The sequence below is a fragment of the Nonomuraea terrae genome, assembly GCF_004348995.1.
In the GTDB taxonomy this organism is placed as follows: domain Bacteria; phylum Actinomycetota; class Actinomycetes; order Streptosporangiales; family Streptosporangiaceae; genus Nonomuraea; species Nonomuraea terrae.
In genome coordinates this window covers 1-43,401 of record NZ_SMKQ01000053.1, presented here as the reverse complement: position 1 = coordinate 43,401, position 43,401 = coordinate 1, and the positions used below count along the sequence as shown (strand labels likewise).

The window sequence follows — 43,401 nt, the reverse complement described above, 5'->3', positions numbered from 1 at the left end:
GGGGCAGGGTGCGGGGGCCGCGGACCTGGCCGGGGGCCCAGGTGACCGCGCCGGGGTCGGCGAGGGTGAAGGAGGGGATGCGCTCCATCCACACCTCCAGGGCGACCCGCAGCTCCATGCGGGCCAGGTGGGAGCCGACGCAGCGGTGGATGCCCAGGCCGAAGGCGGCGTGCCGGTTGACCTCGCGGTCGATGACCACCTCGCCGGCGCGGTCGAACTGCGCGGGGTCGCGGTTGGCCGCGGGGAACGGCAGCAGCACCCAGTCGTCGGCCTTCATGTCCACGCCGTTCCAGTGCAGGTCCTGTTTGACCAGCCGGGCCATGGTGACCGGCGCGTAGGCGCGCAGGAACTCCTCCATCGCGGTCGGCAGCAGCTCCGGCTCGGCGGCCAGCCGTTCGCGGTCGGCGGGGGTCTTGGCCAGGTGCCACAGGGAGGCGCCGATGGCGCTCCACGTCGTGTCGATGCCCGCGATGAGCAGCAGGTTGATCGTGCCGAGCACGTGGCCGGGCTCGAGCCTGCGCCCGTGGAGCTCGGCGTCGAGCAGGTGGGACGTCAGGTCGTCGCGCGGGTGGGCGATGTGGTCGTGGATCTGCTCCAGCAGGTACTCCGACAGCCTGGTGATGCGCTGCAGGCGCACCTCGGCCGGGGCGTTGATGTCCTCCAGGGTGTTCTCGACGAACGCGCCGAACTTCTCGCTGTCCTCCTGCGGGAAGCCGAGCAGGTCGGCGATGACCCGCATCGGGATCTGCTTGGCGTACTCGCGGGCCGCGTCCACGACGTCGCGCCCGTCGAAGGCGTCGATGAGGGCGTGGCAGTACGCCCTGGTGCCGGGCTCCTGCCGGGCGACGGCGTTCTTGGTGAAGGCGGGCAGCAGCAGCTTGCGGGCGTCGTGGTGGAACGGCGGGTCGGAGGAGATCGGCGGCGCGCCGCCGACCGGGGCCAGGTCGGCGGGCGGCCGGATGTTGCTGACGATGATCGCGCGGGAGGTGAAGTGCTCGGTGTCGTAGGCGATGGCGGCGACGTCGTCGTAGCGGGTGGGCAGCCACGCGCCGCCGAACCGGTCGGTGTGGGCGATCGGGCAGCGCTGCCGCAGCTCGTCCTGGATCGGGTACGGGTCCGCGGCCCACTCGGGGTCGACGTGGGAGAAGTCGGTCGTCCAGTCGGAGACGGGATCGGTGACGATCTCGCTCTGGTGGCCGCTGAGGAACCGTTGCCTGCGGGTGCGCTGGAGGTCGTCGCCGAAGCGGTCGTCCACGGTCATGGTGCGGCTCCTTGAGGGCGATCACCGCTGCGCGCCCGGTTGACCGGCATCGCGGGCGGGACACCCGTGATGCGTTTCATGCAGGTATCGAAAATCCATTTATTTGTTCTGTCAAGGGTGAGCGGACGGGCCTTCCCAGCTCGCGGACGCCGTGATCTAATCCTTCTAGAATTAGAATCTAGAATCTTCCGAGGTGAGGGCATGCCGCACCGGATCTATGTCGACGGCGAGTGGGTGCAGGCGAGCGGCGGCGAGGTCATCCCCGTGGTCAACCCCGCCACCGAGGACGTCATCGCCGAGGTTCCGCGCTGCGACGCCAAGGACGTCGCGCGGGCCGTGGAGGCGGCGGCGGCCGCGCTGCCCGCCTGGTCCGCCCGCCCGGCCGCCGAACGGGCCGCGCTCTGCGCCGCCGTCGCCGCCGCGCTGGACAAGCGGGCCGAGCAGCTCACGGACACCATCGTCGACGAGCTGGGCATGCCGCTGCGGCTGACGCGGCTCATCCAGGTGGGCGCGCCCATCAGGACGTTCGCCTCGATGCCGGAGGTCGCCTCGAGCGTCGAGTTCGAGGAGCGGCTCGGCGGCGCGGTGGTCTACCGGGACCCGATCGGCGTCGTCGGCGCCATCACCCCGTGGAACTATCCGCTGCACCAGATCGCGGCCAAGGTCGCTCCCGCCCTGACCGCCGGCTGCACGGTGGTCCTCAAGCCGAGCGAGGTCACCCCGCTCAACGCGTTCGCGCTGGCCGAGGTGATGCACGAGGTGGGGTTCCCGCCGGGCGTGTTCAACCTGGTGTGCGGCGTCGGGCCGGAGGCGGGCGAGGCGCTGGCGGCGCATCCGCTGGTCGACATGGTGTCGTTCACCGGCTCCACCCGCGCCGGGCGGCGGGTCGCCGAGCTGGCCGCCGCGACGGTGAAGCGCACCGCGCTGGAGCTGGGCGGCAAGTCGCCGAACGTGCTGCTCGACGACCTGGACGACACGGCCTTCGAGGACGCCGTGCGCAAGGGCGTGGCGGCGTGCTACCTGAACTCCGGCCAGACCTGCTCGGCGCTGACCAGGCTGCTCATCCCGCGCGGGCGGCTGGCGCAGGCCGAGCGGATCGCGGCCGAGGAGGCCGAGACGTACACGCCGGGCGACCCGCGCGACGCGGCCACCCGGCTGGGGCCGCTGGTCTCGGCCGTGCAGCGCGAACGCGTCCGCGAGCACCTGCGCGCCGCCGCCGCGGACGGCGCCACCACCCTCACCGGCGGCCCCGGCGCGCCGGACGGGCTGGAGCGCGGCTTCTACGTACGGCCCACCGTGCTGAGCGGCGTCGCCCCGGAGTCGAGGATCGCCCAGGAGGAGATCTTCGGGCCGGTCCTGGTCATCCTGCCCTACGCCGACGAGGACGAGGCGGTCCGCATCGCCAACGGCACCGCGTACGGGCTGGCCGCCGGCGTGCGCGGCGCCGACGCCGAGCGCGCCCACCGGGTGGCGCGGCGCATCAGGGCCGGGCAGATCCGCGTCAACGACGGCGCGCACAACGGCCTGGCCCCGTTCGGCGGGTTCAAACAGTCCGGGTACGGCCGCGAGTACGGCCGGTTCGGCCTGGAGGAGTTCCTCACCACCACGACCGTCCAGCTCTAGGCCCGGGAGGCGCGATGCGAGGCGTCGTCCTGCGGGAAGTGGGCAGGCCCGTCGAGGTGAGCGACGAGCTGACCCTGCGGCCGCCGGGCCCCGGCCAGGTGCGGGTACGGTTGCGCGCCGCCGGCGTGTGTCACTCCGACCTGTCGATGTGCGACGGCACCCTGCCCGCGCAGCTGCCCCTGGTGCCCGGCCACGAAGGCGCGGGAGAGGTGGTCGAGCTGGGCCCGGGCGTGAGCGGCCCGCCGGTCGGCACGCACGTGATCCTGTCCTGGATCCCGCCGTGCGGGAGCTGTTTCTTCTGCCTGGGCGGGCAGCCGAACCTGTGCACAGCGGCCCGCGCCTCCACGGCGGCGCCCACGCTGCGCCTCGGTGACGGGCCGGCGCACGCGGCGCTCGGCGTGGGCTGTTTCGCCGAGGAGACCGTGGTGGACGCGCGGGCCGCCGTCCCGATCCCGGACGATGTGCCGTTCGACGTGGCCGCCGTCGTCGGGTGCGCGGTGCTGACCGGCGTCGGCGCGGTGATCAACACCGCGCGGGTGCGTCCCGGGTCCTCGGTGGCGGTGATCGGCTGCGGCGGCGTCGGGATCAACGTCATCCAGGGCGCCGCGCTGGCCGGAGCCGCGACCGTGCTGGCCGTGGACCGCCTGTCCGCGAAACTGGAGGCCGTCCGGCTCTTCGGCGCCACCCACACGGCCACTCCGGACGGGCTGGCCGACGCGGTCAAGGAGCTGACCGAGGGGCGCGGGTTCGACTACGCCTTCGAGGTCGTCGGCCGCGCGGCGACCATCAGGCAGGCCTGGGACGCCACCCGGCGCGGCGGCGCCACCGTCGTGGTCGGCGCGGGAAGCTTCAGCGAGCAGGTGACCTTCACCGCCGGGGAACTGTTCGCCGGCGAGCGGCGGCTGCTCGGCTGCGTGTACGGCTCCGGCGACGTACGCACCGACTTCGTCCGCATGCTGCGGCTGTGGCGGGCCGGGCGGCTCGACCTGGACGGGCTGATCAGCACGCGCATCACCCTCGACGGCGTCGGCGAGGCGTTCACGGCCATGACGTCGGGCCGGGTGATCCGCTCGCTGGTCACGTTCTGACATCCGAGAAAGCAGGTGCACATGGCGCTGCCGAGCGGCGAGTACGCGACGGAGTTCGAGGGGCGCGCCGCCCTCGTCACGGGCGGCGCGTCGGGGATCGGCCTGGCCGTCGCCCGCCGCCTGGCCGCCGGGGGCGCGGCCGTCGCGGTCGCGGACTTCGACAAGGCGGGGCCGAGCGGGCCGTGCGTGACCTGACCGCGGCAGGGGCGCGGGCGCTCGCGGTGCCGGTCGACGTGACCGACGCCGAGTCCGTGCGCGCCGCGGTCGAGGCCACGGTGGACGGGCTGGGCGGGCTGCACCTGGCCGTTAACAACGCCGGCGTGTCCGGCGCCGGCGGGCACGTCGGCGACCACGACCTCGCGGACTGGCGTCGGGTGATCGCCACGAACCTGGACGGCGTCTTCTACTGCCTGCACCACGAGCTGCCGGCGATCCTGGCCTGCGGCGGCGGCGCGGTCGTCAACATGTCCTCCGCTCTGGGCGTCAACGGCTTCCCCGGCCAGGCCGCCTACGTCGCCGCCAAGCACGGCGTCGTCGGGCTGACGAAGACGGCCGCGCTGGAGTACGCGCCGCGGGGCGTGCGGATCAACGCGGTCGGGCCGGGATTCATCGAGACGCCGCTGCTGGACGGCGTGGGCGAGGACGCCAAGCAGGTGCTGGCGAGCCTGCACGCCGCCGGGCGCCTCGGCCGCGCCGAGGAGGTGGCGGAGCTGGTGGCGTTCCTTCTGTCGCCGCGCGCGTCGTTCGTCCACGGCGGGTACCACCTCGTCGACGGCGCCTACTCGGCGCGCTAGGAGAGTCATGAGAGCGCTGTGTTTCCGCGGCGACGGCGGCGGGCCGGAAGTGGCCACCGTCCCCGATCCGGAGCCGGGCCCCGGGCAGGTGCTGGTCAAGGTCGCCGCGGCCGGGGTCTGCCACTCCGACCTCGCCGTGATGAGCGTGCCCGGCGAGGCGCTGCCCTTCCCGCTGCCGCTGGTCCTCGGCCACGAGGGCGCCGGCACGGTGGCCGCGCTGGGCGCGGGCGTCACCCGATGGCAGGTGGGCGACGCGGTCGCCGTCTACGGCGCGTGGGGCTGCGGCCTCTGCGCCGCCTGCGCCGAGGGCAGGGAGAACTACTGCCCGCGGGCCGCCGGGCTCGGCATCTTCCCGCCGGGGCTGGGCGCGGCGGGGGCGATCGCCGAGTACCTGCTCGTGGACGACGCCCGCCACCTCGTGCCGCTCGGCGATCTCGACCCGGTGCGGGCCGTGCCGCTCACCGACGCGGGGCTGACGCCGTACCACGCGATCAAACGCACGCTGCCGAAGCTGAGGCCCGGCGGCACCGCCGTCGTCATCGGCGTCGGCGGGCTCGGCCACGTCGGCGTGCAGCTCCTGCGCGCCCTGAGCCCCGCCACGGTCGTCGCGCTCGACGTCTCCGAGGACAAGCTGGCGCTGGCCCGCGAGGTCGGCGCCCACGAGACGCTCCTGTCGGACGAGCACGCCGCGGTGGCCGTCCGGGCGCTGACGGACGGGCTGGGAGCCCGCGCGGTCTTCGACTTCGTGGGCGCCCCCGCGACCGTCGCCCTCGCCGGGGCGGTGGCCGGCCTGGACGGCGACATCGTGATCGCCGGGCTGGGCGGCGGGCGGCTTCCCGTCGGTTTCGGCGCGCTCCCGTACGGGACGACGGTCACCACCACCTACTGGGGCACCCGCGCCGAGCTCATCGAGGTGCTCGACCTCGCCCGGACGGGCGCCGTCGAGGTCCACGTCGAGACCTACACCCTGGACCGGGCGCCTGACGCGTACGCGCGGCTGCACGACGGCAAGGTGCACGGCCGCGCCGTCATCCTGCCGAACGGTTGACCATTCTTGAAACGGGATTCCAGAATGTACTAGCGTGCCGGAAAAGGGCGTGAACCGCTACTGGAGAGGGGCCTTCATGCCTCTTGATCCGCAGATCCGCGCCATGCCAGGGCGCGCCGCCCCCTTGAGCGGGCTGCCGCCCGGCGTCGTGCGCGACGGTTTCCGGGTGCGCGGCCTTCTCCACCGGAGCCGGGTGTCCCGCTCCGCCGATCGTGCCGGTGAGAAGTTCGTCGGGGCCGTCCGCGCGGCGCGCGGCGTCGTGGCGGAGATGACCGCGTGACCAGGGCCGCAGAACCGATCACCGACGGCGACGACGTCATCCGGCGGGCCCTGCTCGACGCCGAGCTCCCGTCGCTGCTCGCCGCGCTCGCCGCCGCCACCGGGGATCCGGCGCTGCTGCCGGAGCGGCTGCGCCCGTCCCCGGCCAAGAGGCTGCTGCCGCAGGGCGGCTACACGCCGCAGGAACAGGACGAGGCGCGCTCGCTGGCGTTCGCCGCGCTCACCGCCGCCCGCGACGGACTGCTCCCGCTCGGGCAGGACCCGGCGGACGGCGAGGCCACGATGCGGGCCGTGCGGTTCCTGGCCGGCGGCGACGCCGACCGCTACCTGCCGCTGCTGCTCGACGAGCTCGCCGCCCCGGACGACCCGGCGGCACCCCGATGGCACAAGGACGACCTGGCCCCTGATCGGCCGTTCCACGTCGTCATCGTGGGAGCGGGCATGTCGGGCCTGCTCGCCGGCCACCGGCTGGGCCAGGCCGGCGTCCCGTACACGATCGTGGAGAAGAACGACGACGTCGGCGGCACCTGGCTGGAGAACGCCTACCCCGGCTGCCGCGTCGACGTCAGCAGCCACCTGTACGGCTACTCGTTCTTCGAGCACGACGAATGGCCGTCGTACTTCTCGACCCGCGACGTGCTGCTGGAGTACTTCCGGCGCTTCGCCGACAGCGCCGGCGTCCGCGAGCACATCCGATTCGGCACGGAGGTGCTGTCCGCCGACTTCGACGACGACACCCGCACGTGGGCGGTACGCGTGCGGAACCCTGACGGCGGCACCGACGTGCTCGCCGCCCACGCCGTCGTCTCCGCGGTGGGCCAGCTCAACCGGCCCCGCCACCCGGACATCGACGGCAGGGACGACTTCGCCGGGCCGAGCTTCCACTCGGCGCGCTGGGACCACGACGTCGACCTGACCGGCAAACGCGTCGCCGTGATCGGCACGGGGGCCAGCGCGTTCCAGTTCGTGCCCGAGATCGCTCGCACCGCCGGAAGCCTGGTCGTCTTCCAGCGCACCGCGCCATGGCTCGCGCCGACGCCCCACTATCACGACCCCGTCGCCGACGGCCTGCGCTGGTTGTTCCGGCACGTGCCCGGCTACGCGCAGTGGTACCGCTTCTGGCTGTTCACCGCCAACGTCGAAGGCGGCCTGCCCAGCGTGTACGTCGACCCCGCCTGGCCCGCGGGCCGGCGCGCGGTCTCGGCGGTCAACGACGAACGCCGCGCCCTGCTCACCGCGTACCTGGAGCACCTGTTCGCCGACCGGCCGGACCTGCTGCGCGCCGCCGTCCCCGACTACCCGCCCGGCGCCAAACGCATGCTGCGCGACAACGGCGTATGGGCCGCCGCCCTCAAACGCGACAACGTCACACTCGTCACCGACCCGATCGGCCGCATCACCGAACACGGGATCGTCACCGCGGAGCGGACCTACGACGCCGACGTCATCGTCTACGCCACCGGATTCGCCGCCTCCGACTTCCTCGTGCCGATGACGGTGACCGGCCGCGACGGGGCGGACCTGCACAAGCGCTGGAACGGCGACGCCCGCGCCTACCTCGGCATGACCGTGCCCGGCTTCCCCAACCTGTTCCTGATGTACGGGCCGAACACCAACATCGTGATCAACGGCAGCATCATCTTCTTCTCCGAATGCGAGGCGCACTACATCCTGGAATGTCTGCGCCTGTTGCTGCGAGACGGACACGGGGCGCTGGAGTGCCGTGAGGACGTGCACGACGCGTACAACGAGCTGATCGACGCCGCCAACCGGGAACGGGCCTGGGGGGCGTCCACGGTGAACAGCTGGTACAAGAACGCCCTCGGCCGGGTCTCGCAGAACTGGCCGTTCACCCTCATGGAGTACTGGGAGAGAACCCGCCGCCCCGATCCGGACGACTACCGCTCGCTGTGACCGCCGCCGCTCAGCGGGGCACGTCCATGCGCTGCGTGCCGACGACCGACAGCAGCCGCAGCGCCTCCTCCGACGGAGAGCCGGGATCCGCGGTGTAGATGACGACCCGCTGGTCGCGGTCGGTGATGTCGAGGACGTCGCAGTTGACGGTGACCGGGCCGACCAGCGGGTTCTGGAAGGTCTTGCGCAGGGTGAGTTCGGCGGACACGTTGTGAGAGGACCAGAGCCGGGCGAACTCCGCGCTTCCGCCGACAAGCTCGGCCACCAGGGCGGCCACCTCGGGGTCGTCGGGGTAGCGGGCGGCGGCGGCGCGCAGATCCTGGGCCGCGATGCGGGCGAAGTCGTCCGCGTCCGACACCCCGAACAACCTCCGCCCCTGCGGGTGCGGCCCGAGGAACGCCCGGCGCACCAGGTTGCGGTCGCGTCGGGACAAGGCCGAGAAGTCCTCCATGAGGGCGGCCGCCAGGTCGTTCCAGGCGATCACCTCGTACGTCGCGGAGATCACGAAGGCGGCGGACTGCGGCAGCCGCCGCAGCAGGTCGAGGATGCTCTGCCGCACCTCACGGGAGGGCCCGGGCGGAGGGCCCGGCGGGGCGCCGGCGAGGTGGTGCAGGTGGTCGCGTTCGGCGTCCGACAGGCGCAGCGCCCGCGCCAGCCCGGCCAGCACCTCCCGCGACGGGCGCGGGGCGCGGGCCTGCTCCAGCCGCGTGTAGTACTCGGTCGAGATGAACGCCAGCTGCGCCGCCTCCTCACGCCGCAACCCGGGCGTGCGCCGGCGCGACCCCGCGGGAAGACCCACGTCGGCGGGCGTGATCCGCTCCCGCCTGCTGCGCAGGAAGGCCGCCAGCTCTCGTCTGTCCACCCTTCCAGTATGCGCGGGCCCCGCCGAACCCAGCCAGGTACCGCCGATGCCTGGATGAGCCGCCCGGAGTTCCGCAGGCTTGAAGACATGGACAACACCTTCACCACTCAGGGCCTGCTGGCAGACAAGGTCGCCTTCATCACCGGTGCGGGGCGCGGGATCGGCGCCGCCGCGGCGCGGTTGTTCGCCCGGGAGGGCGCCCGGGTGCTGCTCGCGGCCCGCACCGAGGAGGAGCTGAAAGCGGTGACCGAGGAGGTGCGGGCGGCCGGCGGCGTCGCGGACCACGTGGTGTGCGACCTGGCCGACGCGACCAGTGTCCGCGCCGCCGTCGACCGCGTCGTGGACCTGTACGGCCGGCTCGACGTCGCCTTCAACAACGGCGCGACCATCACGCCGCCCGGCCCGATGGACCAGGTCAGCGAGGCCGTCTTCGACCACGTCTACGCCGTGAACCTCAGGGGCCCGTGGCTAGCCATGGTCGCCGAGGTCGCCGCCATCCGCGCCACCGCGGGGACGGGGGCCATCGTCAACAACTCGTCCGTCGGCAGCCTGATGGGCAACCCCGAGCTGCCCGTCTACGGGGCGATGAAGCGGGCGGTCAACAGCCTCACCGAGTCGGCCGCCATCACGTACGGGCCCGAGGGTATCCGCGTCAACGCGATCGCCCCCGGCAACACGGCCACCGAGATGATCCGCACGTGGGAAACGCATTCGCCCGGTCTCCGCGAGCGGCTCGCGGCGCACACCCCGCTGCGCCGCGCGGCCGACCCCGACGAGATCGCCCAGGCCGCCGCCTGGCTGCTGTCCGACCGGGCGTCGTACGTGACCGGCGCGGTCCTGCGCGTCGACGGCGGCGCCCGCGCCTGAACCGCGTGCCGCACGCCTCTGCGATGATCAGGCGGCACGGACGGAGGGAGTCGTCATGGGACATGTGCTGGTGACCGGGGCCACCGGGGGAATCGGGACGGCGCTGGTCGGCGCGCTCACAGCGGCAGGGCACCAGGTGACCGCCGTAGGGCGCGACGTCGGGCGGCTCGGCGTACGGGGGATCGAGGCCGATCTGGCCGACCCCGAGACGCTGGCCGGCGCTGGGGAATGGGGAGAGGTGCAGGCGCTGGTGCATTGCGCGGGCATTTCCCCCGTCGAGGCCGTCGCCGACGCCGGCCCTGAGACGTGGCGGCGGACGATGGCGGTGAACGTGGCCTCCGCCGCCGAGCTGGTACGGCTGACGCTGCCCGCGTTGCGGCGGTCCAGAGGTCATGTGATCTTCGTCAACGCCTCGGCCGGGTTGACCGGCGTCCCCCGCTGGTCGGCGTTCGTGGCCAGCAAAGCGGCGCTGCGGGAGCTGGCGATTCCCTGCGCGAGGAGGAGGCCGCCCACGGGATCCGCGTCACCACCGTCTATCCCGGGGCGACCGCGACGGATCTGCTGGGCGAGGTCAGGAGTGCCTTCGGGCGTCCGTACGATCCCGAGGCGTGCATCCGGCCGCAGACGCTGGCCGAGATGATCGTCTGGGTGCTGAGCGCCCCCGCCGACTCCTACCCCTGCGAGCTGTCCGTGCTGCCGTCACCTCGTTGAGCCGTCAGGACCAGGCGATCTCACCGGTGCGGCCGACGAAGCGACCGGAGCCGGCGCCGGGCTTCTCGATGGCCAGGCCGACGATGGCGTCGGTGCCCTCGGTGACGGTCTGCGGGCCGCTGAACCCGTTGAGGGCGGTCGCCGTGTAGCCGGGATCGGCGGCGTTGACGCGGATGTCCGGCAGGCCTTTGGCGTACTGGGTGGTCAGCATCGTGAGCGCCGCCTTGGAGGCGGTGTAGAGCGGCGCGACCACCGACGACTCGGCCCGCGACGGGTCATGGGTGTAGGCGAGCGAGCCCATGCCGCTGCTGACGTTGATGATGACCGGATCCGATGATCGGCGCAGCAGCGGCAGGAACGCCGTGGTCGTCCGCACCACACCGGCGACGTTGACGTCGAAGACGCTGAGGGTGTCGGCGCCCGTCAGCGTGCCGGGATCGCCGAAGGGGCCGTGGACGCCGGCGTTGTTGACGAGGACGTCGATCCGGCCCTCGTGCTCGGCGACCTCCGCGGCCGCGGCGGCGACGGACGCGTCATCGGTCACGTCGATCTGCACGAACCGCGCGCCGAGCTCGGCGGCGGCCTTCGCACCCTGCTCGGGATCGCGGGCACCGACCAGCACGGTGTGACCGAGGCCGACGAGGCGGCGGGCGGTCTCACGGCCGAGCCCCTTGTTCGCCCCGGTGATGAAAGTGATCGTCATGTGGCCATTGTTCGGTTCGCCTGAGGCGTTCGGCCAGGGACGCCTTGACAGTAGGAGCAGCAGTACCACCATCGACGTCGCGTTCTGACGGAAGATGGATGCCATGACGACGAAACCTGTGGCCGGGCTTGGCGCGATGATCCGTACGTGGCGGGATCGGCTGCCCCCGTCGGCGGCGGCGCTGCCGGTGGGCCGGTCACGCCGCGCGACCGGGCTGCGCCGCGAGGAGCTCGCCGAACTCGCCGGCGTGTCGGTCGACTACATCGTGCGCCTGGAGCAGGGACGCGCCACGACGCCCTCGGCGCAGGTGGTCGCGTCCCTCGCGCGTGCCCTGCAGCTGACCGTCGCCGAACGGGACCACCTGTACCGGCTGGCCAACCTCATCCCGCCGGCGGACGGCGCGATCTCCGACCACATCCCCCCGGGCGTTCACCGCGTGCTGTCCCGGCTCGGCGACGTCGCGGTCGCCGTGTTCGCGGCGGACTGGCAGCTGATCTGGTGGAACCGCAGCTGGGCCGCCCTGCTGGGCGATCCGTCGTCGGCGCCGCCGCGACTGCGGAATTTCGCCCGTGAGAGGTTCCCGGTGGGCGCAGACCCTCGCCTGGCGCAATGGCCGGTGATCGAACGGGACGGGGACGTCGCCGACGTCGCCGTCGTGTCCGACCTGCGCCGCGCCACCGGCCGCTTCCCTCAGGACGCGCGCCTGGCGGCGCTGATCCACGAACTGAACACCGGCAACGAACGGTTCGCCGAGCTGTGGGCGATGGGCACGGTGGCCGCTCATCGTGAGGACCACAAGACGATCGAGCACCCCTCGGTCGGGCCGGTCATGGTGGACTGCGACGTGCTGACGGACGGCGACTCCGAGTTCAAGATCGTGATCATGACTCCGGAGCCCGGGAGCGAGGACGAGACCAAGCTGCGGCTCGCCGTGGTCGCCGGCCCGCCGGTCACCACGAGCGGCTAGCCGCTCACGCGGCCCGGGTGGTCCAGGCCCGCGGCGAGTTCGCCGATCGCCGCGTCGAACTGGCGGCTCAGCGCCGTCATGTCCGGCGGCTGGTCCGGGTCGGCCGACTGCTGGAGCCATCGGTCGAGGACCACGCGGAGCGAGGTCAGGACGGCGGCCGCGCATACGACCGGATAGATCGAGTCGCGGGGCGATGCGACGGGCAGGCCGACGCGTTCGGCGATCGCCTCGGCCAGAGCCCTCTCCTGGGCGGCGAGCACGGCCAGCTGCTGGGGCACCAGCGTGGGCGTGGAGCGGATCAGCCGCAGCGCCCGGATGTGGTCGCGGCTGGCCGTGTCGCTCTCGTTCATGACGGCCATCACCGCCTCGCGGAACGCCCGCAGCACCGTCTCCGTCCGCGGCCTGGCCCTGAACTGGGTGATGAGCTCCTGCGCGGCCGACGACACGGACGCCACGACCGCTTCTTCCTTGCTGGAGAAGTAGTTGAAGAAAGTGCGCAGCGCGATGTCGGCCTCTTCGGCGATCTGCTCGACGGTGACGTTCTCCACGCCGTGGCGCAGGGACAGGCGCAGGGCGGCCTCCCGGAGCGCGGCCCGGGTGGCCTGCTTCTTGCGCTCGCGGCGGCCGGCGACCGGTTCGGCAGGGCGGGCCGTCCCGCCGTCCGATGTGGGACGAACCAACCCGACCTCCCCCTCCACGCCAAGGTTCCCCATTATGAGGTGTGCCCGTGTGTGCAGGCGTGCGGCGTCAGGCGGCGCTGCCCGGCACCCAGTTCCGTACGGCGGGGGCGTAGCCGGCGGGCTTGTCGGCGACCTTCAGGCCGGGGTTGATCAACCAGCTCTGGTAGGCGGGCGTGAACATGCGGTAGACCGACGGAGGCGGTACCGCGCTCGCCTCGTCGAGCTTGGCGCGCAGGCCGGCCGGCAGCTCGAAGCCGAGTGCCGCCATGTTCGCGTCGAGCTGCTCCGCGCCGCTCGCCCCGACGATCGCCGAGGCGACGCCGGGCTGGGTGGCGACCCAGTTGACCGCTACCTGCGCCATGCTCACGCCGAGTTCGCCGGCGACGCTTTCCAGCGCCGCCAGCAGCCGCCAGTCCCGGTCCGCCCAGGAGCCACCCGACGGGTCGTCGCCGGCGAGCCGGCCCTCCCCGGCCAGGCCCTGGTCGGAGGCCCGGTACTTGCCGGTCAGGAAGCCGCCGGCGAGCGGGCTCCACGCGGTGATGCCGAGCCCCAGACTGCGCCCCATGTCGACGTGTTCGAGCTCGATCGCCCGGTTGACGAGGGAGTAGGGCAGTTGCAGGCTGACCACCGGGACGAGCGCGTTGGCCTCGGCGAAGGTCTGGGCGCGGGCCACGTACCAGGCCGGCACGTCCGACAGGCCCGCGTAGCGGATCTTCCCGGGTCCGCATGACCTCCTCGACGGGCGTGATCCGGTCCCAGGTGTGCAGCAGGTACAGATCGATGTAGTCGGTACGCAGGCGGCGCAGTGACGCCTCCACCGCCCGGATCATGTGCTTGCGGCCGTTGCCTCCCGCGTTCGGGTCCGCGGGGTCGACGCTGTTGGCGAACTTGGTGGTGAGCACCACCCGGTCGCGCACCCCGGCCTCCGCGATGAGGTTGCCGAGGATGGTCTCGCTCTCTCCGGCGGTGTAGAAGTCGGCGGTGTCGACGAGGTTCCCGCCCGCTTCGAGGTAGCGGCGGAAGATGGGGCAGGCCTCCTGCTCGGTCCTGCCGTACGCGGCGTGGAAGCCGCCGGTGCCGAAGTTCATCGTGCCGAGCGCGAGCCGGCTGACGCGCAGCCCCGAACGTCCGAGCAGGTAGTAGTGGTCCACGGGCATGAGGGTGTTACTCCGTTCGAAGGCGTGCCGTACCGTGCGGACCACAGCTTGCGCGGCGAAAATGTACTGTCAAGTCCATTTTTGGGACGTCAGGACGTCAGGACGTCAGAACGACGGTGGACGGCCGGCTCGAAGGTGCGCGAGGCCCATGTCGAGGGCGGCCTCCAGGTGTGTGGTGCGGCCGGTGGACAGCTGGATCAGCACACCCCCCTGGATGCACGCGAGCAGCGCGGCCGCCGCCTGGTCGGGGTCGAGGCCCGGGTCGATCTGGCCCGCGGCCTGCATGTGCCGTACGCCGGCGGCGATCTCGGCCTGCCAGCGGTTCATCAGCTCGGTGACCACGGCCTGGGCGCCGGGCGTGTTGCCGCGCAGCTGCGACATGACGGAGTTGAGCGGGCACTGGCCGCCCTGGCTGCGGTAGCGCTCGACGACCCGGTCGCGCCACTGCTCCCAGGCGTCCCAGGACGTGAGGTCGCCGAGCTGGGGTTGCTGGTCCTCCAGCACACGGTCGGCCTCGACGCGGGCCACGGCCAGCAGCAGCTCCTCCCGGCCGCCGGGGAAGTAGTGGAAGAGCTGGCTCTTGCTCGTCGACGTCCTGGCCAGGATGTCGTCGAGCGTCGTGTCGGCCACACCGTGCTCGCGGATGTGCGTGGCCGCGCCTTCGAGGATGCGTTGCCGCGTCGCGGCACCCTTGCGCGTCAGCGGACGCATGACAACCCTCCGAATTGGACGTTATAGTCCAGTCTATGGCCTCCTGCGCGGACGGATGCGCTGGTGCTGGGACCGGCTGGAACCCGAGCCGGAGGGCCGCGGCTCCCCTCGGCGCTGATCGTGTGCGACGGCGACAGGAGGCAGCCGGGCCCGGCTGGTCAGGCACCTGCCCGGCGGCCATTCGCCGTGCCTGTCCCGGCCAGTCGAGGTCACCCGCTCGCCGCTGGCGGCTGAGCGGTCACGCCAGCAGGTCGGCGAGCCGGTCGACCTGCTCGATGTCGCCGCGTATCGCGGCGGAGCCGGGCACGCGTAACCGGCGCCCCGATGGGCGACCCGCGCCAGAGCCCGCGGCACGAACCCGCCGAACAGCAGCTCGGGGCCGCCCTCGCTCACCGGCGCCGGACCGATCGGCGCGGTCCCCTGGGCCACCGGTTCGCCGGCCCACACCCGGCACATGGTCGCCAGCTGCTCGTCCATCCGCCGCCCGCGGGTGGCATGGTCGGCGCCCACCGCGCGGAAGTCGTCCTCCCGCGCGCCGACCCCCAGTCCGAGGGTGAACCGGCCACCGGACAACACGTCGAGCGTCGCGCTGGCACCGCGAGTCCGAGCGTCACGGCCGCTCACCTGCCGTGACGCCGGACCGGACAACGATGGCGGCCCCGGCCGGCCACGTCGTGGCGCGCCGGTGGAAATCGCAGGTGTCGGTGTGGTTCGGCATGGTGGGGAGCGTAGGAGCAGGACGTTGACGAATGATCGACGTCCGTACCGGCTCGCCTCTGCGGAACGTATACGTCCCCGCTCGGCCCCGGGACGCGGCGTACCCCGGACACTTCGGTAGTGTCGCGCTCGGGGGACTGACGCGGACACAACGGGGGTTTCCGCACCATGTCGCTTTTCGGACGGGAAACCGAGCTGCAAGCCCTGGCCGAGCTCATCGACCGGCCGGGAGAACGCAGCGGCGTCCTCATCCACGGGGAGCCCGGCATCGGCAAGACCGCGCTGGCCGAGACCGCCGTATCGGCGGCGACGGCCGCCGGCTTCCGCGTGCTGACGACGACCGGTGTGGAAGCCGAGCAGAACCTCGCCTACGCCGGCCTGCACCAGCTGCTGTACCCGATCCGGGCGACCGCGGCCGCGCTCCCCGCCGCACAGCGCACCGCCCTGCACACCGCCCTGGGCCTCCCCGACCCGGCGAGGCCGAGCGCCGACCTCGCCGATCCGGGCGAGCCGAGCGCCTACCTCGTCGGGCTGGCCACGCTGAGCCTGCTGGCCGACATGGCCGCTGACCGGCCGCTGCTGGTCGTCGCCGAAGACGCGCAGTGGCTTGATCGCGCCGGCGTGGACGTCCTCGCCTTCGTGGCGCGCCGTATCGAGTCCGAGCCTGTCGTACTGATCGCCACCCTCCGGGAGGACGAGCGCTCACCCCTGCGGGACGCGGGGCTGACACCGATGCACGTCGGGCGGCTCTCCGACGAGGTCGCGGCCGAGGTCCTCGGCTCGGTCGCCCCCGGCCTCGCCCCAGAGGCGCAGGCGCGGCTGCTGGAGGAGGCGGCGGGGAACCCGCTGGCGCTGACCGAACTCCCCGCCGCCGTGGGGGACCGCGCCGGGCCCGGCCCGGTGCTGCCGCTGAGCGATCGGCTGGAGCGCACGTTCACCTCCCGTGTCTCCGCGCTGCCGGCGCCGGCCCGTACGGCGCTGCTGGTCGCGGCGCTGAACCAGAGCGACTCGGTGGCCGAGACGCTCGCAGCCACCGGCCTGCTCCTGGGCCAGGCCGCCGAGCCGGAGATCCTCGCACCGGCCGTCGAGGCACGGCTGGTCGAGCTGGGCGCCGGCACGGTGACGTTCCGCCACCCCCTGATCCGCGCGGCCGTCCCGGCCGCTGCGACGCTCGCCGAGCGGCGGCAGGCCCACCTCGCCCTCGCCGGCACGCTGCGCGAACAGCCGGACCGGCGGGCCTGGCACCGGGCCGCCGCGACCGGCGGCGCCGACGAGAGCGTGGCGGCCGAGCTGGAGTGCGCCGCCGACCGCGCCCTGCGCAGAGGCGGGGTCGCCGCAGCGGTCGCGGCGCTGGAGCAGGCGGCCCGGCTGAGCGAAGGCCAGGGCCCGCGGGCGGGCAGGCTGCTGCGAGCGGCCGAGCTCGCGGTCGAGTCCGGCCGCCGCGACACAGCCGAACGCCTGGTGCGCGAAGCCCGGGCCCTCGACCTCACCCCGCGCCGGCGCGCCACCGCGGCCTGGCTGCTCAGCGGCTTCGAGGACGGCGTGCGCGAGGACGTCTCCCGCGTGCCGCAACTCGCCGAGCTGGCCGCCTCGGTCGCCGCGGAAGGACACGCCGAGCCGGCCACGCGGATCCTGTGGGGCGCCGCCATGCGCTGCTTCTGGTCCGAACCCGGCCCCGCCACCCGCCGGGCGCTGCTGGGCGTGGCAGACCGGCTGCCCCTGCCCGGCGGCGATCCGCGCATGGTCGCGATCAGCGCGTACGTCGCGCCGTTCGAGCGGGGCGCCGCCGTGCTCGACGGGCTCCGTACGCTGGCCGGGGCCGCCGGAGCGGACCCCGAGGTCGATCGTTACCTGGGCAGCGCGGCCCTGCAGGTGGGGGCGTTCGACCTGGCCGTCCGCTTCTCCGCGGCGGCCGCGCCCGGCCTGCGCGCCCAGGGCCGGCTCGGGCTCCTGCCCCGGGCGCTGGCCGTCCAGGCGTGCAGCGGCGCCAGGCTCGGCGACCTGGCCACGGCCGTGCCCGCCGCGGCGGAGGCCGCCAGGCTCGCCCAGGAGACCGGCCAGCCGTTCATGTACGGGCTGGCCAGGGCCGTCCAGGCGGAGATCGCCGCGTTGCGGGGCGATCACGAGGAGGCGCAGAGGCTCGCCGACGAGGCAGAACGCGTCGCGCTCGCGTCGTGCGCCCGGCCGGTCCTGGCCACCGTCCAGCTCGCGCGCGGCCTGGCGGCCCTGAGCGAAGGACGCTTCGACGACGCGTTCGCCGGGCTGAGCCGGCTGCTCGATCCCGCCGACCCGGCCTACCAGCTGGCCCTGCGTGCCTACTGCGTCGCGGAGCTCACCGAGGCCGCCGTACGCGCCGGGCGGACCGACGCCATGCGCCGCATCCTGCGCGAGCTGGAGCCGCTGGCCGCGTCGACGCCGTCGCTGGCGTTGCACATCGGGCTGCGCTACGCGCGCGCCGTGCTCGCCCCGAACGAGAAGGCCGAGACGCTGTTCACGGCCGCGCTGCGGGCCGACCTGACCGGGTGGCCCGCCGAGCGCGGGCGGCTGCACCTGGCGTTCGGCGAGTGGTTGCGGCGCCGGCGCCGGGTGGTGGAGTCGCGGGCGCACCTGCGTACGGCCAGGGAGATTTTCGACGCGCTCGGCCTGGCCGCGTGGAGCGAGCGCGCCCGCCGCGAGCTGCGCGGCGCGGGAGAGTCGAGCCCGAACCGGGGCCCCGACGCGCGGGAGAAGCTCACCCCGCACGAGCTGGGCATCGCGCAACTGGCCGCCGAGGGGCTGACGAACCGGGAGATCGGCCAGCGGCTCTACCTGTCGCACCGGACCGTCGGCACCCACCTGCACCGGATCTTCCCCAAACTCGGGGTGAGCTCCCGGGCCGATCTCGCCCGCATGTTGCGGACGCTGGGGGAATGACTGCTCCGGCGGCGGTCGGATGACGTCGCGGGCGTACGTCATGGGGGCGAGTGACGTACACGGACAGCGTCACGTGACGGTCGCGGCGGCCGGCCGCGCGAGCCTAGCGTTTCCGGATGTAGCGGACCCACGCGTCGGGTCCACCTCTCCTGAAGGGACGCATCCCGATCGTGATCGGACAACCGGCCGACGTCTCGGCCCGGTTCACCATCCTCGGGCCGCCCGGTCTTCATTGCGGGGACACGCGGCTGGATCTCGGATCGCCGCAACAGCAGGCCGTCCTGATGCTGCTGCTGGCCCGCGGCGGCGGCTTCGTGGGGATCGGTGAGCTGATCGACGGTGTGTGGGGCGAGCGCGCGCCGGTCAGCTGCGAACCGGTGATCCGCACGTACGTCTCCCGCATCCGGCGGCTGTTGGCGGAGCACGGCCTGGCCTCGGCGATCTCCTCGCGGTCCGGCGGCTACATGCTCGACCCGTCGTCGTTCGCGCTGGACGCGCGCGAGTTCGACGAGCTGGTGGAGACCGCCCGGCGGGAACGCGCGGACGGCCGCCTCATGGTGGCGGCGAAACGCCTGGAGCAGGCGCTCTGCCTGTGGACGGGCACCGCGCTGGCCGGCGTGCCCGGCGAGGCCGCCGAACGCGAGCGGTACCGGCTGGAGCGGCTGAAGCTGACCGCCACGCAGGAGCTGCTGCGGCTCCAGCTGGACATGGGGGAGCACGCCGAGGTGGCGGCCGAGGTCCCGCCGCTCATCGAGCTGAACCGTCTGGAGGAGCCGCTCTACGAGATCTACCTGCTCGCCCTGTACCGCGGCGGCAGGCGGGCGGAGGCGCTGGAGGTCTACCGGATGGTCTGCGACCTGCTGGACAAGGAGCTGGGCGTCGGCCCCGGGCCGAAGCTGCGGGCGATCCACGAGAGGATCCTGCGGGCCGACGCCGACCACGACGAGTTCGCGACCCCGTGGACCGTTGCGCTGCTGCTGGAGGCCAAAGACAGCCTGCAGCGCATGCTCGCCGCCGTCCCGCTCACCGACGACGAGCGAGCCGCGGTCGACGACGGCCAGGCCGCCCTAGACCAGCTTTTGGAACGTCTCGCCGACGTCCCCACGCCGTCCGGCGCGACCCCGCGGCAGATCGGTATTCCGGCCCAGGCGACGCTGCTTCCGGTCATCGCTGTCAATCAGAAGTCGACGTAATCAAGCTGCGGCAGGCCCCGCGACCAGGCAGCATGACGGCATGACGGATCTCCGATGGGACGAGGTCAGGGAATTCTTCGATCCCGACTTGATGGGCGCATTGCCGGACCTCTTTGTCCCGGACGCCACCGTCGAGGACTGGCAGGCCGTCCTGGACTTGATCAGAGCGCGTGGATGGCAGTGGCAGTATTCGCAAGGCGACACGGTGCTGCCGCTGCCTACCGCCGCCGAAGTGCTCGCGCGTCCACCCGAGGCTGAGACGGTGTCGCTGCGAGTCTGGCCTGCTCCGGGCGTGCTCGCGATCTTTCGGCTCATATCGGAGTCGGAGATCGACTTCGACGTCGACCTTCGTGAACTGCAAGGTCAAGAGGGGGTCGACACACTCTGCGTCTTCCTCCGGGCGATCGGGAGCGAACTTGGCAAGCCGGTGCTGACGACCGCGGAAGGCGGAAGCCAAGAACACCCGGTTCTCGGCTTCGATCCCGTTGTCGGCAAGGTCATCCTGCTCGGAGATCCGGCGCCCAACTGACCGCGACCGATCGACACGGCTTGACACAACAGATTCCACATAATGGCCGGTTGCACCGTGCTGCACGACCGTGCAGTCCCGCGAAGTCGCGCCAACGTCGACCACGTTGTGATCGGCCCGACCGGTGTGTACGTGGTGGACTCGAAGAAGTGGCATAGACGGACCACGATCAAGCCGGGCAGTGGCACGCTCTGGGTCGGTCGCACGCCGATCGCCAAGGTTGTAGGGCCGGTGGTGTTCGAGGCCCGAGCTGTCGCCGAGGCATTGCGCCGGGCGACCGGTCGCCCGGTCGACGTCGTCACGGTCGTCGCCGTACACGGTGGCCGGCTGCCCCGCTGGGGAGCGATCAACGCTGGGGGGACGACGATCCTTCGAGTTTCGCGCGTTCACGGCTGGATTGCTCGCCATCCGCGCAAGTACGCCGCTGAGGAGGTCGCCATGATGGCGGCGGCCGCCGAGCAGACACTACCCGCGTACGTCCCCCAATAGGTGCAATTATCATTGATTACTTTAAGTAGTTAGTTAGGTCAGGCAAGTAACGTTCGCGTACTTGCCTGACCGATCGTGCTCTTCGTCTAGGCCGGGTCCAGACCCGTCACTGGGGCATCAGGACCTTGTCGACGATGTAGACGGTGGCGTTGCTCGTGGGCACGTCGCCACAGACCATTTTGGCGTTGTTGATGGTGAGGTCTTCACCGGAGCCCTTCACGGTCAGCTCGCCGCCCAGCATATTCTTGAGCGTGGCGCCTTCCAGGTCGGCCGGCGCTTTCTTGCCCTCCACCACGTGGTAAGAGAGGACCTTGGTCAGTGCTTGCTTGTCGGCCATGACCTTGTCCCTGGCGTCCGGCGGGATCGCCTCGAACGCTTCGTTGCTGGGCGCGAAGACCGTGATGTCCTGAGCGGAGTTCAGCTTGTTCTCCAGCCCGGCCTTCTTCACCGCCTGCGACAGCATGGAGAGTTCGGGTACCTGCGAGAGGGCGGTGCCGACCGGCTGGTCCGCGATATTGGACAGGCTGTCCTCAATGGAGGCGCAGCCGGGCCCGATCGGGCTCGCCGTTGTGGTCGGTGACTCCGGCGTGGAGGTGTCCTCTGGCGAGGGCGAGGCCGCCGGCAGTGTAAGGATGGATGCCTCGGCGGTTCCGGCGGTGCTGGCAGTCAGCGCCAGCGCCGCCGCGAGAAGCACTCGTTTCACTGTGATCCCCCGATTTCGGTGAGCTGTGGCGGGCGAACCCACTACAGCGAATCGGCCCCGGGGCGGGGCGCCACGGGCCCTCCTCTTCAGTCTGGGTGGCCGTCGAAAACCTGGACGTTACGTCTGGCCTAAAGGGCGCAAAAGCCGCAGTGAGCCCGTAAAGGGACCGGTCAACGGGACCCCTTCTCGGTACGTGGCTGAAGGGGACATGGAGCAAACTGGCCATGCGGCGCTTGGCGCGCTCGCCGCGGCGGTCGTACCCGGCGGTGGTTATGGCTGGAGCGACTCGCGATAGCGGCGGCCACCAGGTAGGACGGGTCGGCATCCGGGGGCGAGCCCTGTCGTAGTCCTGGGTGGTGCGCGGGTCCGCGTGGCCGAGCGCGAACTGGCGGTCTTTAGAGCGCGTCCGGCAGCGCCCGGCCCGCTGGGTCCTTAGGACGTGATGGCCTGCTGACCGGGCTCGCCGCCAGCCTTGTGAGCGTTTCCCTCGCTGTCGTCAAGCATCTGTAGCGCCATGCGTGGATCAGTGAACAAGCGCGGATTCTTCATCATGCGATCGACCTGCTCCGGAGTCAGCTCCCGCACTAGCTAGGGGAACACCATCGACCTTCAAGATGAGCACGTTGCTGAAGTGGAGCAGAGCGTTGTCGTTGTTCTCCAGCGACTGCAGGATGGCCGCGATCGCTTCGGCCTGAGCCTTGGTGATCTGAGACTGCGGCTCGCCGTACCAGCGCGCCTCAGCACCTGCGCGCGCGATACTGGCCCGCGCGGCGTTGGAGTACCTGAGCCTGGAGGCGGTCGTGGAGCTCGGCTTCCTCGGGTGTTTCCGGCTCGCTGCGCTGCCGGATCGGGGCGGGCTTGGGTCGCAGCGTCACGCGGTCGTTCGCGGCGGCCTGTTCGGCTGCCGCCTCGGCTTCGGCAAATGCCCGGTAGAGCGAGGCGACGGACGGCGGCTTGCCCTACCCTCGACGGCATCGTGCTCGACACCAGCGACGACATGTGCGGCGAACTGATCTTCACCGTGTTCGCCGCCATCGCCAAGTTCCAACGTCAGCAGATCGTCAAAGGCACCCGCGAAGGCCTCGACGCCGCCCGCGCCCGAGGCCGCGTCGGCGGCCGTCCGCGCGCCCTGACCTCCGAGCAGATCGCCGACGCCCGCATCCTGCTCGGCGCCGGACAAACCGGAACCGCCGTCGCCGCCAAGCTGCGCGTCTCCCGATGGACCCTCAGCCGCGCCCTCGACACCGCGTCCCGCTGACGGCCGCCACCGGGTGCCCACGCTTGACCGCAGCGGACAGCCCCAGCCCCATGCGCGGATCGCAGAAGAGGACGGTCTAGTTGTCGCCTCGGTGTCCGTCGCGGACCACCGCTAACCCGCCGATCCGGGTCGTGATGCCCGCCGGCCCGCGTCGGGCCGAAGCGAGCACGCTGGCCGGTCGACCGAGGGTGTCACCCTGCTCCACCTCGATCGCGACCGTCTGTGCCCCTGTCGTGTCGAGCAGGTGGGCGGCCAGGCAGCCGGTGCTGTTGGCGTTGGCGACGTCCTCGTCGACGCCGATCGCCGGCGCGAACATCCGCGCCGCACCCGGACGGTCGCCCACCGGCGGTACGTACACGAAACAGCCGAGGAGCCCGTACCGCTGGCACGCCGCTGTCAGCCTGCCGAGGTGTGGGTGGACTCGGAGCAGCGCCGACCGGTCGTGGACCGGTACCAGCATGCGTGGTGCGCCGGGCGCGGCGATCCGTGGCGCGTCGGTCGGATGCGGATCGTCCGCGGTGAGCCCGAGCGCGGCGACGATCGCGGCGCGCTCGTCCGGCGCCGGGTGACGCAGCGCGACGAGGCCCTGGTCGAACCACACCTCGATGCCGGCGGGGCGGCGGATCGCGACGGTGTCGAACGTGCGCCCGCCGGTGTGTTGGCGGTCGTTCAGCTCGCCCAGCGCGGTGCGGGTCAGCCGGACGGCCTGCGCGGCAACGGTGCCGTGGCCACAGCCCGACAGTTCGGCGGTGGCGGTGAAGAACCGGACCGGCCAGCCACCGTCCGGCGTCCGCCCCGGGCCGAGGAACGCCGCGTGCGAGGTGCCGGCCGCAGCAGCGACCGCACGCCGGTCCGCGTCCGTCGCCGCGGGGTCGTCGTCGGTGACGGCCGTGGGGCTGCCGCCCCGGCCGTCGCGCCGCACGCACGCATCAACTACCGTGACATCCGGCCAGGACATCGGCCCACCTTGGACGCTCAACGAACCGGCAACCGCGAACGGCGTCCGCCGATAGCCGGACCTGGCCGCAACGGCCGACCGAACGCGTCCCGGAGCGTACCGTCCTGCCTCAGCCGGTGCCGTCCTGCACCGGATAGTGGATGATGACCGCACCGCCGGTGGCGTGCGTATCAGGTGACGGATGCTCAGCGATGGCTGGGCCCGCCGGTCAGTCGATGCCTTCGATGATGCGGAAGTCGCGCTCGAAGCCGTCGGGCAGGGCCACCAGCGCCTTCTGGTATGCCTCGCTCTCGTATGCCGCGACGGCCTGTTCAAAGCTGTCGAACTCGATCAGAACGACGCGTTGCGTGATTCCGGCCTCGTGGGCGACGACTCGACCGCCACGGGACGGGATCCGGGACAGGACGCGCCCGCCCCCAGCCTGGACAGCCGGACCGGCCAGCTTGTCGTAGGCAGTCAGCCTCTCAGGGTCGGAAGTGGCGGGGTAGACACTGACCCAGTAGCCCTTAGCCATGGAAACCTCCTGTGTTCGGCCGGACACGTCCGACTTCGAATTGACACTCAGATCGATCGATCCCGGCGACGGGTACTGCGGTCAGTTGAATCGTCATATGCGCAGGTTAGGGCTTGATGTGCGGTCGAGGGAAAGACCGGTACGGGATAGACTCAGAACGGATCGTTATCAATCGGCAGGGAGGGCACGTGGCGCCGGATACGGTGAGTCTGCGGTACTTCCTGGTGCTGGCGCAGGAGTTGAACTTCACCCGCGCGGCCGCACGGATCGGTATCGCACAGCCCGCACTCAGCGCCCGGATGCGCCGATTGGAGGCGGAACTCGGTACGGCCCTGCTGGTCCGCAACACGCGTAGCGTCGTATTGACCACGGCCGGTGCGGCTTTGGCGGAGTCCGCGCCGCCCGCGCTGGCGGCGCTGGACCGGGCATGGGACACCGCCCGGAGCGCGGCGGCCGGTGAACTGGGCACGCTGCGCATCGGATACAGCCTCAGCGCCGGGGCCGAGACGGCACCGGCCCTGGTGGACAGGCTGATTCGCGGCAACAGCGGACTCGAGGTCGGCGCGGTCCCGATGGCGACACCGGAGATCTCCCCCGCGGTCGCCGACGGCCGCATCGATGCCGGGATCACCCGCGGTGAACAGCCGGGCCGTGGCGTGCGCCGGTTCCTGCTGCGGCGTATGCGCGTCGGGGTCCAGCTGGCGCAGCATCATCCGCTGGCCGAACACCCGGAGATCGAGATCGCCGACGTGGCCGCGTATCCGCTGCGACTCCCGGACCGTGCGGCCAACCCCGTGATCCACGATCAGCTGTCCGCACTGTTCCGAGACACCCGACCACACCCTCGATTCCACACGCCCGCAGTCTCTTTCGACATGTCTCAGCGCGACCTGCGCGACGGGGTCACCCTCGCCCCGGCCGGAGAAGCCGCGGTCACGGCACAACCGGCCGGTCTCACCTGGCGACCACTGCGGGGCGCGCCCAGCCTGACGATCCACCTGGTCCTCCCACGCGAGCAGTGGCCACTACACCGCCGCATCCGTGCCGTCGCCAAAACCCTGGCGCACGAGCTGCACTGGCTGTCGGACTGACGCGCAAGAGGTCAAGCGAGACGGACGCCTGCGGTGGCGAGGCCGAAGACCTTGCGCCCGGCGGACTTCGCGGTGATGACGACGGCGGTCTTGGTGAGTGTCCGACACGACCTCGCTACGCCGGCGGATCAGCATCCGATGATGGCCCCGGGTCCGGTCCGAGTCGTACACCGCGGCGACGTCCTCGCCCAGCCCGAGATCTCGGCGGATGTGGGCCACCACTGCCTCCGGGACGTCATCCAGCCGGGGGAAATAGCCCATCCGGTTGAAGCGCTTCAGCTGCACCATCAGTGCCAGCAGGTGGTTGTCCGACCGCACCTGCCCACTCGCCCACGCGATCTCCTCCGTCTGCGGCGTGTAGAACACGTGCAACTCCCGGGCCGACAGGAACCGCTTGAACCGTGGATACGCGGTCCGCTCGATCGACGTCACGCCACAACCCCAGACCCGTAAATATCAACCCATACGGATCGAGGAACGTACCAAAGATCAACTACGCCGAGGGCTGAGATCGATCACATCCGGGAACCCCCGCCCTCACCAGCGCAAACCCGAGGGCCGCTCAGCCTGTTGCCGGTTTCCGCCGTACCTTGGCTGCACCCCCTCAAGGCCTGTCTACCTGGGCTAACTCCACTCGGGTGTACCTGGTGACAGCTTCCTTGACGACAGGCCAAGAAGAACCGAGCGTGCGGAGAGCGCCTCGAGGTCGTTTAGGGCGCGTCGCAGCACTCCGACCTTTGGCGTTTAAGTGATCTTGCTGGTGGGGGGCCACGGTGGCGCGATTGTGGTTAAGCCTTAATTGGTGCGGGCCGCCCTGGCGGCCTGCTCGATCTTCGCGCAGTAGGCTGCACGGGCTTCCTCGTCGATCTGCTTCTCGTATTCGGCGCGCAACCCGGTCCGGCCGTCGAGGCCCTCGCGCAGGATATCGGCGTGCCCGGCATGCCGGGTGGACTCGCCGAGGACATGGACCATGATGGCGAACAGGTTCGTGTGCCAGGCCGGCGTTGACTCCGGCCACCACGGCACGTGGCCGGGGGCGTCGAGGGGAAGCTCGTTGATCGTCGCGTCCGAGTGTTCCCACGTGCGCCGGTAGAACCCGATGATCTGATCGCGGGTCTCGTCCTCGGTCGCCCACAGATCGCTGCCGTCGGAGTCCTGCCACCGGGGCAGCGGTTCCGGGGAAGGGCGGTCGAAGACCTCGCCGAAGTACCTGGCCTCGACGGTGGCCACGTGTTTGACCAGGCCGAGGAGGTTGGTCCCGGTCGCTGTCAAAGGTCGGCGGGCGTCGTATTCGGACAAGCCGTCGAGTTTCCAGAGCAGCGCCTTGCGGTCCCGCCGCAGTCTCTCGTGCAGGTTGTCTTTCGCGAAATCGTCGATCATGGGTCACGATTCTGTCAGGCTGCGCCGGTGGGCTCAGGTTGCGAGCTGCCTGGCGTCGGCTCCGCCAACTATCGCGAACTCGTCGCTGTCCGGATTCCTGGCGGCCGCCGATTGAATGCGGGCGGCGGCTTCCTTATCCATCGGCGTGTGCTTGCTTGCTCATGTGTGTTGGCCTGGAACTCCCATAGCCGCGGCGAGCCGCCACTCCATCAGTGCCGGGGCGAGGTGCTCGGTGACGGCGTGATGGCTTCGGTGCCGGGTTTGACGTAGCGCATGGCCATGGAAGGTTCTTGTGCTGGTCTTGCCCATGATGAGCTGGAGTGGGGCCAAGGTGGGTGGCGGCGCTGTGGTGCAGTTGGTGCAGGTCGAGTCCGGCGTAGGTGTCGAGCCGGACGCGGGTGCGACAGGTGCTCCTGACCCCCAGTCGCCCCCAAGTCTTTCCTGCGAAAAGTCGACTCCCGGGCATATTCGGCCAACCTGCCCCAAGCAGATATGCCCTTCGGCCCATCCGAGCGGAACGTCGCCTAATGCGCTGCGGCGCGATGCCGAACACGGCGCCGCAGCTTCCATCAAATTAGATTGTGGAGCCTGGTGGCCCCGGGCACAAGCCCGACGAGCTGGTACACCACCCCGGAGAACGTCCAACACGTTGCCTACACCGGCGCGGACGGGGGAATACACGAACGGTTCCTTCCCATTCGCTAAAGCACTATCCGGGCATCGAGGGCCCGAGCATGCGTATCTGAGGCGGCTCGGCATACTGACCCCACTGGACGCGGCCGCCTCGCCCGGAGCGGGAGTCACCGCGCTGGCGTTCCCGCCCGATGGCCGCGTGCTCGCCGTCGCCAGAGGCAGGGGGTCGGTGCAGCTCTGGGATACCGTCGCCCGCCGGCCGATCGGATCGAGCCTGCCGACGGTGCCGGCGACTACATCCTCGCGCTGGCCTTCAGCCCCGATGGCCGCACCTCGTACGCCTCGGGACAACGCGTGCCGTTGCGAACGTACGAGCTCAGCCCGGACAGTGCGGCGGCCCGCGTCTGCGAACGCGCCGGCGGCGGGCTGTCGCCCCAGGAGTGGGAGGCCTGCTTCCCGCACTACGACCATCGGCCGACCTGCCCGCAGGAGCCGGTCACGGGTGTACGGCGCGGATCTCCGTGACGGTGAACTCGTCGACGACGTGCCGGTTCTGCACCAGGAACCCGACGACGCCCGCCACCGCCTCCGCGGCCACCGCCGCTCGCACCTGGCCGCTCAGGAGGTAGACGAGCGGCGTCGACGGCTGGGTGAGGGCGAAGCTGCGGTCATGGCGGTGGATGTCCTGCAGGGCCCTGATCGGGATCGGCCGCGCGGTGGTGAACCACGCCGCGACGTCCCACAGCGGCAGGGACAGATCGGGCTCGGCGGAGGCGTGGTAGCAGCTGACGCAGCCGTCACCGGCGTGCTCACCGTGCGGGCACGTCCACTGGGCGACGTCGGCCTGCCGGTGGTCGCGGGCGTTCAACATCGCGGACTCGACGACGCGGCGGCGCGGCGGTCGTGGCGAATCGGGCGGGAAGGAATCGCTGCTGATGATCGAACCCCTTCGTGCCTACGTCACATGCCTGAGGTCAGTCTCGCACGGGCCGGCGCCGGTTGAGCGTTCCCCCGCCCTGCGTCCTCGGCCCTACTCTGCCAGTCGCGGGTACAGGGCCTCCAGATCCGCGGACAACGCGGCCTTCACGTGCCGTGAGACGTCGTCGGCCAGCACCTCATGGGCTCCCTGCTCGATGCCGTCGAGCGCGAGCGCGGCGACCTCGCGGGCGTCCGCCTTGGGCGCGTCGACGCCCACGGCCATGTCCGTGTCGACGTAGCCGACGTGCAGCCCGGTGACGGCGATGCCGCGCGGGCGCAGCTGCAGGCGCAGTGCGTTGGTCTGCGACCACAGGGCGGCCTTGGAGGCGCTGTAGGAGGTGCCGTCGGTGAACCAGGAGAGGGCGGAATGCATGGTGAGGATGTGGCCGCCGCCGTTGCGCTCGATGATCGGCACGAAGGCGCGCGTGGCGAGCAGGGGCCCGTAAAAGTTGATCTCGAACTCCTGGCGCACGTCGTCGAGCGAGGGGCCGAGGTACTCGCCGCGGATCGCCGCGCCCGCGTTGTTGATCAGGATGGTCACGTCCTGCGCCTGGGCGGCCGCCGCGGCCACGGAGGCGGCGTCGGTGGCCTCCAACGCCACGGGGACGGCGTCGGGGTGCGTCACCGCGCGCGGGTCGCGGGCGGTCGCGTAGACCTTCGCGGCGCCGCGCTCGTAGAGCTGCTCCACCAGGGCTTTCCCGATGCCGCGGCTGCCGCCGCTGACGAACGCCACCGAGCCTTTGATGCTGGTCATGAGACACCTTCCCACTCCGGAAACCGATCGGTTTCCAGCTCACTGTAAACCGATCGGTTTCCAGATGGCAAGCGGAGCGGTTAGCCTTGGCACATGACGGATACGACGCAGGCGGCTCCAGCCTCGACCCGTGATCGCCTGCTCGACACCGCGGCAGAGCTCTTCTACCGAGACGGCATAGGCGTGGGCGTCGAGGTGCTGTGCCGCGCGGCAGGGGTGTCCAAACGCTCGATGTACCAGCTGTTCGGCAGCAAGGACGAGGTGGTCGCGGCGAGCCTGGAGCGCAGGCTGCCCGCCTCGGAGGCGTTCCTGCTGCCGCCCGCCGACGACGACCGCCCGCCGCGGGCGCGGATCCTGCACGTGTTCGAACGCCTGGAGGTGATGACGGCGGAAGCGGACTTCCGGGGGTGCCCCTTCGTGGCGGCGGCCGTGGAGGTCAAGTCGCCCGAGCACCCGGCGAGCCTGGTCGCCCGCCGGGCCAAGAACGCGCTGACCGCGTTCTTCCAGGGGGAGGCCGAACGCGGCGGGGCCAGGGACGCCGCCCTGCTGGCCCGCCAGCTGACCGTGGTGTTCGACGGTTGCGGCGCGCGCGCCGTCGTGCAGGCGCAGCCGCTCGACGGACTCGCCGTCGTGACGGCCGCCGCCCTGCTCGACGGCGCGGGCATGCGTTCCTGACCCGTTCCCGTGCTCAGCGGCGGCGGCCCGCAGGGCAGGGCTCACCCAGCCGTGATCGCCGACGTGACAGCGGGATGGCGCTGGTCAGGGCATGAGGAGGACCTTGAGCGCGTCGCGCCGGTCCATGGCGCGATAGGCACCGGGAATCTCGCCGAGATCTACGGTGGCGTCGAAGACCTTGCCCGGCTGCACGCTCCCGTCCAGCACGCTCCCGTCCAGCACGCCCGGCAGCAGTTCCTCGATGTGGGCCCGCACGGGGGCGGGGCCGCCGGTCAGGGTGATGTTCCGCCCCCTGGCCGCGTTCGGCGACCACATCCGTGGCGCCGAACTCCCGCCCCACGTCGGTGCGGGCCTTGTGGCGGCCCATCGGGACGATCTGCTCGGCGCCGAGCCGCTTGGCCGACAGCACGGCCAGCAGGCCCACCGCGCCGTCGCCGATCACCACGACGGTGTCGCCCGGGCCCACCTGGGCGCGGGTGGCCGCGTGGTGCCCCGTCCCGTACACGTCCGACAGGGTCAGCAGGCCCGGCAGCAGCGCGGAGTCCTCGGCCACGGGCGCCTTGACGAGCGTCCCGTCGGCCAGGGGCACGCGGACCGCCCCGGCGGTGGGCCGCTCACAGAATCCTTTTCCACCGCGCCGGCGCCAAACGACTCCATCACCCCGAGGTCGGCGATCTCGAGGTGAACTTCGAAGCCGTGGCCCTGACCTCCGACCCGGGCCTCACCCTCGTCGTCTACACCGCCGCCCCCGGCACGACGAGCGCCGACTCCCTCCGCCTCCTGTCCGCCTGGGCCGCCAACCCAGGACCACGACCACTCCACCAGCGGCTGACCCCCACGCCGCACGTCCGCGTCATTCCCGCTCTGCTTCGAGCGCGTAGTCCCACAGACGGTCGGCGGCGACCGGGTCGACGGACCAGGCCGCGACGCCGCCGGTCGCGTCGGGGCCGCCCGGCACCACGTCGGCCTCCTGGTTGTCCGGGCGGAAGAACCGGCCGGTCACGCCGTCCAGCAGCGGGGACGCCGCGAGCATCACCGAGGTGGAGGCGCCCTGCTCCGGGGTCTTGAAACGGTCCGGGGTCAGCAGGTTTCCCTCGTCGTCCATCGCGCCCATCGCGCGCATGGTGGCATCGTCGAGGTGCCGCTGCAGGTTGGTGTGGATGCTGCCGGGGTCGAGCGCGTTCGCGGTGACGCCGTCGGCGGCCCAACGCCGGGCGATGCCGACCGCGAGCAGCACGTCGGCCGTCTTCGACTGCGCGTACGCCACCCAGCGGTCGTACGGGCGGCGCTCGAAGTGCGGGTCGTCGAAGTCGAACGGCGAGCGCAGCTGAGCGCCCGAGCTCACCATGACCACCCGCGCGTCGCCGGCCTGGCGAAGGTTGTCGCGCAGGCCGGCGATCAGCGCGAAATGCCCGAGGAAGTTCGTCGCCAGCTGCAGCTCCCAGCCGTTGGCGGCGACCTCGCGGGTGGGCAGCGCCATGATCCCGGCGTTCGCGACGATCGCGTGCACCGGCCCGGTCCACCCGGCCACGAACGCGCGCACCGAGCGGAGGTCGCTCAGGTCCATGGCCCGCTGGCCGGCGGCGGGGTTGCGGGTCGCCACGGTCACCTCCGCCCCCGCGTCCCGCAGAGCGCGGGCGGTCTCCAGGCCGATCCCGGAGGCGCCGCCGGTGACGATGATCCGGCGTCCGGTGAGGTCGACGCCGGCGAGGATCTCGGCGGCCGTCGTCTTGGCATCGAAAGGCGTGCTGATACGTGTCACGACAGTCACGGTAACCACTGCGGGCTGGACGTGGAATGGCTTTGAGTCCGACATACTTGCGCCGTCGTCCAGAAAGCCGAGACGTACGGAACGCTCGGAAGGTGGTACTGGCCGGACCTAGTCACCGGAAGGCCAGCTGCGGCCGCTCGCGCGCATGACTTCCGGCGTTTCACCTCATGGGACGCCCGGAAGCCCAGTGACCGGAAAAGGGGATCGACGTGAGCGCCATCAGCACCTCCGAGCCGCGACCGTGCACATACCTGCTGGACGCCATGGCAGGCGAGCTCGAACTGATCAACCACGGCGACACCGGCCGCCGGATGACGGAGGCGACGGATGCCGCGGCGACCCGGCTGGTCCGCGCGATCAACGCCGCGCTCGCCCGGAGCGAGGAGGCCGAGAAACGCACCCGGTGCCTGCTGGAGGAGCAATGCCGGCTCGGCGCGGATGCCGCGCACGCGCTGCGTACGCCGGTCGCCGCCCTGCGCGCGGAGCTGGAGGAGGCCGTGCTGAACCCGGGCCACGTCGATCTGGACGAGCTGCTGAGCCGCACCCTCAGTGCCGTGGGACGGCTCCAGGAGGTCATCGAGCAGTTGCAGCTGCTCGCCAGTCCGTCCGTCGCCGTGCTCGAAGCCGGTGGGTACGGCGATCGGCTCAGGCGATTCGCGCCGAGGTGAGCGTCCGGACGCGGCCCATGGCTTCACCTGCGCACATGCGATAATGGCAGCATGAAGCAGCCGGATGAGCTGCGCGAGTTCCTGCGTTCCCGCAGGGCCCGGGTGACGCCGCGGGACGTGGGGTTGCCGTGGCGCGCCAACGGCCGCCGGGTCGCGGGGCTGCGCCGCGAGGAGCTCGCCCTGGCGGCCGGGGTCAGCGTCGACTACTACACGAGGATGGAGCAGGGGCGCGTCGGCAACGTCTCCGACCAGGTGCTGGAGGCGGTGGCCGGTGTCCTGCGGCTCACCTCCGAGGAGCTGCGTCATCTGCGCGAGCTCGTCAACGGCCGCCGTGACACGCCGGCGCATGAGCCGGGCCCCGCACCGATCCGGCCGCGGGCCGCGCTGCGGGACATGCTCGCGATGCTCGACCCCGTGCCGGCGCTGTTGATGACCGAGGTCCTGGACATCGTGGCGATCAACCGGATGGGCGCCGTCCTCATGGCCGACTTCGGCGCCATGCCCCTGGCCGAACGCAACGAGATCCGCTGGTTGTTCCTCGATCCGCAGGCCCGCGACGTCTTCGCCGACTGGGAGGACATCGCGATCGAGACCACGGCCTGGCTCAGAGGCGCGCTGGGCAGGGCCGGCAGCAGCCCCCGACCGCGTCAGCTGGTCGACGAGCTGACCGCCCGGTCCGCCGACTTCGTCCGCTTCTGGGCCGAGCACCGCGTGACGTACTGCACGTACGGGGTCAAGCGTCTCCGCCATCCGGCGGTGGGCACGATGGCGCTCAACTGGGAGTCGTTCGCACCCACCGCCGACCCCGACCTGTTCCTCGTGCTGTACACCGCTCCGACCGGCTCCCCGTCGGAGGAGAAACTCGCGGCGCTGGCGGCATCGGCCCTGACGCGATGAGGGCGGCGGAGCCTACCGAGGCCGGACGTTGTGGTTGCCGGCGAACAGGTTGCCAGGGTCGTACTGCTGCTTGACCGCCGCCAGCCGCCGGTAGGTCTCCGTCGGATAGATCGCGGCGACGTCCTCCTCGGTGGCGGAGGCGAGGAAGTTCGCGTACGCGCCGTCGACGTGCGGTGCGAGTCGCCGCCAGATCGCTGCCAGGGCGGGACCCGCGGCCTCGACGACCGGCTCCGGACCCACGATGGTGGTCACGACCATCAACTCCGCCTGGCGATACGCGTAGGCGGTGGCGTCGCCGGGAACCCGGGACACCGCGCCGCCGACGCTGCGCACGGAGATGGCCGGCGGCCGCCTCGAGGTCCCGACCTCGGCGAGGACCCGGAGGGCCTCGGACACCGACTCCTTCTCGACGAACGCGCCTCGGGTGACGAGCCGGATGCCGGGCGGCGGGATCATGCCGTCGACCAGGGTGTCCGCATAGGGCGTCAGCGCGACATCGTCGTCGATCACTGTGCCGAGCCGCCGGATCGGGTCGATCGCCTTGGCCGCGAGCCCCGGGTCGTCGCCGTCGAAGGAGACGCAGATCTCGACCGGCGCTTCGGCGCCGCCGGCGAACGGATTGGCCACGTTCGCGATGGAGGTGAGCTCTTCGGGGGCGGTGCGGAGGTGGTCCGCCCACCCCTGGAGCACGGTGGCCGCCTCCGCCGCCGGGAAGGTGATCCTGCCGTAGAAGACGTCCGTCGTCGGGTGCGCCGCGAACTCGAAGGCGGTCACGATCCCGAAGTTGCCGCCGCCGCCGCGGATCGCCCAGAACAGCTCCGGGTTCTCCGCCGCGCTCGCCCGCACGACCTCTGCGCCGGCCGTGACCAGCTCGGCGGCGACCACGGTGTCCAGGGCCAGGCCGTACTTCCTGACCTTCCAGCCGATGCCGCCGGTCAACGTCAGCCCGCCGACGCCGACGCTCTTGGTGTCGCCCGAGGAGATCGCCAGGCCGTGCGGGGCCAGGGCGGCCGCGACCTGACCCCAGGTGGCGCCGCCGCCGATCCGCACAAGGTGACGTTCCCCGTCGACGATCTCCACGTTCGCGAGTCCGCCGAGGTCGATCACGATGCCGCCGTTGTTGGTGCCGAAGCCGGGAAAGGCGTGGCCGCCGCCGCGTACGGACAGCGGCAGCCCCGCGCCGGCGGCGAACCTGACGCCGGCTTGCACGTCCCCGACGCTCTTGGGCCGCAGGACGTAGGCCGGGCTGCCGGAAGCCAGCACCGAGCGGCTGGCCGACTCGTACTCCGCTCCGCCCGGTTCGATGATGTCGCCGCCGAAGTCACGGCGAAGGGTTTCAAGCGCTGAACTCATGACGTTCCTTTGTCGTGTGCCGCAGTGAACGACCACAAGATGCCGACGGCCCGTTCCTTGTGACAGCGTGCCTGTGTGACATACGCCACAGGTAGGCGGCTCCACCGGCGCACGGCTGTCACAAAACGGCGGGGCCCGGGGTCTGATGGGTGACACAGTCGGAAAGTGAAGAGGAGCCACCCATGGCCGGCACGTCGACCGCGCCCGAAGATCGCGGCGGGGACATGAGCCAGGACGACCGCCCGGACGCTGCGACCAAGGCGTTCCTCGCCCATCGCAACCTGCTCTTCACCGTCGCCTACGAGCTGCTCGGCTCGGCCGCCGACGCCGAGGACGTCCTGCAGGAGACGTGGCTGCGGTGGGCGGGGGTCGACCTCGATGCCGTACGGGATCCGCGTGCCTACCTGGTCCGGATCACCACCCGCCAGGCGCTGAGCCGGCTGCGCACCCTCGGCCGGCGCAAGGAGTCCTACGTCGGCCCCTGGCTGCCCGAGCCGCTGCTCACCACGCCCGACGTGGCGGAGGACGTCGAGCTGGCCGAGAGCGTCTCGATGGCGATGCTGCTGGTGCTGGAGACGCTGCAGCCGACCGAGCGGGCGGTGTTCGTGCTGCGCGAGGTGTTCGACCTGGACTACGACGAGATCGCGGAAGCCGTCGGCAAGAACCCGGCCGCGGTCCGCCAGATCGCCCACCGGGCACGGGCGCACGTCGCCGCGCGCCGGCCGCGCGGGGCCGTTTCCCAGACCGAGTCCCGCGACGCGCTCAAGGCGTTCCAGCGGGCGGTCGAAACGGGCGATCTGCAACGCCTGCTCGACGTGCTCGCGCCGGATGTCGTCCTCCTGACCGACGGTGGCGGAATCAAGCGGGCCGCGCTGGAGCCCGTCATGGGAGCCGACCGGGTGGTCGAGTGGCTCGGCAGGATCTCCCCCACGGTGTCGATGGAGCCGGCACAGGCCAACGGGCACCCGGCGCTGATCGTCCGGCTCGACGGCGAGATCGAGACCGTCATCGCGGTGCGCGTCGACGACGGCGTCATCACCGGGCTCTACGCCGTGCGCAATCCTGAGAAGCTGTCGCACATGAAGCGGGAGACCGCCCTGCGCCGGTGAGTCCGTCCCAGCCGGTGGCCATCTCGAACCACACCGTCTTGCGGCCGCACTCCGGGCTCCGGTCGACGTCCCACCGGTCGGTCAGATCGTCGACCATTCTGAGCCCGCGGCCGCACGCGGCCATGGAGCCGCCCGGGAGCGGCGCCAGCGTGGTGAGCGGGCCGTGGTCGGTGATCTCGCCCCGCAGGCCGCCCGGCGTCCGCCCGAGGCTGAAGGTGACGGGCGGCAGGGCGTGGCTGAGGGCGTTGGTGACGAGCTCGCTGACGACGAGCGTGGCGTCGTCGATCGTCGGCGGCATCACGTGCCACTCGGCCAGTGTGGTGCGGGTGAGCCTCCGTGCCAGGGCGACGGACCGGGGTTCGGACGGAAGGACCCAGCACTGGTCGAGCTGGCTGGGTGTGCATGCCGGGTGCGCGGACATTTCGGTCTCCGAGGATGGTCGGGTACTCACCGAAGTGCAACGCGGGAAGGAGGCCGGATCCAGGGCTGCACCTGGCCCGTTCGTGACTAGGTCTGGCCAGGGCCACCCTCGGAGGCCTCAAGGACATTCAGAGCATTTCGGGCATTGTCCCTAAAGTTCCTTCCCTTTGATGGCATCGACCCGTGCCAGAGGCCAAACACTTGGGCGGCAGGTGCTCTGGAGCGAGGAATGTGGCGTAAGGCGCCGAGCCTGGGAGGGTATCCGGCTGTATCGGAGACAGCGGCGTGCTACGGGGGCGACATGAAAGCGTTCGTGATGAAGGAGATCGGCCACGTCGGTTTCGTGGACAAGCCGCTCCCGCGACCGGGTCCCCTCGACGCCGTCGTACGGACCACCAACGCCCTGATCTGCACGTCCGACTCCCACACCGTCAAGGGCGGCATCGGCCCCCGCGAGAACCTGACGCTCGGTCACGAGGCGGTCGGCGTGGTGCACGAGACAGGCGACCAGGTCAGGGGCTTCCAGCCCGGCGACCGGGTGCTCGTGGGCGCCATCACCCCCGACTGGGGCGACCTCGCCTCCCAGAACGGGCACCCGTCGCAGTCGGGCGGGCCGCTCGGCGGGTTCAAGTTCGCCAACATCAAGGACGGCGTCTTCGCCGAGTACTTCCACGTGAACGAGGCCGACGCCAACCTGGCGAAGATCCCCGACGAGGTCCCCGACGAGATGGCGGTCTACTGCGCCGACATGCTCTCGACGGGGTTCATGGGCGCGGAGAAGGGCGACATCCCGATCGGCGGGACGGTCGCCGTCCTCGCGCAGGGCCCGGTGGGCCTCATGGCGACCGCCGGCGCCCGGCTGCGCGGCGCCGGCCGGATCATCGGGATCGAGTCGGTCCCGAGCAGACAGAAGCTCGCCCGCTTCTACGGTGCCGACGAGATCGTCGACTTCACCACCGAGGACGTCGTCGAGCGCGTTCTCGCCCTGACCGACGGTCAGGGCGTGGACACCGCCATCGAGGCCCTGGGCGCCGACGCGACCTTCCAGACCGCCATCAAGATCACCAAACCCGGCGGCACGGTCTCCAACACCGGCTACTACGGGGAGGGCGAATTCGTTCGCATTCCCCGCGTCGAGTGGGGAGTCGGCATGGCCGACAAGACGATCGCGACCGGCCTGTGCCCGGGCGGCCGGCTGCGCATGGAGCGGCTGCTGCGCGTCCTCGCGGGCAAGCGGCTCGACCCCACTCCGATGACGACCCACACCTTCCACTTCGACGAGATGGAGCGCGCCTTCGAGGTGTCGGACAAGAAACTCGAGGACGTCGTGAAGGTGCTGATCAGGTTCTGAGAGGCCGGCATGCTTGAGCTCGACCCGCCGTTCCGTCCGGTCCGCCGGCTCGACGGCTACCTGCCGCTGGAGGATCTCGGCATCATCGGCGACGGCGCGACGGCGGCGCTGGTCGGCCTGGACGGTTCGATCCCGTGGCTGTGCCTGCCCCGCTTCGACAGCGAGCCCGTGCTGTGCGGCCTGCTCGACCACGCCAGCGGCGGGCACTTCACCCTGACCGTCGAGGACCTGAGGGAGGCCAGGCAGCGCTACGAGCCCGACACCGCGGTGCTGGTCACCGAACTGCGCGGCGCGACCGGCGTGGTCAGGATCACCGACGCGCTGGTCCTGCGGGCGGGCGCCGACCTGACCGACGACTCGGGCGGCGGCCGGTCGGAGCTCGTCCGTTCCGCCGTCGTCCTGAACGGCTCCGTACGGCTGCGGGCGGAGCTGGAGCCGCGCGGCGGCGGGCAGTCCCGCGTCCTCGGCAGCGGCCTGGAAGTACGCGCCTTCCGTCATCCCGACCTGCGCCTGCACCTGCGCTCCAACCGTCCGCTGACCGGGCTGCGCACCGAGCACGACCTGGACGAGGGAGACCGGCTCGACCTGGTGCTCTCATGGGGTCGCATCCACCGCCATCACAGGTTCGACCCCGAGGCGATGCTGCGGGACACCGCCGACGCCTGGCGCCGCTGGATGCGCTCCTGCACGTACACCGGCCCGCACGAAGCGCTGGTCCGGCGCTCGGTGATCACGCTGAAGCTGCTGGACGACTGGGTCAACGGCTCCGTGGTCGCGGCCCCCACCTCCTCGCTGCCCGCCCCGATCGGAGGTGTCCGCAACTGGGACTACCGCTACACCTGGATCAGGGACGCCGCCTTCGCCGTGTTCGCTCTGCGCCGGGTCGGCTTCGACGAAGAGGCCGACGCCTTCCTCGGCTGGGTCCTCGACGCCTTCGAACAGAGCGGTCTCCCGCGCATCATGTACACCCTCCGCGGCAACCCCGTACCCGAGGAGGTCCAGGACGGGGAGCTGGAAGGCTACCGGCGCTCCGCTCCGGTGCGCTGGGGCAACGGGGCGGCCGACCAGCGCCAGCACGACGTCTACGGCGAGGTGCTCGACTGCGCCGACCAGTGGCTGCTCCCCGGCCGCGAGCTGCAGCCCACGCTGTGGCACGACCTGACGGAGCTCGCCGAGGCGGCCGCGCACACGTGGCGGCAGCCGGATCAGGGCATCTGGGAGATCCGCGGCGAAGGCCGGGTCTTCACCTACTCGGCCGGGATGTGCCAGGTGGCCCTGGACCGGGCCGCGGCGATCGGTGAGCGGCTCGGGCTGTCCGGGCCGGTCGCGACGTGGCGCGCCACCGCCGAGACGTTGCGCGGGCTCATCCTCGACCAGTCCTGGGACGAGAAGGCGCAGTGCCTGAGCGAGCACCTCGACGGCGGCGGCAGTCTCGACGCCAGCCTGCTCGCGCTGCCGCTGCGGAAGGTCATCCCGGCCGACCATCCGCGGATGGCGGCCACCACCGCGGCCATCGCCGAACGCCTGTCCGCCGGTGACGGCCTGCTCTACCGGTACCTGCACGACCGCTCGCCCGACGGCCTGCCCGGGGACGAGGGCGCCTTCCTGCTGTGCAGCTTCTGGCTGGTCGACAACCTGATCCTGCAAGGCCACCTCGAACGGGCCGAGGAACTGTACGCCTCGCTGTGCGCCCGCGCGAGCCCGCTCGGCCTCCTGCCGGAGCAGATCGAGCCGTCGACGGGCACGTTCATGGGCAATTTCCCGCAGGCGTTCAGCCACATCGGGATCATCGCGAGCGCCGTCAACCTCGCACGAGCGAAGGCGGGTATCACGACATGATCAACAGACTCGTGGTCTTCGGCGCCACGGGCGACCTCAACGCCCGCTACCTCCTGCCGGCACTGGCCGCCCTGCGAGCGGGCGGACACCTCGACGACCGGTTCGAGCTGACGTGCGCCGACAGGGGGGAGCGCAGCGGCGAGCAGTTCCGGGGCTGGGCGGCCGCGCAGCTGGAACGGCACTGCCCGGCCGAGCCGGCCGACGTCAGGAAGGCGATCGCGGACTCCGTCCGTTATCGGCAGGCGGACGCCACCGATGCCGCCGACGTCGCGTCGCTCGTCGCGGGCGACGGGCCCGTCGCCGTCTACCTCGCCCTCCCACCGGCGATCTTCCCCAGAACGGTCACCGCCCTGCACCAGGCGGGCCTGCCGCCGGGTAGCCGGCTCGTGCTGGAGAAGCCGTTCGGCGAAGACCTGGACAGCGCGGTGGAACTGAACCGGCTGCTGTCCGGCGTGCTGCCGGAGCAGGCGGTGTTCCGCGTCGACCACTTCCTGGCCATGACGACCGTCCAGAACGTGCTCGGCAGCCGGCTGGCCAACCGCGTGCTGGAGCCCATCTGGAACAGCGCGCACATCGCCGAGGTGGAGATCGTCTGGAACGAGACGCTCGCCCTGGAGGGCAGGGCGGGCTACTACGACGGCGTCGGCGCGCTCAAGGACATGGTGCAGAACCACCTGCTCCAGGTCCTGTGCCTGGTCGCCATGGAACCGCCGCTCAGCCTCGGCGAACGCGATCTGCGCGACCGGAAGATCGACGTGCTGCGCTCCGTGCGGCCCCTCACGGACGACGACGTCGTACGCCGTACCCGCCGGGCCCGGTATCTGGCCGGCCGGATCGGCGGGCGCGAGGTCCCCTCCTACGTCGAGGAGGACGGCGTGGACCCCCGGCGCCGGACCGAGACGTTCGCGGAGGTGGAGCTGGAACTCGAAAGCTGGCGTTGGTCCGGCACGACCTTCCGGCTCCGCAGCGGCAAGGCGCTCGCGGACGATCGCAAAGAGGTCGCCGTACGCTTCCGGCCCGTGCCCCACCTGCCGTTCGAGCAGAACGGGGAGGCCACGCCCAACGTGCTGCGCTTCGGACTCGAACCCGAGAGCATGACCTTGGCCCTGACCGGCACCGGCTCCGGCGCGCGCACCCTCGCACCGCTCACGCTCACCGCGCGGATGGAGCCGCCCGACCTCCCGCCATACGGCCGGCTTCTCCTGGACGTGCTCCACGGGAACGCCGCGCTGTCCATCAGGGGCGACGAGGCCGAAGAGGCGTGGCGCGTGCTCGCCCCGGTCCTCTCGGCCTGGGCCGGAGACGTCGTTCCGCTGCAGGAATACCCCGCGGGCTCCGACGGGCCCGCTTGTCCCGGCCGCTCAGGGACGTAGCGGCTGTCGTCACCCTCTGGCCAGGATGTCGGCCGCCGCGCTGATGCCTTCCGTGCTGCCCATGACGACCACCAGATCGCCGGGGGCGAAGACGAAGTCCGGGGCCGGGCTGATGAAGAGCGAGCCCGCGCGTGCCACCGCGACGACGGAGGCACCGGTACGGGTCCGCACCCGCGCTTCCCCGATGGATCGGCCGGCGTACGGTGAGCCGTCCCCGATCGTGAGCTTCACGCTGACCGGTTCCTCGGCCGTGCCACAAGGGTCGCCGAGCCCTCGGTCCTCGCACGGGGTGCCGAGCAACCGCCCGACCGCGTTCGCCTCGTCGCCGTCCAGCTCGACGGTCTCACGGGCGAGGTCGGCATCGTCCGGGTCATAGATCACCAGATCTCGGCGGCCGTCGCGGTGGCAGACCACGCCCAGCCGTTGTCCGGACCGCGTGGTGAAGTCGTGCCGCGTTCCGATCCGGGGCAAAGCCGTTCGTCGGATCTCCATGGTGCCAACCCCCGTTCGCGGGATACGTACCCACCGCCGACGACGTCATCTGGCACAGATGGCCGGGTGCGGCGTTCAGGCCGTTCCGGAGGGGCGACGGAAGGTCCAGTAGCGGCGGAGAGGTTTCGCGGGCACACCCTGCCCGGTCGGTCGGTCGCCCCGCCGCGCGAAGCCGAGGCCTCGTGGACGTGGAGCCCGCCAAGTGATGAGCCGCCTCCGCCTCCGGGTACGGCACGGACCAAAGGCCGGTAATGATGGAACAACGTCCATGTATGACCGGATTGTGCCGTTCGATGATGGTGATATGAGAGCACACCAGATCGTGGTCGGCGCCGACGGCACCGCGGAATCGGAGGCCGCTCTGCTGTGGGCGGCGGCCGAGGCCGCCGAGGCACGGGGGCGGCTCGTCATCGTGCACGCGTGGGGAGGCCACCTCGGCCACAGAGCGCCGTACGCCCCGTACTCGCCGCACGCCGACCTCGCCTTCGAGCAGGAGTGCGCGGCCGCCGCGCTGGATCGCGCGGCCGCGTTCGTGCGGGACCGCCACCCCGGCGTCCCCGTCGAGCCCCGGCTCGCCCAAGGCCGGCCGGAGTCCGTCCTCCCGCAACACGCGCAGGGGGCCGACCTGCTGGTGCTCGGCTCCGCGGCGCGGCGGGACGACGGAGGGCTGGGCGCGGTCGTGCGGTCGTGCCTGTCCGGGCCGCCCTGCCCGGTCGTCGTGGTGCCGGCGACGGACCTGTCCGCACCTCGCACTCTCGCGGAGCTGGCCCGGGCCCGGTGACACGAACGCCGCTGCCCGTCCTGGACCGTGCGGGCGGCGGTGGCGGACGTGGCGTGCGGCTGCCCACCGGCTCAGGGGAAGGCAGGGTCCTTCGGCCTGCGCGTGACCGACCTCCGGCCCTGCACCGCGCAGGTGCGTGCGAGATGGGATGGAGACGCGGACGAAGGAGGACGCCATGATCATCGTAGGAGTCGACGGCTCGGTGACCGCAAGGGCCGCGGTGGAGTGGGCGGCCCACGACGCCTTCCGCATGCGGTTGCCGCTGCGGATCGTGCATGCCGTGGACCGCACGCCGTACCAAATCAGCAAATATCCGGATCGGCCCGATGCGCTGCTGATCGAAGGGGCGAGGACCCTGCGTGAGGCGGAGGCGCTCGTCCACGAGCGCCGGCCGACGGTCGAGGTCACGACACGGCAGGTCGAGGGCACGCCCGCCGCGGTGCTGCAGGAGCAGGCGAAGGAGGCCACCGAGCTGGTCATCGGCAGCCGCGGCCTGGGCGGGTTCGCCGGCGCGCTGCTGGGCTCGGTCAGCGCCCACGTCGCCGGACACGCCCGCTGCCCCGTCGTGGTGGTGCCCGGCGGGCACCGTCCGGTGTACGGGGAGGTCGTGGTCGGGGTGGACGACTCGCCGCAGTGCGAGCCGGCGCTGGCCTACGCCTTCGAGCAGGCCGCCCTGCGCGGCGCCACGCTGAGGGCCGTGCACGCCTGGCAGCTTCTGGTGCCCGCCTTCGCCATGGACGCCCCGTACGACGTGGACGAGCTCCGCGCCGCCCAGCACAAGGTGGTCGGCGGCAGGCTGGAGGCCGCCCACGCGCGGTACCCGCAGGTGACAGTGGTCGAGAGCGACGTCTCGGCAACGCCGGTGGACGCCCTCGTCGAGGCGTCGGGGCGGGCGGACCTGCTGGTGGTGGGATCGCACGGGCGTGGCGCGCTGGGCTCGATGCTGCTCGGCTCGGTCAGCCGCGGCTTGCTGCACCACGCGCACTGCCCGGTGGCCGTGGTCCGGACCTAGAGCCAACGCCGTTCAGTTAAGGGGAAAGGGCTGTTCGTCAAGACCGGTGAACAAAGCAGCGGAGCCGCTGTAGAAGAGGTCTGTCACTCCAAGACATCCTCACCACAGGAGCTCCGCTGTTGGAACAGGTTGCCACAGTCAGAACGGTCGGGGTAGCCGCGGGGGTGTTCGCGCCGGGGCATCTGGGCGAACTGACCCGGATCGTCCCGTTCGAGATGGTCGATGAGGTGCTGGCGCAGACTCGTGCGCTGCAGCGCAGGGTCCGGCTGGTGCCGGCGCGGGTCACGGTCTACCTGCTGCTGGCCGCGGCGTTGTTCACCGGGCTGGGCTACCTGCAGGTCTTCGACCGGTTATGCACGGGATTGGCGGGTCTGGCGCCGGTACGGCCCAGCGGCAGCGCTCTTCGCCAAGCCCGCCAGCGACTGGGAGCAGCACCGATGAAGGCGCTGTTCGACCTGATCAGCGGCCCTGCGGTGACGACTGCCGGCGCTGGATGGTGGCGGGGACTGCGGGTGGTCGCCGTCGATGGCACCCTGCTGCCGGTCCCGGACTGTCCGGCCAACCTTACGGTCTTCACCCGCCAGCGGCTCGGTAACGGGATCTCGGGATACCCGCAACTACGGCTGGCCGCACTGGTGGCCTGCGGCACCCGGTCGGTCATGGCAGCCGTGTTCGGCCCCGCCACGACCGGTGAGCTGGACTACGCCCGCCGCCTGGCCGCGCATCTACAAACCGGGATGCTCCTGCTGGCCGACCGGAACTTCGCCGCCACCGACCTGCTCAACCAGCTGGCCGCCACCGGCGCCGACCTGCTGGTGCGCTGCAAGTCCGGCCGGAACCTGCCCGCCGTGGCCCGCTGCCGGGACGGCTCCACCCTGGCCCGGC

The 43,401-nt window shown here is 71.6% G+C and carries 45 protein-coding genes and 2 pseudogenes; 27 read left to right on the top strand and 20 right to left on the bottom strand.

Going from position 1 to position 43,401, the window contains the following annotated elements; translation table 11 throughout:
• A partial coding sequence (locus E1286_RS19285; RefSeq protein WP_132614407.1) for a cytochrome P450 occupies positions 1–1,261 on the bottom strand: 1,261 nt, incomplete at its 3' end.
• A 201-nt stretch (positions 1,262–1,462) separates the two neighbouring features.
• Here E1286_RS19285 and E1286_RS19280 point away from each other — a divergent pair.
• The 7 genes from E1286_RS19280 to E1286_RS19255 all read left to right on the top strand — a co-directional run bounded on the left by E1286_RS19280 (position 1,463) and on the right by E1286_RS19255 (position 8,007).
• Positions 1,463–2,884 carry an aldehyde dehydrogenase family protein gene (locus tag E1286_RS19280; RefSeq protein ID WP_132614405.1) on the top strand — a complete coding sequence of 474 codons (1,422 nt, stop codon included), beginning with the start codon at positions 1,463–1,465 and terminating at the stop codon, positions 2,882–2,884.
• 14 nt (positions 2,885–2,898) lie between these two features.
• Positions 2,899–3,972, top strand: a complete 1,074-nt coding sequence (locus tag E1286_RS19275; protein WP_132614403.1) for a Zn-dependent alcohol dehydrogenase — start codon at positions 2,899–2,901, stop codon at positions 3,970–3,972.
• A gap of 21 nt (positions 3,973–3,993) precedes the next feature.
• Positions 3,994–4,167 carry an SDR family NAD(P)-dependent oxidoreductase gene (locus E1286_RS51290; protein WP_281282699.1) on the top strand — a complete coding sequence of 58 codons (174 nt, stop codon included), beginning with the start codon at positions 3,994–3,996 and terminating at the stop codon, positions 4,165–4,167.
• On the top strand, positions 4,155–4,766 hold the full coding sequence (locus E1286_RS19270; protein WP_281282698.1) for an SDR family NAD(P)-dependent oxidoreductase: 612 nt from the start codon (positions 4,155–4,157) through the stop codon (positions 4,764–4,766). Before E1286_RS51290 ends, E1286_RS19270 begins: the two co-directional genes overlap by 13 nt.
• 7 nt (positions 4,767–4,773) lie before the next feature.
• Positions 4,774–5,814 carry an NAD(P)-dependent alcohol dehydrogenase gene (locus E1286_RS19265; protein ID WP_132614401.1) on the top strand — a complete coding sequence of 347 codons (1,041 nt, stop codon included), beginning with the start codon at positions 4,774–4,776 and terminating at the stop codon, positions 5,812–5,814.
• Positions 5,815–5,890: 76 nt separating this feature from the next.
• Positions 5,891–6,094, top strand: coding sequence for a hypothetical protein (locus E1286_RS19260; RefSeq protein ID WP_132614399.1), 204 nt, complete (start codon positions 5,891–5,893; stop codon positions 6,092–6,094).
• The gene (locus tag E1286_RS19255; RefSeq protein WP_132614397.1) at positions 6,091–8,007 is read left to right on the top strand and encodes a flavin-containing monooxygenase; all 1,917 of its coding nucleotides are present in this window, start codon (positions 6,091–6,093) and stop codon (positions 8,005–8,007) included. The genes E1286_RS19260 and E1286_RS19255 overlap by 4 nt, the downstream gene beginning before the upstream one ends.
• A gap of 10 nt (positions 8,008–8,017) precedes the next feature.
• Here E1286_RS19255 and E1286_RS19250 read toward each other — a convergent pair whose 3' ends face one another.
• Positions 8,018–8,869 (bottom strand): helix-turn-helix transcriptional regulator, encoded by an 852-nt coding sequence (locus E1286_RS19250; RefSeq protein ID WP_132614395.1) that lies wholly within the window; start codon positions 8,867–8,869, stop codon positions 8,018–8,020.
• A gap of 87 nt (positions 8,870–8,956) precedes the next feature.
• On the opposite strand from E1286_RS19250, the gene E1286_RS19245 reads away from it, so the two are divergent.
• A complete protein-coding gene (locus E1286_RS19245; RefSeq protein ID WP_132614393.1) occupies positions 8,957–9,736 on the top strand; it encodes an SDR family NAD(P)-dependent oxidoreductase in 780 nt (259 codons plus the stop codon).
• 55 nt (positions 9,737–9,791) lie between these two features.
• Positions 9,792–10,376 (top strand): SDR family NAD(P)-dependent oxidoreductase, encoded by a 585-nt coding sequence (locus E1286_RS19240; RefSeq protein WP_246074982.1) that lies wholly within the window; start codon positions 9,792–9,794, stop codon positions 10,374–10,376.
• A 75-nt stretch (positions 10,377–10,451) separates the two neighbouring features.
• Here E1286_RS19240 and E1286_RS19235 read toward each other — a convergent pair whose 3' ends face one another.
• Entirely contained in the window at positions 10,452–11,150 is a 699-nt protein-coding gene (locus E1286_RS19235; protein ID WP_132614391.1) for an SDR family NAD(P)-dependent oxidoreductase, read from the bottom strand.
• A gap of 103 nt (positions 11,151–11,253) precedes the next feature.
• Between E1286_RS19235 and E1286_RS19230 the strand changes: the two genes are divergently transcribed.
• Positions 11,254–12,117 (top strand): helix-turn-helix transcriptional regulator, encoded by an 864-nt coding sequence (locus tag E1286_RS19230; RefSeq protein WP_223190120.1) that lies wholly within the window; start codon positions 11,254–11,256, stop codon positions 12,115–12,117.
• Here E1286_RS19230 and E1286_RS19225 read toward each other — a convergent pair.
• The 5 genes and pseudogenes from E1286_RS19225 to E1286_RS19210 form a co-directional block, all read right to left on the bottom strand.
• Complete coding sequence (locus E1286_RS19225; RefSeq protein ID WP_165969800.1) at positions 12,114–12,797, bottom strand: TetR/AcrR family transcriptional regulator; 684 nt, start codon at positions 12,795–12,797, stop codon at positions 12,114–12,116. The two genes, E1286_RS19230 and E1286_RS19225, sit on opposite strands and share 4 nt — an antisense overlap.
• A gap of 67 nt (positions 12,798–12,864) precedes the next feature.
• Entirely contained in the window at positions 12,865–13,509 is a 645-nt protein-coding gene (locus E1286_RS51740; RefSeq protein WP_342776227.1) for an aldo/keto reductase, read from the bottom strand.
• 67 nt (positions 13,510–13,576) lie between these two features.
• Positions 13,577–13,885: pseudogene (locus E1286_RS52075) on the bottom strand (aldo/keto reductase); the annotation flags it as partial.
• Positions 13,886–14,059: 174 nt separating this feature from the next.
• Positions 14,060–14,665 (bottom strand): TetR/AcrR family transcriptional regulator, encoded by a 606-nt coding sequence (locus E1286_RS19215; protein WP_132614385.1) that lies wholly within the window; start codon positions 14,663–14,665, stop codon positions 14,060–14,062.
• 33 nt (positions 14,666–14,698) lie between these two features.
• Positions 14,699–15,289, bottom strand: coding sequence for an LLM class flavin-dependent oxidoreductase (locus E1286_RS19210; RefSeq protein ID WP_281282697.1), 591 nt, complete (start codon positions 15,287–15,289; stop codon positions 14,699–14,701).
• A 261-nt stretch (positions 15,290–15,550) separates the two neighbouring features.
• Here E1286_RS19210 and E1286_RS19205 point away from each other — a divergent pair, with 261 nt between their 5' ends.
• The 4 genes from E1286_RS19205 (at position 15,551) to E1286_RS19190 (ending at position 20,506) form a co-directional block, all read left to right on the top strand.
• Positions 15,551–18,295: an ATP-binding protein gene (locus E1286_RS19205; RefSeq protein WP_132614383.1), complete on the top strand. Its 2,745-nt coding sequence runs from the start codon at positions 15,551–15,553 to the stop codon at positions 18,293–18,295.
• A gap of 170 nt (positions 18,296–18,465) precedes the next feature.
• The gene (locus tag E1286_RS19200; protein WP_132614381.1) at positions 18,466–19,488 is read left to right on the top strand and encodes an AfsR/SARP family transcriptional regulator; all 1,023 of its coding nucleotides are present in this window, start codon (positions 18,466–18,468) and stop codon (positions 19,486–19,488) included.
• Positions 19,489–19,528: 40 nt separating this feature from the next.
• A complete protein-coding gene (locus tag E1286_RS19195; RefSeq protein ID WP_132614379.1) occupies positions 19,529–20,017 on the top strand; it encodes a hypothetical protein in 489 nt (162 codons plus the stop codon).
• Between the two features lie 57 nt (positions 20,018–20,074).
• The gene (locus E1286_RS19190) at positions 20,075–20,506 is read left to right on the top strand and encodes a nuclease-related domain-containing protein (protein ID WP_187368187.1); all 432 of its coding nucleotides are present in this window, start codon (positions 20,075–20,077) and stop codon (positions 20,504–20,506) included.
• Positions 20,507–20,612: 106 nt separating this feature from the next.
• Here the strand turns inward: E1286_RS19190 and E1286_RS19185 are convergent, their stop codons facing one another.
• Entirely contained in the window at positions 20,613–21,200 is a 588-nt protein-coding gene (locus tag E1286_RS19185) for a fasciclin domain-containing protein (RefSeq protein WP_246074981.1), read from the bottom strand.
• Between the two features lie 985 nt (positions 21,201–22,185).
• On the opposite strand from E1286_RS19185, the gene E1286_RS19175 reads away from it, so the two are divergent.
• Positions 22,186–22,467 (top strand): recombinase family protein, encoded by a 282-nt coding sequence (locus tag E1286_RS19175; RefSeq protein WP_165969799.1) that lies wholly within the window; start codon positions 22,186–22,188, stop codon positions 22,465–22,467.
• Positions 22,468–22,543: 76 nt separating this feature from the next.
• Here E1286_RS19175 and E1286_RS19170 read toward each other — a convergent pair whose 3' ends face one another.
• Both E1286_RS19170 and E1286_RS19165 read right to left on the bottom strand, forming a co-directional pair.
• Positions 22,544–23,425, bottom strand: coding sequence for a PhzF family phenazine biosynthesis protein (locus E1286_RS19170; RefSeq protein WP_132614373.1), 882 nt, complete (start codon positions 23,423–23,425; stop codon positions 22,544–22,546).
• Positions 23,426–23,633: 208 nt separating this feature from the next.
• Positions 23,634–23,939 (bottom strand): DUF1330 domain-containing protein, encoded by a 306-nt coding sequence (locus E1286_RS19165; RefSeq protein WP_132614371.1) that lies wholly within the window; start codon positions 23,937–23,939, stop codon positions 23,634–23,636.
• Positions 23,940–24,127: 188 nt separating this feature from the next.
• On the opposite strand from E1286_RS19165, the gene E1286_RS19160 reads away from it, so the two are divergent.
• Positions 24,128–25,030: a LysR family transcriptional regulator gene (locus E1286_RS19160; protein WP_132614369.1), complete on the top strand. Its 903-nt coding sequence runs from the start codon at positions 24,128–24,130 to the stop codon at positions 25,028–25,030.
• On the opposite strand, the gene E1286_RS19150 is transcribed toward E1286_RS19160, so the two are convergent.
• The 4 genes from E1286_RS19150 to E1286_RS19130 form a co-directional block, all read right to left on the bottom strand.
• Positions 24,965–25,462 (bottom strand): DUF4158 domain-containing protein, encoded by a 498-nt coding sequence (locus E1286_RS19150; protein WP_223190116.1) that lies wholly within the window; start codon positions 25,460–25,462, stop codon positions 24,965–24,967. The two genes, E1286_RS19160 and E1286_RS19150, sit on opposite strands and share 66 nt — an antisense overlap.
• A gap of 363 nt (positions 25,463–25,825) precedes the next feature.
• Positions 25,826–26,410 (bottom strand): DinB family protein, encoded by a 585-nt coding sequence (locus tag E1286_RS19145; RefSeq protein WP_132614367.1) that lies wholly within the window; start codon positions 26,408–26,410, stop codon positions 25,826–25,828.
• Between the two features lie 1,129 nt (positions 26,411–27,539).
• Complete coding sequence (locus E1286_RS19135; RefSeq protein WP_132614365.1) at positions 27,540–27,914, bottom strand: hypothetical protein; 375 nt, start codon at positions 27,912–27,914, stop codon at positions 27,540–27,542.
• 159 nt (positions 27,915–28,073) lie between these two features.
• Entirely contained in the window at positions 28,074–28,775 is a 702-nt protein-coding gene (locus tag E1286_RS19130) for an SDR family oxidoreductase (RefSeq protein ID WP_132614363.1), read from the bottom strand.
• 93 nt (positions 28,776–28,868) lie between these two features.
• Between E1286_RS19130 and E1286_RS19125 the strand changes: the two genes are divergently transcribed.
• Positions 28,869–29,450, top strand: coding sequence for a TetR/AcrR family transcriptional regulator (locus tag E1286_RS19125; RefSeq protein WP_132614361.1), 582 nt, complete (start codon positions 28,869–28,871; stop codon positions 29,448–29,450).
• Positions 29,451–29,534: 84 nt separating this feature from the next.
• On the opposite strand, the gene E1286_RS51735 is transcribed toward E1286_RS19125, so the two are convergent.
• Positions 29,535–29,765: a hypothetical protein gene (locus tag E1286_RS51735; protein WP_342776225.1), complete on the bottom strand. Its 231-nt coding sequence runs from the start codon at positions 29,763–29,765 to the stop codon at positions 29,535–29,537.
• 306 nt (positions 29,766–30,071) lie between these two features.
• Here E1286_RS51735 and E1286_RS52070 point away from each other — a divergent pair.
• Positions 30,072–30,173 (top strand): annotated as a pseudogene (locus E1286_RS52070) (transcriptional regulator); the annotation flags it as partial.
• A gap of 130 nt (positions 30,174–30,303) precedes the next feature.
• On the opposite strand, the gene E1286_RS19115 reads toward E1286_RS52070, so the two are convergent.
• Positions 30,304–31,212: an SDR family NAD(P)-dependent oxidoreductase gene (locus E1286_RS19115; RefSeq protein ID WP_165969798.1), complete on the bottom strand. Its 909-nt coding sequence runs from the start codon at positions 31,210–31,212 to the stop codon at positions 30,304–30,306.
• Between the two features lie 218 nt (positions 31,213–31,430).
• Here E1286_RS19115 and E1286_RS19110 point away from each other — a divergent pair, with 218 nt between their 5' ends.
• Positions 31,431–31,889, top strand: coding sequence for a histidine kinase dimerization/phospho-acceptor domain-containing protein (locus E1286_RS19110; protein ID WP_132614357.1), 459 nt, complete (start codon positions 31,431–31,433; stop codon positions 31,887–31,889).
• A 51-nt stretch (positions 31,890–31,940) separates the two neighbouring features.
• Entirely contained in the window at positions 31,941–32,786 is an 846-nt protein-coding gene (locus E1286_RS19105) for a helix-turn-helix domain-containing protein (RefSeq protein ID WP_132614355.1), read from the top strand.
• Between the two features lie 12 nt (positions 32,787–32,798).
• On the opposite strand, the gene E1286_RS19100 is transcribed toward E1286_RS19105, so the two are convergent.
• The gene (locus E1286_RS19100; RefSeq protein WP_132614353.1) at positions 32,799–34,139 is read right to left on the bottom strand and encodes an FAD-binding oxidoreductase; all 1,341 of its coding nucleotides are present in this window, start codon (positions 34,137–34,139) and stop codon (positions 32,799–32,801) included.
• A 182-nt stretch (positions 34,140–34,321) separates the two neighbouring features.
• Here E1286_RS19100 and E1286_RS19095 point away from each other — a divergent pair, with 182 nt between their 5' ends.
• Entirely contained in the window at positions 34,322–35,248 is a 927-nt protein-coding gene (locus E1286_RS19095) for an RNA polymerase sigma-70 factor (protein WP_132614351.1), read from the top strand.
• Here the strand turns inward: E1286_RS19095 and E1286_RS19090 are convergent.
• Positions 35,175–35,669 carry an ATP-binding protein gene (locus E1286_RS19090; protein WP_132614349.1) on the bottom strand — a complete coding sequence of 165 codons (495 nt, stop codon included), beginning with the start codon at positions 35,667–35,669 and terminating at the stop codon, positions 35,175–35,177. The two genes, E1286_RS19095 and E1286_RS19090, sit on opposite strands and share 74 nt — an antisense overlap.
• 300 nt (positions 35,670–35,969) lie before the next feature.
• Here E1286_RS19090 and E1286_RS19085 point away from each other — a divergent pair, with 300 nt between their 5' ends.
• The 3 genes from E1286_RS19085 to E1286_RS19075 are packed head-to-tail and all read left to right on the top strand — an operon-like array spanning position 35,970 to position 40,231.
• Complete coding sequence (locus tag E1286_RS19085) at positions 35,970–37,019, top strand: NAD(P)-dependent alcohol dehydrogenase (RefSeq protein ID WP_132614347.1); 1,050 nt, start codon at positions 35,970–35,972, stop codon at positions 37,017–37,019.
• Between the two features lie 9 nt (positions 37,020–37,028).
• The gene (locus E1286_RS19080; protein WP_132614345.1) at positions 37,029–38,858 is read left to right on the top strand and encodes a glycoside hydrolase family 15 protein; all 1,830 of its coding nucleotides are present in this window, start codon (positions 37,029–37,031) and stop codon (positions 38,856–38,858) included.
• Positions 38,855–40,231 (top strand): glucose-6-phosphate dehydrogenase, encoded by a 1,377-nt coding sequence (locus E1286_RS19075; protein WP_132614343.1) that lies wholly within the window; start codon positions 38,855–38,857, stop codon positions 40,229–40,231. Before E1286_RS19080 ends, E1286_RS19075 begins: the two co-directional genes overlap by 4 nt.
• A 9-nt stretch (positions 40,232–40,240) precedes the next feature.
• Here E1286_RS19075 and E1286_RS19070 read toward each other — a convergent pair whose 3' ends face one another.
• Entirely contained in the window at positions 40,241–40,723 is a 483-nt protein-coding gene (locus E1286_RS19070; protein ID WP_132614341.1) for a cation:proton antiporter regulatory subunit, read from the bottom strand.
• A gap of 304 nt (positions 40,724–41,027) precedes the next feature.
• On the opposite strand from E1286_RS19070, the gene E1286_RS19065 reads away from it, so the two are divergent.
• The 3 genes from E1286_RS19065 to E1286_RS19055 all read left to right on the top strand — a co-directional run.
• On the top strand, positions 41,028–41,504 hold the full coding sequence (locus E1286_RS19065) for a universal stress protein (RefSeq protein ID WP_165969797.1): 477 nt from the start codon (positions 41,028–41,030) through the stop codon (positions 41,502–41,504).
• Positions 41,505–41,679: 175 nt separating this feature from the next.
• A complete protein-coding gene (locus tag E1286_RS19060; protein WP_132614337.1) occupies positions 41,680–42,516 on the top strand; it encodes a universal stress protein in 837 nt (278 codons plus the stop codon).
• 119 nt (positions 42,517–42,635) lie between these two features.
• The coding region (locus tag E1286_RS19055) for an IS4 family transposase (RefSeq protein WP_223190114.1) at positions 42,636–43,401 on the top strand (766 nt) is incomplete at its 3' end.

Excerpts from the sequence above, each read along its gene's own strand:
- E1286_RS19065 (WP_165969797.1), top strand. The coding sequence starts at position 41,028 with ATGAGAGCACACCAGATCGTGGTCGGCGCCGACGGCACCGCGGAATCG.
- E1286_RS19240 (WP_246074982.1), top strand. The coding sequence starts at position 9,792 with ATGGGACATGTGCTGGTGACCGGGGCCACCGGGGGAATCGGGACGGCG.
- E1286_RS19075 (WP_132614343.1), top strand. The coding sequence starts at position 38,855 with ATGATCAACAGACTCGTGGTCTTCGGCGCCACGGGCGACCTCAACGCC.
- E1286_RS19070 (WP_132614341.1), bottom strand. The coding sequence starts at position 40,723 with ATGGAGATCCGACGAACGGCTTTGCCCCGGATCGGAACGCGGCACGAC.
- E1286_RS19280 (WP_132614405.1), top strand. The coding sequence starts at position 1,463 with ATGCCGCACCGGATCTATGTCGACGGCGAGTGGGTGCAGGCGAGCGGC.
- E1286_RS19125 (WP_132614361.1), top strand. The coding sequence starts at position 28,869 with ATGACGGATACGACGCAGGCGGCTCCAGCCTCGACCCGTGATCGCCTG.
- E1286_RS19060 (WP_132614337.1), top strand. The coding sequence starts at position 41,680 with ATGATCATCGTAGGAGTCGACGGCTCGGTGACCGCAAGGGCCGCGGTG.
- E1286_RS19130 (WP_132614363.1), bottom strand. The coding sequence starts at position 28,775 with ATGACCAGCATCAAAGGCTCGGTGGCGTTCGTCAGCGGCGGCAGCCGC.
- E1286_RS19275 (WP_132614403.1), top strand. The coding sequence starts at position 2,899 with ATGCGAGGCGTCGTCCTGCGGGAAGTGGGCAGGCCCGTCGAGGTGAGC.
- E1286_RS19100 (WP_132614353.1), bottom strand. The coding sequence starts at position 34,139 with ATGAGTTCAGCGCTTGAAACCCTTCGCCGTGACTTCGGCGGCGACATC.
- E1286_RS19245 (WP_132614393.1), top strand. The coding sequence starts at position 8,957 with ATGGACAACACCTTCACCACTCAGGGCCTGCTGGCAGACAAGGTCGCC.
- E1286_RS51290 (WP_281282699.1), top strand. The coding sequence starts at position 3,994 with ATGGCGCTGCCGAGCGGCGAGTACGCGACGGAGTTCGAGGGGCGCGCC.
- E1286_RS19235 (WP_132614391.1), bottom strand. The coding sequence starts at position 11,150 with ATGACGATCACTTTCATCACCGGGGCGAACAAGGGGCTCGGCCGTGAG.
- E1286_RS19135 (WP_132614365.1), bottom strand. The coding sequence starts at position 27,914 with ATGTTGAACGCCCGCGACCACCGGCAGGCCGACGTCGCCCAGTGGACG.
- E1286_RS19090 (WP_132614349.1), bottom strand. The coding sequence starts at position 35,669 with ATGTCCGCGCACCCGGCATGCACACCCAGCCAGCTCGACCAGTGCTGG.
- E1286_RS19145 (WP_132614367.1), bottom strand. The coding sequence starts at position 26,410 with ATGATCGACGATTTCGCGAAAGACAACCTGCACGAGAGACTGCGGCGG.
- E1286_RS19215 (WP_132614385.1), bottom strand. The coding sequence starts at position 14,665 with ATGCGTCCGCTGACGCGCAAGGGTGCCGCGACGCGGCAACGCATCCTC.
- E1286_RS19170 (WP_132614373.1), bottom strand. The coding sequence starts at position 23,425 with ATGTCCTGGCCGGATGTCACGGTAGTTGATGCGTGCGTGCGGCGCGAC.
- E1286_RS19205 (WP_132614383.1), top strand. The coding sequence starts at position 15,551 with ATGTCGCTTTTCGGACGGGAAACCGAGCTGCAAGCCCTGGCCGAGCTC.
- E1286_RS19230 (WP_223190120.1), top strand. The coding sequence starts at position 11,254 with ATGACGACGAAACCTGTGGCCGGGCTTGGCGCGATGATCCGTACGTGG.
- E1286_RS19095 (WP_132614351.1), top strand. The coding sequence starts at position 34,322 with ATGGCCGGCACGTCGACCGCGCCCGAAGATCGCGGCGGGGACATGAGC.
- E1286_RS51735 (WP_342776225.1), bottom strand. The coding sequence starts at position 29,765 with ATGTGGTCGCCGAACGCGGCCAGGGGGCGGAACATCACCCTGACCGGC.
- E1286_RS19265 (WP_132614401.1), top strand. The coding sequence starts at position 4,774 with ATGAGAGCGCTGTGTTTCCGCGGCGACGGCGGCGGGCCGGAAGTGGCC.
- E1286_RS19080 (WP_132614345.1), top strand. The coding sequence starts at position 37,029 with ATGCTTGAGCTCGACCCGCCGTTCCGTCCGGTCCGCCGGCTCGACGGC.
- E1286_RS19195 (WP_132614379.1), top strand. The coding sequence starts at position 19,529 with ATGACGGATCTCCGATGGGACGAGGTCAGGGAATTCTTCGATCCCGAC.
- E1286_RS19085 (WP_132614347.1), top strand. The coding sequence starts at position 35,970 with ATGAAAGCGTTCGTGATGAAGGAGATCGGCCACGTCGGTTTCGTGGAC.
- E1286_RS19105 (WP_132614355.1), top strand. The coding sequence starts at position 31,941 with ATGAAGCAGCCGGATGAGCTGCGCGAGTTCCTGCGTTCCCGCAGGGCC.
- E1286_RS19260 (WP_132614399.1), top strand. The coding sequence starts at position 5,891 with ATGCCTCTTGATCCGCAGATCCGCGCCATGCCAGGGCGCGCCGCCCCC.
- E1286_RS19165 (WP_132614371.1), bottom strand. The coding sequence starts at position 23,939 with ATGGCTAAGGGCTACTGGGTCAGTGTCTACCCCGCCACTTCCGACCCT.